General features: G+C 35.6%; 50 protein-coding genes, 1 rRNA gene and 1 riboswitch (1 of these 52 running past the window's edge). Of the genes, 14 read left to right on the forward strand and 37 right to left on the reverse strand.

Features of this window, described 5'->3' with window-relative positions; all coding sequences use genetic code 11:
- The 8 genes from BM183_RS06150 to BM183_RS06185 form a co-directional block, all read right to left on the reverse strand.
- Window positions 1–92: ribosomal RNA gene (locus tag BM183_RS06150) — 16S ribosomal RNA — on the reverse strand; the annotation flags it as partial.
- A gap of 651 nt (window positions 93–743) precedes the next feature.
- Window positions 744–1730, reverse strand: coding sequence for a carbohydrate kinase family protein (locus BM183_RS06155; protein ID WP_091685325.1), 987 nt, complete (start codon window positions 1728–1730; stop codon window positions 744–746).
- Window positions 1714–2391 carry a phosphoribosylanthranilate isomerase gene (locus BM183_RS06160; RefSeq protein ID WP_091685327.1) on the reverse strand — a complete coding sequence of 226 codons (678 nt, stop codon included), beginning with the start codon at window positions 2389–2391 and terminating at the stop codon, window positions 1714–1716. Before BM183_RS06160 ends, BM183_RS06155 begins: the two co-directional genes overlap by 17 nt.
- A gap of 466 nt (window positions 2392–2857) precedes the next feature.
- Window positions 2858–3883 carry a sugar kinase gene (locus tag BM183_RS06165; RefSeq protein ID WP_091685329.1) on the reverse strand — a complete coding sequence of 342 codons (1026 nt, stop codon included), beginning with the start codon at window positions 3881–3883 and terminating at the stop codon, window positions 2858–2860.
- A gap of 39 nt (window positions 3884–3922) precedes the next feature.
- Window positions 3923–4888 carry a bifunctional 4-hydroxy-2-oxoglutarate aldolase/2-dehydro-3-deoxy-phosphogluconate aldolase gene (locus BM183_RS06170; RefSeq protein ID WP_091685330.1) on the reverse strand — a complete coding sequence of 322 codons (966 nt, stop codon included), beginning with the start codon at window positions 4886–4888 and terminating at the stop codon, window positions 3923–3925.
- A 341-nt stretch (window positions 4889–5229) separates the two neighbouring features.
- A complete protein-coding gene (locus BM183_RS06175; protein WP_091685332.1) occupies window positions 5230–5925 on the reverse strand; it encodes a CvpA family protein in 696 nt (231 codons plus the stop codon).
- 103 nt (window positions 5926–6028) lie between these two features.
- Window positions 6029–7207: a DUF5711 family protein gene (locus BM183_RS06180; protein ID WP_091685334.1), complete on the reverse strand. Its 1179-nt coding sequence runs from the start codon at window positions 7205–7207 to the stop codon at window positions 6029–6031.
- A gap of 388 nt (window positions 7208–7595) precedes the next feature.
- The gene (locus BM183_RS06185) at window positions 7596–9035 is read right to left on the reverse strand and encodes a LysM peptidoglycan-binding domain-containing protein (RefSeq protein ID WP_091685336.1); all 1440 of its coding nucleotides are present in this window, start codon (window positions 9033–9035) and stop codon (window positions 7596–7598) included.
- 366 nt (window positions 9036–9401) lie between these two features.
- Between BM183_RS06185 and yyaC the strand changes: the two genes are divergently transcribed.
- On the forward strand, window positions 9402–9974 hold the full coding sequence (gene yyaC, locus BM183_RS06190; RefSeq protein WP_091685338.1) for a spore protease YyaC: 573 nt from the start codon (window positions 9402–9404) through the stop codon (window positions 9972–9974).
- Between the two features lie 115 nt (window positions 9975–10089).
- Here the strand turns inward: yyaC and BM183_RS06195 are convergent, their stop codons facing one another.
- The 17 genes from BM183_RS06195 to BM183_RS06275 all read right to left on the reverse strand — a co-directional run bounded on the left by BM183_RS06195 (window position 10090) and on the right by BM183_RS06275 (window position 27310).
- On the reverse strand, window positions 10090–11184 hold the full coding sequence (locus tag BM183_RS06195; RefSeq protein ID WP_091685340.1) for a hypothetical protein: 1095 nt from the start codon (window positions 11182–11184) through the stop codon (window positions 10090–10092).
- Window positions 11185–11357: 173 nt separating this feature from the next.
- Entirely contained in the window at window positions 11358–12323 is a 966-nt protein-coding gene (locus tag BM183_RS06200; RefSeq protein WP_242960882.1) for a sugar ABC transporter substrate-binding protein, read from the reverse strand.
- A 26-nt stretch (window positions 12324–12349) separates the two neighbouring features.
- Window positions 12350–13309 carry an ABC transporter permease gene (locus tag BM183_RS06205; protein ID WP_242960884.1) on the reverse strand — a complete coding sequence of 320 codons (960 nt, stop codon included), beginning with the start codon at window positions 13307–13309 and terminating at the stop codon, window positions 12350–12352.
- 12 nt (window positions 13310–13321) lie between these two features.
- Window positions 13322–14815 (reverse strand): sugar ABC transporter ATP-binding protein, encoded by a 1494-nt coding sequence (locus BM183_RS06210; protein ID WP_091685342.1) that lies wholly within the window; start codon window positions 14813–14815, stop codon window positions 13322–13324.
- 4 nt (window positions 14816–14819) lie between these two features.
- Window positions 14820–16007 carry a hypothetical protein gene (locus BM183_RS06215; protein ID WP_091685344.1) on the reverse strand — a complete coding sequence of 396 codons (1188 nt, stop codon included), beginning with the start codon at window positions 16005–16007 and terminating at the stop codon, window positions 14820–14822.
- Window positions 15997–16941: an N-acetylglucosamine kinase gene (locus BM183_RS06220; RefSeq protein ID WP_091685346.1), complete on the reverse strand. Its 945-nt coding sequence runs from the start codon at window positions 16939–16941 to the stop codon at window positions 15997–15999. Before BM183_RS06220 ends, BM183_RS06215 begins: the two co-directional genes overlap by 11 nt.
- 5 nt (window positions 16942–16946) lie before the next feature.
- On the reverse strand, window positions 16947–18062 hold the full coding sequence (locus tag BM183_RS06225) for an ROK family protein (RefSeq protein ID WP_091685348.1): 1116 nt from the start codon (window positions 18060–18062) through the stop codon (window positions 16947–16949).
- 285 nt (window positions 18063–18347) lie between these two features.
- Window positions 18348–19382 (reverse strand): XdhC/CoxI family protein, encoded by a 1035-nt coding sequence (locus tag BM183_RS06230; protein ID WP_091685350.1) that lies wholly within the window; start codon window positions 19380–19382, stop codon window positions 18348–18350.
- Window positions 19383–19408: 26 nt separating this feature from the next.
- On the reverse strand, window positions 19409–20554 hold the full coding sequence (locus BM183_RS06235; protein ID WP_091685351.1) for a sulfate/molybdate ABC transporter ATP-binding protein: 1146 nt from the start codon (window positions 20552–20554) through the stop codon (window positions 19409–19411).
- A gap of 9 nt (window positions 20555–20563) precedes the next feature.
- Window positions 20564–21223 carry a molybdate ABC transporter permease subunit gene (modB, locus tag BM183_RS06240; protein ID WP_091685353.1) on the reverse strand — a complete coding sequence of 220 codons (660 nt, stop codon included), beginning with the start codon at window positions 21221–21223 and terminating at the stop codon, window positions 20564–20566.
- A 136-nt stretch (window positions 21224–21359) separates the two neighbouring features.
- On the reverse strand, window positions 21360–22253 hold the full coding sequence (gene modA, locus BM183_RS06245) for a molybdate ABC transporter substrate-binding protein (RefSeq protein ID WP_091685355.1): 894 nt from the start codon (window positions 22251–22253) through the stop codon (window positions 21360–21362).
- 197 nt (window positions 22254–22450) lie between these two features.
- Window positions 22451–23383 carry an NTP transferase domain-containing protein gene (locus BM183_RS06250; protein ID WP_091685357.1) on the reverse strand — a complete coding sequence of 311 codons (933 nt, stop codon included), beginning with the start codon at window positions 23381–23383 and terminating at the stop codon, window positions 22451–22453.
- Window positions 23384–23387: 4 nt separating this feature from the next.
- On the reverse strand, window positions 23388–23957 hold the full coding sequence (locus BM183_RS06255; protein ID WP_170847906.1) for a nucleotidyltransferase family protein: 570 nt from the start codon (window positions 23955–23957) through the stop codon (window positions 23388–23390).
- A gap of 100 nt (window positions 23958–24057) precedes the next feature.
- Entirely contained in the window at window positions 24058–24660 is a 603-nt protein-coding gene (gene yedF, locus BM183_RS06260; RefSeq protein WP_091685360.1) for a sulfurtransferase-like selenium metabolism protein YedF, read from the reverse strand.
- A gap of 54 nt (window positions 24661–24714) precedes the next feature.
- Window positions 24715–25506, reverse strand: coding sequence for a selenium-dependent molybdenum cofactor biosynthesis protein YqeB (gene yqeB, locus BM183_RS06265; protein ID WP_091685362.1), 792 nt, complete (start codon window positions 25504–25506; stop codon window positions 24715–24717).
- A 99-nt stretch (window positions 25507–25605) separates the two neighbouring features.
- A complete protein-coding gene (gene yqeC / locus BM183_RS06270; protein ID WP_170847907.1) occupies window positions 25606–26364 on the reverse strand; it encodes a selenium cofactor biosynthesis protein YqeC in 759 nt (252 codons plus the stop codon).
- A 37-nt stretch (window positions 26365–26401) separates the two neighbouring features.
- Window positions 26402–27310 (reverse strand): selenium metabolism-associated LysR family transcriptional regulator, encoded by a 909-nt coding sequence (locus BM183_RS06275; protein ID WP_091685365.1) that lies wholly within the window; start codon window positions 27308–27310, stop codon window positions 26402–26404.
- Window positions 27311–27621: 311 nt separating this feature from the next.
- On the opposite strand from BM183_RS06275, the gene selD reads away from it, so the two are divergent.
- Both selD and BM183_RS06285 read left to right on the forward strand, forming a co-directional pair.
- The gene (selD, locus tag BM183_RS06280) at window positions 27622–28662 is read left to right on the forward strand and encodes a selenide, water dikinase SelD (RefSeq protein WP_091685366.1); all 1041 of its coding nucleotides are present in this window, start codon (window positions 27622–27624) and stop codon (window positions 28660–28662) included.
- 58 nt (window positions 28663–28720) lie between these two features.
- The gene (locus tag BM183_RS06285) at window positions 28721–28969 is read left to right on the forward strand and encodes a putative Se/S carrier protein (protein WP_091685368.1); all 249 of its coding nucleotides are present in this window, start codon (window positions 28721–28723) and stop codon (window positions 28967–28969) included.
- A 69-nt stretch (window positions 28970–29038) separates the two neighbouring features.
- Here BM183_RS06285 and BM183_RS06290 read toward each other — a convergent pair whose 3' ends face one another.
- Both BM183_RS06290 and BM183_RS06295 read right to left on the reverse strand, forming a co-directional pair.
- Entirely contained in the window at window positions 29039–29986 is a 948-nt protein-coding gene (locus BM183_RS06290) for a TDT family transporter (RefSeq protein ID WP_091685370.1), read from the reverse strand.
- 19 nt (window positions 29987–30005) lie between these two features.
- A complete protein-coding gene (locus tag BM183_RS06295) occupies window positions 30006–30482 on the reverse strand; it encodes a C-GCAxxG-C-C family protein (protein WP_091685372.1) in 477 nt (158 codons plus the stop codon).
- 405 nt (window positions 30483–30887) lie between these two features.
- On the opposite strand from BM183_RS06295, the gene BM183_RS06300 reads away from it, so the two are divergent.
- The gene (locus tag BM183_RS06300; protein WP_091685374.1) at window positions 30888–32063 is read left to right on the forward strand and encodes an aminotransferase class V-fold PLP-dependent enzyme; all 1176 of its coding nucleotides are present in this window, start codon (window positions 30888–30890) and stop codon (window positions 32061–32063) included.
- 299 nt (window positions 32064–32362) lie between these two features.
- Here BM183_RS06300 and BM183_RS06305 read toward each other — a convergent pair whose 3' ends face one another.
- Window positions 32363–33601, reverse strand: coding sequence for an agmatine deiminase family protein (locus BM183_RS06305; protein ID WP_091685375.1), 1239 nt, complete (start codon window positions 33599–33601; stop codon window positions 32363–32365).
- 148 nt (window positions 33602–33749) lie between these two features.
- Between BM183_RS06305 and BM183_RS06310 the strand changes: the two genes are divergently transcribed.
- The gene (locus BM183_RS06310) at window positions 33750–34565 is read left to right on the forward strand and encodes a MerR family transcriptional regulator (RefSeq protein ID WP_242960886.1); all 816 of its coding nucleotides are present in this window, start codon (window positions 33750–33752) and stop codon (window positions 34563–34565) included.
- Window positions 34566–34821: 256 nt separating this feature from the next.
- On the opposite strand, the gene BM183_RS06315 is transcribed toward BM183_RS06310, so the two are convergent.
- The 5 genes from BM183_RS06315 to ssnA form a co-directional block, all read right to left on the reverse strand.
- Window positions 34822–35205 carry a RidA family protein gene (locus BM183_RS06315; RefSeq protein WP_091685379.1) on the reverse strand — a complete coding sequence of 128 codons (384 nt, stop codon included), beginning with the start codon at window positions 35203–35205 and terminating at the stop codon, window positions 34822–34824.
- On the reverse strand, window positions 35205–36572 hold the full coding sequence (gene hydA, locus BM183_RS06320) for a dihydropyrimidinase (RefSeq protein WP_091685381.1): 1368 nt from the start codon (window positions 36570–36572) through the stop codon (window positions 35205–35207). Before hydA ends, BM183_RS06315 begins: the two co-directional genes overlap by 1 nt.
- Window positions 36573–36639: 67 nt before the next feature.
- Window positions 36640–36855: a hypothetical protein gene (locus BM183_RS06325; RefSeq protein WP_091685382.1), complete on the reverse strand. Its 216-nt coding sequence runs from the start codon at window positions 36853–36855 to the stop codon at window positions 36640–36642.
- Window positions 36856–37159: 304 nt separating this feature from the next.
- Entirely contained in the window at window positions 37160–40147 is a 2988-nt protein-coding gene (gene ygfK, locus BM183_RS06330; RefSeq protein ID WP_091685384.1) for a putative selenate reductase subunit YgfK, read from the reverse strand.
- Between the two features lie 129 nt (window positions 40148–40276).
- A complete protein-coding gene (gene ssnA / locus BM183_RS06335) occupies window positions 40277–41608 on the reverse strand; it encodes a putative aminohydrolase SsnA (RefSeq protein ID WP_091685386.1) in 1332 nt (443 codons plus the stop codon).
- 322 nt (window positions 41609–41930) lie between these two features.
- Here ssnA and BM183_RS06340 point away from each other — a divergent pair, with 322 nt between their 5' ends.
- The 5 genes from BM183_RS06340 (at window position 41931) to arcC (ending at window position 47444) form a co-directional block, all read left to right on the forward strand.
- A complete protein-coding gene (locus tag BM183_RS06340; protein WP_091685387.1) occupies window positions 41931–42569 on the forward strand; it encodes a helix-turn-helix transcriptional regulator in 639 nt (212 codons plus the stop codon).
- 14 nt (window positions 42570–42583) lie between these two features.
- Window positions 42584–43789, forward strand: a complete 1206-nt coding sequence (gene dpaL, locus BM183_RS06345) for a diaminopropionate ammonia-lyase (protein ID WP_091685389.1) — start codon at window positions 42584–42586, stop codon at window positions 43787–43789.
- Window positions 43790–43801: 12 nt separating this feature from the next.
- Entirely contained in the window at window positions 43802–45106 is a 1305-nt protein-coding gene (locus BM183_RS06350) for a YgeY family selenium metabolism-linked hydrolase (protein WP_091685390.1), read from the forward strand.
- A 39-nt stretch (window positions 45107–45145) separates the two neighbouring features.
- Window positions 45146–46339 carry a knotted carbamoyltransferase YgeW gene (gene ygeW / locus BM183_RS06355; RefSeq protein ID WP_091685392.1) on the forward strand — a complete coding sequence of 398 codons (1194 nt, stop codon included), beginning with the start codon at window positions 45146–45148 and terminating at the stop codon, window positions 46337–46339.
- A gap of 163 nt (window positions 46340–46502) precedes the next feature.
- Window positions 46503–47444 (forward strand): carbamate kinase, encoded by a 942-nt coding sequence (gene arcC / locus BM183_RS06360; protein WP_091685393.1) that lies wholly within the window; start codon window positions 46503–46505, stop codon window positions 47442–47444.
- Between the two features lie 190 nt (window positions 47445–47634).
- Here the strand turns inward: arcC and BM183_RS06365 are convergent, their stop codons facing one another.
- The 3 genes from BM183_RS06365 to BM183_RS06375 all read right to left on the reverse strand — a co-directional run bounded on the left by BM183_RS06365 (window position 47635) and on the right by BM183_RS06375 (window position 50699).
- A complete protein-coding gene (locus tag BM183_RS06365) occupies window positions 47635–48585 on the reverse strand; it encodes an RsiV family protein (protein ID WP_091685395.1) in 951 nt (316 codons plus the stop codon).
- The gene (locus BM183_RS06370; protein ID WP_091685396.1) at window positions 48582–49082 is read right to left on the reverse strand and encodes a sigma-70 family RNA polymerase sigma factor; all 501 of its coding nucleotides are present in this window, start codon (window positions 49080–49082) and stop codon (window positions 48582–48584) included. Before BM183_RS06370 ends, BM183_RS06365 begins: the two co-directional genes overlap by 4 nt.
- Before the next feature lie 318 nt (window positions 49083–49400).
- Window positions 49401–50699 carry a uracil-xanthine permease family protein gene (locus BM183_RS06375; RefSeq protein ID WP_242960894.1) on the reverse strand — a complete coding sequence of 433 codons (1299 nt, stop codon included), beginning with the start codon at window positions 50697–50699 and terminating at the stop codon, window positions 49401–49403.
- A 746-nt stretch (window positions 50700–51445) separates the two neighbouring features.
- Between BM183_RS06375 and BM183_RS06380 the strand changes: the two genes are divergently transcribed.
- A complete protein-coding gene (locus tag BM183_RS06380) occupies window positions 51446–52162 on the forward strand; it encodes a DsbA family oxidoreductase (RefSeq protein WP_091685397.1) in 717 nt (238 codons plus the stop codon).
- A gap of 207 nt (window positions 52163–52369) precedes the next feature.
- On the opposite strand, the gene BM183_RS21635 is transcribed toward BM183_RS06380, so the two are convergent.
- Window positions 52370–52642, reverse strand: a complete 273-nt coding sequence (locus tag BM183_RS21635) for a YcxB family protein (protein WP_091685533.1) — start codon at window positions 52640–52642, stop codon at window positions 52370–52372.
- 17 nt (window positions 52643–52659) lie between these two features.
- A riboswitch (cyclic di-GMP riboswitch) is annotated at window positions 52660–52743 on the forward strand.
- Window positions 52744–52877: 134 nt separating this feature from the next.
- Here BM183_RS21635 and BM183_RS06390 point away from each other — a divergent pair.
- From BM183_RS06390 to BM183_RS06400, 3 genes are all read left to right on the forward strand, one after another.
- A complete protein-coding gene (locus BM183_RS06390; protein WP_091685398.1) occupies window positions 52878–54890 on the forward strand; it encodes a methyl-accepting chemotaxis protein in 2013 nt (670 codons plus the stop codon).
- Window positions 54891–55107: 217 nt separating this feature from the next.
- On the forward strand, window positions 55108–56037 hold the full coding sequence (locus BM183_RS06395; protein ID WP_091685400.1) for an NTP transferase domain-containing protein: 930 nt from the start codon (window positions 55108–55110) through the stop codon (window positions 56035–56037).
- A gap of 256 nt (window positions 56038–56293) precedes the next feature.
- On the forward strand, window positions 56294–57671 hold the 5' portion of the coding sequence (locus tag BM183_RS06400) for a xanthine dehydrogenase family protein molybdopterin-binding subunit (protein WP_091685403.1). The gene runs 737 nt beyond the window's last position; only the first 1378 of its 2115 coding nucleotides appear in the window; it begins with the start codon at window positions 56294–56296; its stop codon lies beyond the right edge, outside the window.

A 57671-nucleotide genomic window follows, 5' to 3' on the forward strand; every position in this document is an offset into this window, starting at 1 on the left:
CCGAAGACTTCCACTTATTAACTCCGTTCGACTTGCATGTGTTAAGCACGCCGCCAGCGTTCATCCTGAGCCAGGATCAAACTCTCAAATTAAAATGTTTTTCTTTAATTTATTAAAGTTTAATCGTTCAGAATTAACATTGGCTTGTTTTAAGAATTAAAACAAACGTTAAATCCAATGAATTATTAATTCATTACTGTTTTTAAGGTTGTACCTATAATAAATAGATACGGTTCGTTATAAATCAGTCATTGAATCAAATTCAATGCTTTTCTATAATATGAAAATTTTATTAGAATTTTCAGGGTTGTTTCACTGTTCAGTTATCAATGTTCATTCCTTTTTGCTTACCGCCGTTACCGCGTCAGCAAAGAGAATTATATCATCATCCAAACATTATGTCAACACTTTTTTTAATCTTTTTTTCAAGCCATATTTATCCACTTTACATATCGTAATATCCTTATCATTTGCTTCCTATTATTCCACATAAAAACACCCTGCCACAACAAATAAAAGACAGTGTACAGGGTGTATTCCTGCCTGCTATGATTGAACGCCGTATTTGCAGCCAAATTGTTTTGTATTATAGCTAGTTACTTTTATAATAATTATGGACATAAATCATATTAATTGATATTCCAGGCTACAGGTTCGCCCACATAACTCTTTATTATTCTTTTCACATTATAAAAACATCCATTGGCACTCTATACAGAATTTCAAGTAACCTTGCAAATCCTTTACTCTGTTGGTACCATATCATGAATATTATCAGGTATAGCCAAATGTTCTTCTCTACTAATCATATATCCGGCAATCCTATTAGCAAATGCCACGCAATCCCTTATATTATGTCCTTCACGCAATGCCATTAAAAATGCCGCGTCAAAGGTATCTCCGGCGCCGACTGTATTAACCGGAGTAACAGGTTCTGTTTCCACGGTAGTCTGCGTATATCCCTCTTGTACTAATACAGGATTTCCACCATCCCGTGCTATGATACAGCGGTCCTTGCCTGCCATTGACTCCACTGCCTCTTTCATATTGATTTTTCCGGTTATCTGTCCGAATTCTTCAATGCCAGAACCTAATATGATATCCGTATATTCCAGAACCTGTTCAAATAATTGACGGCGTCCAGTCTGATATCCATAGGATTCCGCCCTTATATTAAGATCAAACACCAAAATTGATTGATTCTCTTTCATCCCTTTAAAAAAATCCAATAACGCATTTCCGCTTTCTATATTATTAGTTAATGACATGCCACTTGAAAAGACAATAGCAGGCTTTTTATAAAGTTCTTTCGGAAAGCTGTCAGAGGTATAATGATCTAATGCTGACCAAGGCGGTATCCATGTAAACATTGTCCTATCACCACTGTGATCCAGTACTGCTATACAAACAATAGAGCCACTGTCTGTAGTTATTGAAAAATGCATGTTTACATTATTATTTTCCATTTCTTGTTTTAGGAACTGCCCCACCCGGTCATTACCTACATTAGTAATAAAAATAGGATTCTGTTTTAGCTTGCCAAGAACTTTGGCGGTGTTTCCCACACTGCCTCCGCTGCGAAAAGAAACCTTTTGCTCATTAATGTTTGTGGGATCATGCTTTATATTGTCTATTGCACTTTTCGCCTGGCCATATGGAATAATTAAGTCAGCACATAAATCACCAACACAAATAATATCATACTCTTTACTATTAATTTTGGGCCACATGTTTTGCCCTCTCACAAAATTGACGTACCAGTTCAATATCTTTATGTAATAACTTTCCGTTTTCTTTCACACTGGTCTTAGTCAGAGAATCAACACCAAATGGGTTTACGGCACGAATTGCTTCTTCTACATTGTCTGGTCCAAGTCCTCCTGCCAAAATAACCGGTATCGGAACACGGTTAACAATTTCCCGGTCTATGCTCCAATCATGGGTCACTCCAGCAGCACCAACCCCCGGCACTGTAGTAGACACACTGTCAAGAATCAGCAGATCCGCATATTCCGATTTTTTTATTGCATCATTAATAGATTCTTCACCGGTAACACCAACTGCTTCCATTAACTTAACTTGGGGCAAACATTCATATAATCTTTTGCGAAACTCCGGATTACCTTCAAAGTTTGCACACAAATGCAATACATCCGGTTGCAGCTTCTTAGTCTGGGCTATAATGTCTTCTTCATTATCCTGAACTGAAATTAATACTTTTACTGCTTTATCTCCTATTGCGTAGAAAATTTCCAAAGCTGTTTCTTCACTGATTGCACATGGAAAAGGTCCGTCCTTTGGTCCTACAAGGAGTCCGATTCTGTCAGCTCCTGCATGAATACAGTCAATTGCTTCTTTTGCGGTTTGAATTGAATAAATTTGTGTAATCATAATTATCTTTTACCTTTCATTAAAATAAACTAGATTATTATGGAAACTTGTCTTTATTTATATTATACATAAACCACATATTTTTCACAATACATATTATTTTTTTATATACTTTAAACAAAAGGGTGTTTTCATAATAACTTTATAAAATAATAAGGCATGTTAAATATAATAATCCGTTAATTTTTAAATACATAATAATCTATACTTTTTAATTTTTATGTACAAGGTGAATACTCTTACAGATTATTTAGCTTGTGGTAATTCTTTGCAAAAGCATAAAAACAAGGAACGCTACAAAATATTATCCTGTCCGATTTTGTAACGTTCCTTGCTTTTGGTGTATTACACCCAATGTGAGTTTTTTATTGTATGAAATATGATTATGTTTTTTATTTAATTAACATAATTTTACTACAAATATAAATTATATTAATAATTTTAAATTCTGATTCTTATGAATAATCTAGCGATTCATCTCGCTTTGAATTCCTTTACTATGGTGTGCTTCGATGATACGGTCAATTTCCTTCTTATCTGAGGAAGGAAGATCACCTAATATAGTATTCTTAACAGAACTGCAGGCATTACCATATTCTAATGCTTTTTGACAATCGTTATATGCCAATAATCCATAAAGAACACCGGATACATAAGCATCACCACTTCCTATCCGATCTACTACTTCAATATTCTCATATGGTTCTTCTTTATATATTTTGTCTTCTTCTGCATTGTATATAGTGGAACCAAAGGTGTGTTTTTTAGGGCTTATGATTTTACGTTCTGTGGAAGCTAAAATCTTTATGTCATACTCCTTTGCAAATTCTTTAAGAATATCCGTTAATTCCCCTGTCTTACCAAAGGTACGGCGGGATGTTTCTTCTGATACAAATAAAATATCAACATAAGGAAGAATATTTTCGATATACATTTTAGCTTCTGCTTCTGTCCAAAGATTTGCTCTAAAATTTACGTCAAAGGATATAGTAGCTCCTGCCGCCTTAAACTTTTTAATCATTTCTGTTGCTGTTGTACGGGTTTTCTCAGATAACGCCAAAGATATTCCGCTTGTATGAAATAATCTGGTGGTATGATAAATTTCTTCCGGTATGTCGTCCGGATTAATCGTATTTATAGATGCATTCTTTCTATCATATACAACTGTGGGTTTTCTGGGATATACTCCATGCTCATAAAAATAAATACCTAATCTGGCCTCCGGGCTTTCATCGTATAGCAGCCAATCGTCGCTTACTCCACAGAAGCGAATATTATTTTTCACATAAGTACCTAATTCATTTTTAGGCAGCTTGGAAATAATTCCTGTACGTAATCCTAGTAATGATATACCAGATACTACATTTAGTTCTGCCCCTCCTGCTCTTTTTTCAAAGACATTGCCGGAAAATATACGGTCATTGACAGGAGCAGATAATCTTAATAATATTTCCCCGAAAGCAAGGGCATCAAATTCTTTGTTTTCATTCATATTTTCTCATATCCTCCTATAAGGAATTGGGATGGATGATTATTTTTTCTGAAGTAAATGAACAGCAAAACCACCAATTTCCTCTTTTAGATAAATGGCTATTAGATTTCCCTTGTTATCATATTTTTTAGAATCCATGTTGAACTCATATCCTTGCAGTTCAAGATGGTACATTGCTCTTTCAATGTAGTTTGTTTGTACTGCAATGTGTCCGTTTTTTCCTAAGAAAGGAGTCTTCATAACCTCAATTCCGGTTCCGGCAAAAATAGAACTGCTTCCAACATTCTTTGTGAATCCAAATAATTTCTCAAAGGAATTTGCTACCGTATCCGCTTCATTTTCATCAGCTGCATTAATTCCAACATGGCGAAGTTCAAATCCTAACATATTATTAACAGCTTCTCTTGTTAAATCTCTGATTTTATCAAATTCACCGGCTTTGATTAAATCATCTTTTACCATCCAGCTGCCGCCGCAAGCTATAATCTTATTAAAATCTAAATATGTTGTAAGATTCTTTGCATTAATTCCGCCAGTAGGCATAAATTGCATATTAACAAATGGGCCTGCCATGGATTTAATCATATCCAAACCGCCTGCTGCTTCAGCAGGGAAAAACTTAACAACATCAAGTCCCAGTTCAATTGCTGTTTCCACATCACTTGGATTTGCTGTACCAGGAGTAACTGGAATACCTTTTTCCTGGCAGTACTTTACTGTTTTAGGATTTAATCCCGGGCTTACGATAAATTTTGCACCGGCATTGATTGCTCTGTCTACTTGCTCTGTATTTAATACAGTACCAGCTCCAACTAACATGTTAGGGAACTTGGTTGTCATAATACGGATTGCTTCTTCAGCTGCATCTGTTCTAAATGTAACTTCTGCACATGGCAGTCCTCCATCACATAATGCTTGTGCTAATGGTGCTGCATCTTCAGCCCTGTCCAATTTTACAACTGGTACAATACCAATTTTTTTAATTTGTTGTAATACTTCATTCATTTTTACTTCTCCTTTTCTTTTATATTTAAGTAAAGATTAATAATAGCGCTATGTCTATATTTTTCTGATACTTATAAATCACTGGTTTAGTTCATATCATATACTAGTATACTATTATCTTTTTTAAATTTCAACAAAAGTATTATTTTTTCATATTACTATAAAATTAACCTGTTCTTCAGGGTACATCCCTATATGGTTTTTTTAATTTTTCCTTATATATTGGTAGTTTTATCATAATAATAATCATATTATATACAATATTCAGGATATCAACCCATAGAATTCAAAAGGAAGTTCCAAAACTGAACCTTTCATTCCTTCTGGAACTTCCTTAAACCTTAGAATAGTATTTTCCCTATATCTGTAATATATCTTAATAGTAAATTGTTGTCGTAGAGCAGAGTTAAAAACTTGCTTTCATTGATTAGCAAGAACATGGTTTTACCTATGTTCGTACTGCTAAACATTGTAAGTATGATAAACCCAATCCAGGCTATTACGATACCATGTAACAATCCTGCTAATAAGCCAGCCGTTTTATTTAATCCATTGATAATGGGTAATTTGCTTATTATATCCAAGGTTTTGCTTATAATTCCCAAAATTATCATAACAAGCAGCATAACTATAATAAATACAGCTGCATTTATTATTATCCTTGAAATGGTCCCAGTTATATATTCTTCAAAACTATTTACTGCCATAGCCGCATAAACATCACCTGTATTGTTTTCTTTCAATGCATTTTTTATAGGACCCGGCAGAAAAAGTTTGTCAATAAAGTTCATTTGTTCTGAAGTCTTATCATTTGATTTTCCAAAATCAACAACTTTCTCCACTTTATTGTTTACAAAGCCCATAATTTTTTCATTCTTCTGAACTTCTTTATTTACCATGGGACTAATCCACATGGTTAAAAGCAACGCTATAATTGTAGAAAATAGTGTGAATACAGTCTTAATAAATCCACGTCTTCTTCCATTAAGAGTATAACCAGCTATGATTACTATCACTAAAATTTCCAGCCAATTCATGATTTGCCCTCCTGATACTGTTTGATTCCTTATCTTTTGTGATTAAAAGGCTTGTCCCCGTAGCATGACGGGAACTCCCCTTTATATGGCTATTAGGTTTATATTACTCTTCCGCCAGTTGCACTTCTTCCATATTCTCATCATTAATAATTATGAATTTATGCTCACCGGTACCCGGCAATATATAATTTACATTCTTATCAAAGGTATATCTTAATACCTCGTTTCCATTGGTTTCCCATATAATCCATTCCAGATTGGTATACATAATAATCTGATTACCGGATAGATAAATGTTTTCATAATTATAATTCATATCTTTATCTAAAACTTTAGTTCCTTTAAAATCATAAAGCACTACTTTATATTTTTGTTCACCCTCCGGATTCTTAAGTACAAAGCCCATGTATTGGCTACTATAAAGTATGCTCTTTATTTCTGAGGATACTGATTCTTCATGAACTAATTTAGGTATTTCTTTCATAGAATATATGCTGAACTTATCATCTCCAAATGCACATATGGTATCGTTATCCACAAACTCTATATTCGCTATAATTGTTTTTCCATAGTCAAAGGCCCCTGTCATTTTATCCACATAGCTTTCGCCAACTTTACCGAAGTTATAAAAAGTTAATTTACACTGGACTTCTCCGCTATTGATAGCCACATAACTGGTTACCAGCTTTCTTCCATCTTCCGACAAAGCTATATCAATTGGGAAACCATTGGTTGAAGCCACCGTTCTTTTATCTGCCAGCACATTACCTTCTTTATCATAAAGATATATGTAATTGGTTTCTTTCCCCTCCATTAATACTGCTATTACTCCCTGATTTGCAATCCTCACATCTATAATCGGATTTAGTACTTTAACGGTGTTTACGCCGCCTTCCCCATCAAAAATTTCAACGGTTCTATACCCCCTATCTGCAATAGCTACGAATTTTCTGGAAATATCTACAATGGGATTCTTCATTTGATAAGTTCCATTCCAAAGCATATTGCCTGCAGCATCCATTGCCATTGCTCCATCTCTGCTGTATCTTAATACTCCCCCCTGGTAACTTATGTACTTAGCTGAAGTGCTGTCTTCTCTCTTCATCGTATTAATTACCTGGTAGCCGGAGTAATTCTTTTGTAAAATGAATTTTAGTGCAAATACAGCTACAATGCTGACTATCAATATTATAAAAATCACTACAAAGACTTTTATCTTCTTTTTCTTTTTCTCTTTTATTTCATAGCTTCTTAACCGCCTTTTATCTAACTCAATTGCCATGACTTCTACCTCTTACCCTTATATTTCAGGCTTTATCACCTAAACCTATTCACTTTATGTTAACTGGTAAATATGGTTATATCTCTGTTCCTTGTCTAATTATAACTGATTTTGATAATGATAGCACTAACTTTTTTCCAATTCCCAATAGTACTTATTTTCTAGGCAGAAAAAACACAGGTATGATATTTTAAATTATGCAAAAACGTGAAGCAGTGGCAGAATGACAATGCCACAGTTATTCCCGTCCTGACACAAATTATTTCAAATATCATACCTGCTTTTATTAAAGAGAATAAGGGTGAAAGAAAAAAACAGCCAGTAAGGTTTGCCCGGGTCCATGCATGAACTTTAATGGCAATTTGTGCAGTAAAGTGCATGGACATAATTATGGTACAATTAATTTTTGTCCTGCATATATTTTATTCTCATCTTCTATTCCGTTTAATTCTTTTATCTTAGACATATAATTGGCTGAATTATAAAGTTTATAACAGATACCTGCCAAAGACTCTCCTGATTGTACCACATAATACCTAACTTCCTTAGCTGTTTCTTTGCTTTCCTCAGGTTTTTCTTTTTCCGCTTCCTTGGTAGGTTTTGGAGTTGGTTCTTTAGTTGGTTCTTCAGTAGGCTTTGGAGTTGGCTCTTTCTTACTTTGTTCTTTATTTTCTTTTTCGGAATTTGGAGTTTCTAAATCCTTTCCTTTTGACTCTTCTTCCATATTATTTTCTTGTTTCTGTTCCTCCTCACCTGTAACATCTCCGGGTATTGTCTCAACTTCTACCGTATCAGACTGAGAGTTGGTGCCTTGTGTATTGGCAGTTTCCTTCTCTGTACTGCCTTTTGTTGTTTCCCCCATGTTTGAGGTATCATCCTCATTCCCTTTTTTCTCTTCTTCTTTTTCTTTGGAACCAAAATTGGATACTTCCTTTATTTCATCCAAATCTGTACCCTTTACATTTTCTTTATTATTTCCGCTCTTATTTTGATTCAGATTCTCAGATATAGCATAAAGAGCTTCTTCCATATCTCTCATCTTTTTGTAATTATTTAGCATGGTTCCTGCTATGACCAAAACAATAACTGCAAGAAGAGTGCTGGCAGAATATAATAGCCGGATAACACTTTTATCATCTACCTTTAATTGTTTTTGCTCATTTTTTTCTTGTATTACATTTCTGATTCTTTGAGTAGTATGATCCTCATAATTACTTTCTTCACTTACTACATTCTTTGCATCTATCATGTAGTTTTGCATTTCTTCATTTTTTTCATAATATATGTAATAACCAGATTGCTTTACTAATTGATTATTCTCCAACAGGTAAAAAACTTCTTCTCTTTCTAAAGTATCTATTTTTAATAACGTTTTATCAGGTCCATTAAAGTTCTCCATATGTACCTTACGTAGCATTTCTTCGCTATCCAAGTAGAAACCGGAACCAGTAAGTGCCCAGCCGACTATTTCAACATCCATAAAATATTTTTTTATATCCTCATAAATACTTGTCCAGCATTCATCTGTAAAAGTGATTCCGTTGTAAAAATCGTTCTGTTTCATTTCTACAGCACCTTTTATAAATATATGCTTTCTTTCTTCCGTTCGTACAAAATATCCAAGTAAAACTGCTATACTACAATTAGCCGGTTCCTTTTGGCTAATTTGTTTCATAAAGGTCATAACATAGTCTTCTACATAAATAATTTTATTATGAATTGGAATATTTCCAATCTGTCTTATGTTTTTAGGTAATTTATAGATTCCGCTGTACATAGTATCATCCGGTTTTTTTCCATTATGTGTATTAATATGTCCATTGTCCATTCACTATTTCCCTCCTAATCCTTTATGACCTAAAATTCTTTTGACTAAAAGTTTGTCTATGTACCGATTAGACAAAGCTTTCATATTTTATCTGTAATCGTAACATAGACTTAGAAATAATTATGTCAAAACAGTATACATGTTTTCCAGATATTTTAATTTTTATATTTGCTAATTCGTCCCGGTTCTATGGATTCTGCCATTTTTCCTTTCTTTCTCAGTAAATATAAACAGAATCTTTTCTTTTTTTGATGAATTTTGGCTTGAACTTTCTAATCATAAATCAGACTATTTTGCATATTAGAGGTAATACTTTGAATATTACAGAATATGGATGTATCAGTACAAGTTTTATTGGAGGGCTTAATGAACAAAGAGTTAGAGATTGATAAGAAGTTATATTATTTTAATACAAAAGATCGTTATTCTGTGTATGACTTTAGTAATGTGCTGCATGATTTAATACAGAAAAATATAAATAGAAAAAGACAGATTGTATTCTTATGTATCGGTTCGGACCGGGCAACCGGTGATTGTCTGGGTCCTATAGTGGGATATAAATTGGAAAAGCTTCAGCAGCATAATATTATCTTATACGGAACTTTAGAAAAACCTGTTCATGCAAAAAATCTGCACGATACCATTGACTATATTAATCAATATCACCATAATGCTCTAGTGATCGCTGTTGATGCCTCCTTAGGAAAGTCTGCACACATCGGCTATATAACTGTGGGAGAAGGTCCGCTGCTGCCCGGTGCCGGAGTTGATAAGAATTTACCGCCGGTTGGTGATATCTTTATTACCGGTATCGTTAATTTCTCAGGAATGTTAGATCATATGCTGCTACAGACAACACGTCTTAATGTTGTTATGATTCTGGCGGATTATATATGTAAAGGTATCAACTATTGTTTTTATAAACTGAATCGAAGGTAATGACAATAAAAAACATTCCCATTGATAATATTAAAAAGTAAGCCGAGGTTAGTTCCCAAACCTCGGCTGATTTTTATTATTTAATTAATGATCAAGGCTTTTTGACACCCTTATTCTATCGTTCTTGAGAATAAAGGGTTATGGCTTCTGATATGGTAGTAAGATTATTGGCTGACATTAATTCAGCAAGTTTGTCCAACCTTTCCACAGACATAAATTCTTTTCCCAAATAAACCTCGTAATTACTGGACAACTCCATCGTTAAATTCTTAATATTTTCTTCCAACGTTCTGATTTCGTTATAGGTATTATCGTATTCTTGTTTCAATGTCTTGATTTCTTCCTGGTATCTTAACTTAATCTCTTCACCGATAACAAAACGTGTTGTATTTTCGAATAAAGTCAAAGCCTCCTGCTTTTTCTCTGCAATGGAACTGATTTCCTTTTCTGATTCCTGCAGTTCATTATTAAATTTATCCAGTCCATACTGACTTTCATCCTGATCTTTCAGAATTTTTTTCTTTATTTTATTCTGCTTCTTTTTATTAGCTAATATATCACTACGGATTAATCTTACTTTTCGTATGGTCTCTATATGTTTGTCTTTAATATTATTTTCAATCAACATGTAAGGCACACCAAAAAGAATCACCGTAAGAACATATATAATAAGCAGATACATCAATTTTTCTTCCGGTAATATTACAAAATAAATCAAGCTTGGTATTCCTAACAAAATGATTAAAAGAGTCAGGCATATAATAAAGAAATCACCTATTCCTTTTGGCATATATAATGCATAAAATAATCTGGAATTACAAAAAAACGGTATTCTATCTTGACTAAATATACTTTTGCTTTCCTTTACCATCTGCTTTTGCTCTTGGCGTAAGTCAGCAGTTTCCAATACAATACGTTCCTTTACTTTTGCGCTTTTTGATTTCTCTTTTTTACCCCGAATTTTTTTCATCCTGGAACGTACATTATCTATCTGTGAGTTAAAGGCAGATTCGATCTCTTCTTTTCGTTTTTTTGTGGTGGCAACAATTTCATCTGCTAAGGCTTTTTCCTTACTTTGAATTGCTTTTTCCAGCTTTGCTTCTGCCACAAGGAGGTTTTCTCGCTTTTCTCTATTATTATTTAATTCTATAACTTTTTCTTTTATAGAATGTAAAACTTCAATTCCACCGGATAATATATTCCCATCCACTAATCTTTGCCTCCTTGGAATTATTTGTGAAAACATAAAATTTTATCCTATTAACTCGATTTTACTCGTTTTTAAGGAAAAGGTCAAGAATAAAACCATGCATACAGGAAAGTTATTCTTGTATGCATGGTTTCTGTTTCAATAAATATTATGCCGTAAATTAAAGTTATCTATTACCATTCGCCTTTAAATTCACTTGCATTGTCCTTATTCACTTCAACTTGTTTGATTTCTGTTACCGGCTCTACTTTTTCACCTTTTAAATATTTAACAGCAGTTTCAATAGCAACTTTTCCTTCTTCTACTGCTGACATATAAGTAGTTCCATCAATTACTCCGTCACTAATTGCTTTCAGACCATCTTTACTGCCCCCAAGACCAACTACTTTTACCTTATCTTTCAGGCCTGCCTCAATTAAAGCTTGTCCGGCACCGGTAGCAGAGTTATCATCCTGGCAGATTACAATGTTAAATTCCATATTTTTTTGTATTAAATCTTCTACAATCTTTAACGCTTGTTCTTTTTCCCAGTTTGAAGTCTGATTGTAAATAATTTCGATATTGCTTCCTTCTAACGCTTTTTCTAAGCCTTTTTTTCTGTTAATCTGAGGGGTGGTTCCTGGTACGCCCTCAATTAATACGGCTTTGCCTCCTGCTTCTCCTAATAAGGCTTTTGCAACTTCACCAGTAACGGAACCGGTATTTACCTCATTTTGTCCGACATAAGATACTAGTCCTTCATATTCACCAGTTTCATTTGTACCAATTGCATTTGTAAACGCCAGAACCGGAATATTAGCCTTATTTGCTGATTTTACTATTTTTTCACCGGCACCGGAATCTACTGAACATAATGCAATAAGATCTACACCTTTTACAATAAAATCTTCCGCTTGTGCCAATTGCTTACTTGAATCCCATTGAGCATCTGCATATTCTATTTTAACATTATTATCCTTAGCAGCATTGTCAATTCCTTCTTTCGTTGCTACGAAATATCCTGTAGGTCCAGGCAGCAAAACTCCTATTTTGTAATTATCTGTTCCACTTTTATTATCTTTCTTTCCACATCCAGCGAAACTGAATGCTACGACCAATACCATAAGTAATGCTGTCACTTTTTTAGACATCTTTAACATAATATCTCTCCTTTTTCTTTTAAAATTTATCTTGAAGCAAGCTTTTTCTTGCTATAAGAGTCAATACCAACTGCAACTAATATAATCAGCCCTTTAAATATATATTGAAAATACATGTCTACGCCAAGAAGATTGAAACTATTATTAATAACGCTCATCATCAATACACCAATTACTGTTTTTAGAACAGAACCGGATCCTCCTGCAACTGAAGTTCCGCCTATTACTACAGAGGCAATGGCATCCATATCATATCCATCACCAGCCACAGGACTGGCGGTACCCATTCTTCCGATTAAAACAATTCCCGCTACACCAGCTAAAACTGCATTTATAATAAATACTTTTATTATATAGGAATCAACATGTATTCCGTTTAACTTACTTGCCTCCCGATTACCTCCTACAGAATATACATATCTTCCAAATCGGGTTTTGGTTAGAACAATATAAGCGATGATTACCATTACTGCGAATAAAATAACCGGGAAGGGTATACCTAGAATATAACCATTTCCAATGTAATCTAACAACTTAATGTTCTCGGTAATGGGATATCCTCCGGTAAGCATTAACATGGAGCCTTTTACAATGCTTACCATGGCCATTGTGGTTATCAAAGAAGGTATATTGATCTTTGCTACAATAAAGCCATTGGCAAAGCCAACTACTGCACATACCAGCAAAGCAATCACCATGGAAATAATAATATTTACGCCGGATGTGGCAAATTTCATAGTAATGGCTCCCGATAAAGCTGCTACTACACCAACAGAAATATCAAAGTTTCCAGATATGATTACAAAGGTCATACCTGCAGAAATAATTCCTATAATAGAAGACTGTCTTAATAAATTTAGAATATTTTTATAACTGGCAAAATTAGGTGTAGCAATGGTTATAACCAGGCACAATATAATAAATCCAATTACTACCCCATATTCTCTAAAATTGATTTGTTGCAATTTTTTCATACTATTTTTCATTTTTTCACCCCTTTAAACATCAAAGATTTTATTCATTATATCTTGTACAGAAATGCCTTTATTGTCCATTTCACAAACAACAGAACCATCCCGAATTACAATTATTTTATCAGAAACCCTTAGCACTTCATCTAAATCAGAAGATATAAAAATAACTCCAATTCCCTGTTTTGAAAATTCTTCTACAGTGTGAAAAATATCTTCTTTGGCTGCAATATCAATCCCTTTCGTAGGTTCATCATATATGATTAAATCCATGTCTTGTCCAAGCCATTTTGAAACAACCACTTTTTGCTGATTTCCCCCACTTAATTCTTTCATTTTTTGAGCAGCATTATTTATTTTAATTCCTAACTTCTTTACTCCGTAGCCAGTAAATTCCTTTTCCTTCTTTGGATCAAGAAAGCCACGGGTCTTAAATTTATCAATTTGAATTGCTGTAGCATTTTTGTAGATTTCCCAGTCCAATATTAATCCCAGATTCTTACGGTCTTCAGGAATATATCCTATTTTATTGGCAATAGCTTCTGTTGGAGATTTGATATTTACTTCCTTTCCATTCATTAAAATTGTTCCGCCGGTTCGCTTATCAACACCATATATCAGATTAGCAATCTCGGTTCGCTTTGAACCTACCAACCCTGCCAGCCCAACTACTTCACCTTTATGCACTTTAAAGCTTACATTTTTTACTACATTGTTCCGTGATATATTCTGCAATTCCAATACAGGTTCACTCTTATAATCTGCAAAGGTCTGATCCTTCTTTTCTTTTATCCCACTGTTTGTATTACCTGTCATTAGCTCTGTAATCTTCCCTTTTGTCAAATCTTTTACATCATAATTTCCAACCAGCTTACCGTTTCTCATAATGCTGGCACTGTCACAATTCAGAAATATTTCATCTAAAATATGAGAAATATAGATTACACTCTTACCTGATTTTTTTAGCCTTTTGATTATTTTAAATAACCCTTCTTTTTCATTATTCGTTAAGGAAGTAGTGGGTTCATCCATAATTATAATATCTGCGTTCCAGGATACCGCTTTCATTATTTCAACCATCTGCTGATTGGCTATACTTAATCTGGATGTGATTACATCCGGATTGATATTAAAATCAAAGTCTTTACAAATCTGCTCATACTCTTTTCTCATATCCTCTTTCTTTAAAAAGGCACCCCGAACGCTTTCTCTTCCTAAAAATATATTCTCAATAACTGTTAATGTTGGAATAAGGCTTAATTCCTGGTAAATGATGCTGATGCCTTTCATCTTCGAATCATATTCATCTTTAAAATTTACCTTTTCACCTTTAAGAAAAACCTCACCACTTGTTTGAGAATGGACACCACCTACAATTTTAATCAAAGTAGATTTTCCTGCACCATTCGCCCCCAGCAAAGCTCTTACTTCTCCTTTTTTCAGAGAAAAATCAATTCCTTCAAGTACATGAACAGGACCAAAACTCTTAAAGATGTTTTTCATTTCCAGTACGTAATCCATACCATCACCGCCTTCTTTCTATGCAGTCAAGCACCATATTGATATTTTCCTGTGGTGCCGATAACAGATTCCACGATAATACAAAACCCTCTATCTTAGAATTTTCCAGTTCCATTAAATTTTCTTTCACATATTCAGGATCCACAGGGGCAATGTTATCAATTCTATTAATCTCAATTCCGCAGTAGGTCTTAACCCCTAACTCTGCCATATAATCAAGTTCTCTCTTAACAAACTCAATATCAAAAGAACCATTTCTATTCTCTTTGCACCCTAATATTTCATACAGTCTTTTTCTGGCCTCTAAATCATTTCCTGTACAAGTTTCAGCTATTATTTTGTCGGTTTCAAATGGTAATCCGGCAGGAGCATTGGTAATCCGATACATCATGGGCTTTATAAAATCTGCCAGCCTATTTAACTTTTCTAAATCCTGTCCGGCAAAATAGGCTATAAAAGGTGCAAATGTATCCATTCCAACCTTCATGTTCTTATTATGAAAGAATTCACAGATGGGATATAATGCCTCGTATATCATCTGATTTTTAAATTCAAAGAAATCCTCCCATACAGAATTTTCAAAAGTATATTTTCCATTGCTATAGGAATTTATTTTCAGAGGATTGATATTATATCCCTCACTTCCTTCTGAGACTTTCTTCATTTCTGCAAGCAAAACTTCCATATCAATTCCATTTTGTTTATATTTTTTTTCACATTCCGAACAAAAGCAGCTAAATACTCCGGACAATCCATTCGAAAAAGATCCGTACCGTATTTTATCTAGAAATACACCATCGAAATCCACCATGGAAAAGTGTTCCTCGTATAGCTCTATAAAACTTCTTTGATTCTCTTTTCTATTTGGGCAATAGAATTCAAATTTTTCACTGGACTTTAGATTATAATTTTTTACTTCTCTTTTATCAAAGTCTAATAAGCGATTGACAGGTTTCAATTCCCCGGTTTCTGAGAACACCGGAATCCAAAGATAATATTCCACAGAATATTTGTGGAGCAATTCTCCTAACTTTTTATATAATTCTTGCTGGAGAGCCCATCCGATAATTACTTTTTTTACAGGAATCTTTTCCAGCAGCGGCACCAGTTTCTGTTCAATTTCTTCATAAGTGGCTTCCGCCATAGAATAACCCCCTGTAAAAATCTGAAGAATTATTTCTTTAGGTTTCATTGTTATCACCTCTATCCAATATTCTTTGAGCTAATTTTATTCCACCATAAGCAGGTGGGTTTTCCTGTGTAGAGAATTTAACATTAATTAACGGTAACTTTTTGTCCAGCTCTTCTTTTAAAATAGCTTCGTAAACCGGATTCTTTAAAACTCCACCAGAGAAAACAAAATTAAGCTTCATACTGCTATTAAACTCCAATTTGTCATACATTTCTTTTGTCATTCTGGCTAAGATATGAGCCCCATTTTTCAGTATCTCTTTTGCAGTTCCCTCTTTTTCTTTACTAAGTTCCACAACCAAGGATGCAACCTTAGCAACTTGATAATAGTCCACTACCTCGGTAATTATATAGGGAAGTTCTTCGAAGTCTTTCCCATTAAAATATTCTCTTACTTTGTCATATAGCGGTGAATATTCACAACAGCCATCACAATATAAAAGTGTCTGTTTTAAAGCTTCATTACCAATCCAATATCCGGAACCGATATCACTGATATTATATCCCCATCCACCGCATCGGCGCACATTTCCGTTTTTATCAACACCGATTATAATAGAACCCGTTCCTGAAATAATCACAATTCCCGGCTCATATGCCTGAGCATAAAATGCAAGAACACCATCATTGCACAGGTACATCTGCTGTCTTTGAAACCCTAATTTTACTATCTGCTCTTCTATAATGTCATAATCATTTTTTGAATCGCACCCTGATATTCCCCATACACTGTATGCAATATCTTCAATGCCGACAGAAAATGCTTTCTTAATCTTTTCCAATCCCTGATTAAAATGCTTATAAACCTTATCTGCACCCACTGATTTATAATTACTGGATCCTACAAAAAATGATTTTAACATCTTCCCTTGCATATCACTGATGCAAAATTCTGTTTTGGTTCCTCCTCCATCTACGGAAAGTAAATATTTCAATTTTCTCAACCTCGTTTTCTATTTGTCAATTGATATATGGGCATTGTCTCTCTGATGCACATATTCATAACGCCATGTATGCTGTATTTTCGTAAATCATTCAGTTTTATGATTTTTGGTATGTTGTCAGTATGAATCAGCGCTTCTATTAATTCTTTAATTTTCTTAATACCTTCATCCGTTAACTTCTCAAGCTTTAAGGCAATAATATCTGGATTGATCACACATATAATACTCATCAGACCATCAGCTATCGTCTTTAAAAGCATTTCATTCATCTCATCTTTTTTATCTTCTGTACAGGTTTCTAAATATTCATTAATTAAAGCAATCTTATTCTCAAAATTACCTTTATACTTTGTTTTCTTTCCATCAATCATAATCTGATTGCCCACAGGTATATAACTAAGCTCACCTGCAAAGTTGGTAGAACCTTTAAACAATTCACGATTCAGAATTAATCCGGAACCGATTCCCTGTTCTAAATAAATAAGAGCCAGATTATCCACTTCATCCTTATAATCATTATAGTAGAGGCCAATTGTTGCAAGATTAATATCGTTTTCCAATAATACCGTTATCTGATATTTTTCTTCAATAATCTTTTCAATATTGATGTTCTCCCAGCTTGGTATATTAGGTATATTAGTAACGATTCCTTCATTTATAACTCCCGGCACTCCGATACCGATTGCCGAAATAACGTGTTCATTGCATTTCTCTATTAATGTATCTATTGCAAAATAAGTATCTTCCATTACTTCATCATAAGTATCTACCCTTACCGGAAACTCTTGCTTGTAAATAATATCACCGATTGAATTCGCAATAGCACCTAAATAAACATCCTTATGATAGCAAAGCCCTACTATGTAATTTAATTCTTCGTTAATTTCGAAAAATTGGGCTCTTCTTCCCCCTGTTGATTGATTCACTCCACTTACTTTCACTTTGTTCTCTTGTAGTAAAGTTTCTACTGTCTTATTCACTGTTACCAAGCTTAGATTGGTAATTTTAGCAATCTCAGGCTTTGTAATGGGTCCATTTACTTTAATAATATCTTGTATAATATCTTTGTTTAAGAGCTTAATTGCTCTTGGTGTTCCTACTATTCCTGACATCTTATCCACCCCTTACTTAATTAACTTTATTAATAAAGTTATTATACATTTTAACTGCTTTTTTGTCAATATCATTCTTAATATTACAACATTTTTACAAATTGTATTTTCATTATTCAAAAATGTCTTGTACATATTTGATATCATACGTGCTTTTACACTCATTTTGTTTTCTGATAAATAAAAAACACTATTAATGCTATTTTTCTTGCATCAATAGTGTAAGTGAAACAAATAAGACTTTTTAATCCGGTAACTGGTTTAAATGTCTTTTATATTTAAATATTAGAATCCTTTATAATCCTCAACCAGCACAGTCATGATCCCGCCGCATACCATGCCTTCTTCCTCTGCTGCATCTCCTGTTAAATCAATATCCAGTATTTTATAGGTTCCTGTTCCAATCATACGTCTGGCATCTCCGATAACTGCAGCTTCACTGCAGCCTCCTCCCACGCTTCCTACAATTCTTCCGTCGGGATAGACGATCATTTTAGCACCGGCACCTCTTGGCACGGAGCCTTTAGCACTGATTACGGTTATTAGTGCTTTTGGAACATTCTCTTCCTCTGATAGTAACTTTAATACATCATAATCAAAATCAGAACGGTTCAGTTGCTTTTTGTCACCGAGCCCCAAACGTTTTTCATTGATTAATTCCGCTACAATGGAGATTGAAATTTCCTCTGGTGTAATTCCACCAATATTTAATCCAATTGGGGTGTGTACCCGGTCTAATCTTTCCCTGCTGCAACCTTCTGCCTCCAAATTATCTTTTACAATAGCGGTACGTCTTTTGGAGCCAATCATACCTACATATTTAGGTTCCGGTCCCTTGCATATAGCTTTTAAACAATCACTGTCATAGCGGTGCCCTCTGGTGATAATAATAACATAGTCAGACTCTTTCAATTGCAAGGATTCAATAGCATGTCCAAATCCATCACAAATTACCTGCTTCGCTAAAGGAAATCTTTCCCGATTTGCAAAGCTAAGCCTGTCATCAATCAGAGTAATGGAGAAACCTATTTTAGCAGCAAATTCTACTAAAGGCTTTGCTATATGACCTCCCCCTAATATTATCAGTCTCTCCTCAGGATAAAAAGGTTCTATTAATGTTCTATTTTCATTATCTTCAATATAAGAAGGAATGCCTACCTCCAGAGTGTTTTTAACCTGTAAATCCCCATCCCGGCTATCTACAACTTTTTTACTTAAATCGGTGATAGCTCCTTCTTTTTTTGTCCATGAGGATACAATACAAGCCTTCTCACCATTATTAACTTTTCCCAATACTTCATCGTAAATATTCTTAAACATACTTTACCATCCCATTCTCTCTATATTTAGTCTATCAGTAACAATATATCTTCCGGAGCAACGGTAATAAACTCAGGCATTCCATTACTCAACTGGCTGTTCAGTTGGTTCTTGCCTATTTTCCACCAAATAACAGAATCGTGGTGATTTATATCCTCATGGGAATTTATATCCCTACTTTGGCTATTTATATCCGAGTATTGGCTGCTTCCCTTTGTATCAACTAATACCACCCATTCAAAAGGAGATTCCGTTATTTTTTTAACTCTGCAAGGTATTTTATTAAAGGATTCTTCTTCTCCTAATACCCAGTTTACTGAGTTACCTTTTATATAAGGTTTAAAATCATGTGCCCGTATTCCTATTCCAGATAGGTTATCCGGAATGGGTGCTTTTACAGTAAGCACTATTCCCCAATCAAGGGCTTCTACTTGATTATCTGCTATTTTTTTAGCTTTTGATAGATTTTTACAACCAGTTAGCTTTGCAGCTTGCATCTTTACCGGTTCTAAAAAGATATTTTTTGTATCACCGGACATTAGAATTTTGCCATGTTCCAAAACCATTAAATCTTTGGTCAATTCATATACTTCATTACGGCTATGGGTAACTAACAGGGATTCTCCTTCATAAGAACTTAATAAATCATGTAATTGTATTTGTAACTCCTCTTTTAAATATGCATCCAGTGCAGAAAAAGGTTCATCCAACAATAATGCATCCGGTTCATAGGCCAATATTCTTGCCAGGGCAACCCTTTGCTGCTGCCCGCCCGATAACTGGCTGGGATATCGTTTTTCTAAGCCCTGTAGGTGAAAGTTATGTAACATCTTAGTTACCACTTCTGTCTTCTCACTTTTTGAGCCTCGGATTCCTACAGCAATATTTTGTGCAACAGTCATATTAGGAAATAAGGCATAATTCTGAAATAAATACCCTACTTTTCTATCCTGAGGTTTTAGGTTTATTTTATTCTTTGAATCAAATAAAACTTTGCCCCTCAATTCAATATACCCTTCATCCGGTGTCATAATGCCTGCAATGCATTTTAATGTCATACTTTTACCGCAACCGGAAGCACCCAGGATTCCCATAGGCTTCCCATTTGTTTCAAAATCTACTTTAAGTTCGAAACCTTTTAATTTACTGTGTATATGAACTTTTAAACTCATTGTATTTTCCTACCTTTTTCTTAAGGCTGTTACATTCATCGATACTACTACTGCAAATGAAATGACTACTAAAATAAGTACATAATTATACGCGGTGTCCATATCGCCTGCTGCAACTGCCGAATAAACTGCCAAGGGAAGTGTTCTTGTTTTACCGGCGATATTTCCGGCTATCATAGCGGTAGCACCAAATTCACCTAACCCCCTTGCAAATGACAATATGGCACCGGAAAGTATTCCAGGCATGGCGTTAGGCATTAATACTTTTCGGAATATTGTTCCTTCTGACATGCCTAAAGTTCTTGCGGCATAGATTATATTCATATCCACCTGTTCAAAAGCTCCTCTTGCAGAACGGTACATAAGCGGAAAGGCTATGGTTACAGCTGCTAGCACCGTTGCCCACCAGGAGAAGGCTATTTTTACGCCAAAAAAGTTTATTAAAAACTCTCCTATTGGTCTTTTAACGCCAAATACGTATAAAAGAAAGAATCCGGCAACAGTTGGTGGTAAAACCATAGGAAGGGTCAATATCCCATCTAAAACTATTTTAACTTTTCTACTTCTTATACCATGTACCACTTTGGCCGCTATGACTCCCAGAAAAAAAGTAATTATTATACTTATGGAAGCCGTTTTCATGGATATTAGAATAGGTGAATAATCCATCGTAATTTTCCCTTTCTCAAACATTTATAATACTAATCTTCGATACAAAGTTAAAAAATATGTATGTAAAGCTTTACTTAATGGCCTTCTATGCAGATTTTTTATCAGAAGGAAATTCATATAAATATCATATCATCTATTGAACAGAAAAACCATAACTTACAAATAAATTGGTGGCTTCTTCGCTTTGCAGATATTCTACCAATAAAGCTGCTGCTTCTTTCTTTTGTGATGCTGTTACAATACCGATAGGATAAATAACTTTTTCATCTAAGCTTCCTTCCGGTGCTTCCGATATAACAGTCACCTTATCTGAAGTTGCAGCATCTGTAGCATAAACCACGCCTGCATCTGCGCTGCCTTCAGCAACCCAGTTTAATACTTCTGTTACGTTAGTACCTAAACTTGCCTTCTCTGCAACTTTATCATAGATACCTAAGGAATCAAATACTTTTTTCGCATATTGTCCTGCAGGCACACTCTCAGGATCTCCAATAGCAATGGTTCCTGCACCAAGAATATCTTCAAAACTTGTAACTTTAGACTCTGAGCCAGCCGGTACAATTAACACAACTTTGTTTTCCAATAATTCTTTGATAGAATCAGCATCTATCATGTTCTCATCTTTAAGTGCGTTCATTTGCTTCATAGCTGCTGATAAAAATATATCTGCCTCTAAGCCTTCTTCAATCTGTGTCTGTAATTTTCCTGAACTATCATAAGTACCTTCTACTGTAATCCATGGATATTTTGTTTGAAACTGTGGAATTAATTCTTCCAGAGACTTTTCCATACTTGCAGCTGCGGCAATTAATATAGTTACATCTTCCTTATCTGTGTTACTTTCTGCTTCCGGTGTAGTTTTTTCAGATTCACCATCTGTTTTTCCTTCCTCTGTGCCCTTGTTTTCCTGTTCTGTGGAATTTTCATTTGTTCCTTTGTTTTCCTTTGACGGTTGTTTAGAACATCCCGGGATCATGGTTAATACCATAACCATAATCATTGATAGTACTGCTAGTTTTCTTTTCATTTTTAATTCCCTGCTCCTTTCAAATTCTGGATATCTTGCATTCCACGCAAATCTCCATCTGAAAGTATTCCTTTCAACTTTCTTTTTATTTTTTATATGAAGAGTGTAAACTACTCTTAATATCGAATGATTTTTAAAAACAACTCGGGTGTAAAATAGAAAGTCAGCTGTTTTATGTTACCTTGTAACAGCGACTTCTATTTAAAAAAGTTTTCTTCAAATATTTTTTGTACTGCTAATTTAGCTTCTTTTTCAAACTTGGCATACTTATCCAATAACCGGCTGCCTTCTTCTGTTAAGGTTGTATATCCTCCATTTATTCCTCCCGGCTGTCTCTCTACCACAGAAAACCCAACCTGTTCCTCCATAAGATTTATCATGGTCCAACCTTTGCTGTAAGATATATTCAACTGCTGGCAGGCATATTTTACTGAATTGGTATAATGAATCAACTTTAGCAGCAAAGCTTCTCTCTCTCCAAAAAAATCTTTTTCTTTCACCAGCTTTACTTGTATCTGAGGATGAAGAATCTGCTTATTATGATATTCTAATAATTCTTTATAATCCTCTTCTTTATCTGCATCAAATAAAATTCCTCTATCCTCTACTTCAACCAATTCTCTTTCATAACCGGTTTCATATATTGCACCTTTAAGCCCATGATTACCACTATATTCAAGTATATCAGAAAGTAAGGAAGTATGAATTAACAGTGGATGTCCCTTTCTTCCCCGAAAAACCGGAGACGCAAGTTTTGCTTTTGTATTCATAAGCCTTACAACAGTATCTTTTGTAAATAAAGGAATATCCGTAGGTGTAAATAAAATCCGGTCACATTTATCAGCAAGATAGCTTAATCCAATTTTAGCAGAATCAAACATTTCGGTGTGCTGATAATTATCATTTCTTAAACATATTACATTCTTTTTAGCAACATGTTTCTCTAATATATCCGCATTGTTCCCTGTAATCAGAACAATGGGGCTTACTCCTGCCTGTTCAAAGGTCTGAATAATCCGCTGAATCATTGTAATTGAACCAATTTTTAACATAGGTTTAAAGGAATGAATGCGGGAACTCATTCCGGCTGCTACAATTACTGCACCAGTTTGCATTTCTTTACCTCTCATTCTATTACCTCTGCTTTATATCTATATCAATTAACTCTTTCTCATCCCCTGCTATAATCAATTCCACATCATCCAGATGCTTTTTTATCACTTTTTTCCCCCCAATGTCTCCATCCAAGGCAAATAAATCTAAAAAATATTTTTTGCCTATAATACAGGGGTTGCCCAATGTGTTTTCATGAACCACACTTGCCAGTTCTTTCTCAGAAATTATGTAATTATTAATTAAGCATTCTAACGTACTTCTTTTAAGATAGGGTTGATCACAAACACTAAATAATACGCCATCTACATCAGGTTCTATTTCTAATATCTTATGAAGCCCCAAATGAATGGAATGTGATATTCCAATATCCGGTTCCGGATTCTTAACCGGATAATATCCATACTCCAAGGCTTTTTCATATATTTCTTCATACTGCGTCACTACTACCTTGGTAAAACCGGAGATTTCACGAATGTGATCAAATATATGAAGATACATTTTTTTACCGTCCATTGTATCTAATAGCTTAATCCCACCATATCTTTTGCTGTTTCCCGCAGCTAAAAGAACAATTCCTATTTTCTTCATACTAGCTCCCATTGCATGCCGCATCTGCTTGCAGATGCGGTACTGCTACAAATCAAGTTCTTATCCCCGCTTACAGAAGCAGAGGGCTTACCTGATCAGGTTAAAAAGAAATTACTTTACCTGCTTTTTGCATCTTATCCAGGATTTCATACATATTGCTTACCTGTCCTACTTTCAATTCTTCTGTAATTTTATAAAAATTCAAGCAAGCTCCACATACCAATACTTCTACACCTTTTTCTTTTAACTTAATAATATGATCCACTGCCTGTTCATCTAAAGTCGGGAGTTTTACTCCCCCATTCATAAATAAGATATAAGATGGCAAATCAGCAGACTCTGTGAGTGTATATAAAAACATTCTCATTAAGTTCTTACCAAGTTCCGGATCTCCCTCTCCAATGTAGTCTTTTCCTATAAATACAGCGTAGTCTGCTTTAGGAACCGGTTTTTGCTGCTCTAACTCTTCCAGCATAGCATTGCATTCCTTGCATTCTTTTGAAAGTGCAACAGTATATAAGCCGCCCTCTTCCTTTACTTCTACTTCAAAACCTGTAGTAGCTGCAAGCTTCTTTAGATTTTCTACTGCAATTTTATTATCTACCTTTGTTATAATTCCCTCTTCTCCATTGTCGATTTCTTTCTTTGTCATGATTACAGGTATGGGACAAGCTTGTCCAATGGCATCTACTAATTTACTCATATTCTTTCTCCATTCCAAACATTCTTAGTTTTAATTCTCATATAGCATTCTCTATCAGAACTTACCATGCTCATAGCCTACAACTGCTTCCAATACACCGCCCCCTATGGATCTTGCCTTATCTGATATGGTAAAACAGTGGTTTCTTTCACAACGTGCATCGATATCACCACATTTCATTCCCTTTTTTACCTTCACACCAGCTTGCAGCATTCCTCTTACAATACCGGGCATAAGAGCATATATTGGCTGACCGCCGGACATAGCAACAACCTGATCTTTTTCCACCAAATCACCTATGTCAGCAACAGGCAGAAACTCTCCATCTGCTGATGCCCGTATAATTCTTTCAATGGTATATCCACCAATATTACCGGGTACTCCTGTATTGGGAATAGCACTTCCCTCTCGAATCACCTTTCCCAGATAATGCCCCCGCATCGTCTCGATTACTCCATGACAGTCCTTACCTGCTGTAAAACCAGGCCCTACACCGATTACCAAAGGAGCTTCTTCTATGGTAGTTCCAAGATTCTCTTTTGCAATAATAGCATCGATTACCACTTCCGGTGCGTATATATCCCCAATGTCTGCTTTTTCATCTACTATGACAGGAACAGCTCCTTCTCTATGAGCTTTTTTAACTTCCTCCATTGTATGGACCAATACACCTCTTACACCTTCAATTACGGCTTCTTTTTCGTATACCACTCTGGAAAAAGCTACAATTCTTCTAACCGTAGTTGGGATAGGTATCTCTGTCATAAGTATGTCATATCCAGCCTGATATAACCTGTATGCTATACCGGTAGCCAGATCTCCTGCACCTTTAATTAATACTTTCATATCTTCTCCAATCTATCATTACACTAGCGTATATTCAAATATCAGCATGTCTTACCCATTGTTCTGTTTTTAATTGTTCATTTTATCTTAATTGCTGACTTATTTATTAATATAAGTGTTATACGAAGATAAGTATACTCTGCCAATGCCAAGTTTACTTACCATATCACGAATACTCAAAGCGTCTTTCAGCCTTTGGTCATTATCTACTTTGTTCAAAATAACCGCATAATCCATGTTTTTATGTAATCCTTTTTTTAATCCCCAGTTATTACTGATTACTTTTGTATAATCTTCTTTGGTAATTCTACTGTCTTCCGGTTTCTCAAGTAATTTGGAAGCCAGTTCATAACGAAAGCACTTCTCCTTTAAAGGTTTTCCTAATGCATCCATACCTAAGACACCAATTATCATTGTACTTTCTTCCAGTATTACCGGTTCCCACTCACCGGGCACTTTAAAGGGAAGCCGCTTAGCCCCATCGGCTTCTATAATCATGGGAAGCTTTTTAGATGCCAATTTTTTTAAGAATTCCAAATCCGGTGACTTCATCTTGCCAGTTTCACTTTGCAAACCAATCCACACAACTGCCTCTTCTTCCAGATATCTATCCACAACTTCCACCGATTCAATCTTGCACCAGGGCCAATGCTTCGGAGGCATCATGTGAGTGGTTGTTGTTACAATAACCGGTTTCCCTTTTCGGTCATATTCTCTTGTCAATTGCTCCAAGGTAGAGGTTTTTCCGCCACCGCCTACAATAGATACAATGGGAGAAGACACCTTATCCAAGCCCAATGCATCTAATAACACAGGATTTGTTTCCCATTCTGTTTTATTTGGCATCATTAATTTCATAGGTATCCATGTTCCCTTCTGCATGATAAAGTATTTATCATTTTTCTATATTGTTATAAAAACTGCTGCAAAATTCAATAAAGGATTTTTCTAAACGGCTAAATCTCTTCCGTTTTTCGAATACAATATAAAGTCTTCTGTAAATAGCTTCACCTATAGGTTCATACATTAAAATTTTGCCTTCTTCCGCAAAATCCTGAGCAGATTTTTTGGACATAATTGATATTCCCATACCTTTACTGACTGACCTTTTAATAATTTCCTGATCGTTAATACGGGCAACAACATTTAATTTGGAACCCTCTATTTTTTTGGATTCCAGAAACCTCTCGGCGGATTTTAAAGTTCCGGAACCATTTTCCCTTAGTATAATAGGTTCTTTCAATAGATTCTCCAAAGTATTGGCCTTCTCCAATAAAACCTTGTAGTGATTTTCATTTGGAGTAATTATAACAAGTTTGTCCTCATAAAATGGTATGAAATTCAGCTTACTGTTTTCATCCTTAACACCAACAAAACCAATATCCACTTTATGCTTTAATATCTCATCAATCACATACTGGCTGTCACCATGATTGATAGAAAAATATATCTTTTTATTCTGCTTTTTAAAGGCAGAAATCAATTCAGGTAATATATATTGAGAAGGAATGGTGGAACCTGCAATCACGATTGCTTCATCGGCCTGAGACTTTGCACCAAATTCCTGATATAAATCTTCTTTTATTTCTAAGATTTCTTTTGCATATTCATATAATTTCTCACCGGCACTTGTGGTTTTTACCGTTTTTGTAGTGCGTTCCACCAGCCTCACATTAAGCTCTTTTTCTAAAGAAACTATATGTGAACTTATAGTCGGCTGGGTGAGAAATAAGCTTTTTGCTGCTTTTGAAAAGCTTTGTAACTCAACAACCTTTACAAATGCTTCTAGTTGCCTCAATTCCATATTATACACCTACTCTTCTCTATTATATATCAAAAATTATACCATGATTTATTGATTATTTCTATAAATACTTTTCTTTATTAGATATTATCTATAATTGTATTCTAGCCTTTCAGAATTACTTGTAGTAAAATATAATAGCACCATACAATATTATGAACCTGCTTTATGTTCATTTTTTACACTCCATTCAGAATTTGCAAGAAAACTTACAAAGAATGTTATTTTTCCAGTTTCTTCATCCCGCTGTGGTTAATTAATCCGATTACAATAGATATTATAGATAATCATTTAAGGAGGATATATCCGTTATGGCAAAAAAGAATGTTCCACTTACCCAGTTAGTTAAAACTTCAGGTTGTGCAGCAAAATTAGGTCCTAGTGTACTTCACAGTGTATTACAGCAGCTGCCCAAGTTCGAAGATCCTAATTTAGTGGTTGGCTTTGACACAAGCGATGATGCTTGTGTTTACAAAATAAATGATTCCCTTGTAACAATCCAAACTGTAGACTTCTTTCCCCCAATGGTAGATGACCCTTATTACTTCGGACAGATTGCTGCTGCCAATGCATTAAGTGATGTATATGCCATGGGCGGTAACCCCTCTCTTGCCATGAATTTAATGTGCTTCCCATCCTGTTTGGATATAAAGGTTATGGAAAGTATATTGGAAGGCGGGTATTCTAAGGTAAAGGAAGCAGGTGCCATTGTTGCAGGAGGACATACCATTACCGACCCTACACCAAAGTATGGTTTATGTGTAACCGGTTTTGCACATCCTTCTGAAATCTTAACCAACAGTTCCGCACATACCGGTGATGTTTTAGTTCTTACCAAACCCATTGGCTTGGGGGTTATGAATACTGCCGCAAAAGTAGACATGTTGAATGATGGTCAGTTAAAAAATATTATAGATATTATGGCAACTTTAAATAAATATGCCAAAGAAGCCATGGCAGGCTTAAAGGTCCACTCTTGTACAGATGTTACCGGATTTAGCTTAACGGGACACAGTTATGAAATGGCCTCCGGAAGTGGAAAAACCATAGAACTATTTACCGATCAGATTCCAGTTATTGACGGTGCTTTAGATTTGGCTGCAATGGGAATTATACCGGAGGGTATGTACAATAATCTGGATTACCTTGCTGATAAGTTTATTTATAAAAATACCCTGCCTCAGAATCTAAAAGACTTACTGTTAGATCCCCAAACTTCCGGCGGTTTACTTATCTCCTTACCGGAAAAAGACGCAAAAGAATTCTTAAAACGTATGGAAGAGTATACCCCATATGCCGGAATAATTGGACAAGTAACGGAGAAGAAAGAAAAGCCATTGCTTATTTATTAAAAAGTTAACAAAATTACCGCAGTTTCTATCTGGCTGTGGGAAAGGAATATACGTTATTATGGATTACTATTTAATTACATTTTCCAGTACCCATGCAGCAATGGCTGCCCAAAAGTTTTTAAAAGATAAAATACATTTTTATGTGATGCCAACATTAAGGGAGATATCCAACAGTTGTGGTATCTCCCTTAAGATAAATGATTCTGCTTATGAGGAAATTATGGAAGCTATAAAGGATTTCCCCATAAACCATGGTATGTATAAAATTTATTTGATTACCCCCAGTGAGATTAAGGTAATGAATTAGAGTAATCAAAAGGTGAAAACACTTGTTTAAAAACAAAATTAGAATGAGTTTAAAGTTTTGCTATATAAATTAGTTAGCTTGTTTTATAACATCTAAGCCATTCACTTTAACTGTAGATATATGAACTATATATCTGATCAGCACATAAAATACAAGTACAACTGCAATAGCTTCTTCAATTTTTACAATTACAGGCAGTATACCTGTGTTAAAACCTTGCTTTATCAGAAATCCATTGCTTAATTTTAATGCCAAAGCGGAGATTACCATTGGGAATGTGAATGCACTATAACTTGGATAAAACTTCAACTTCAATAACCCCGCCAATCGACTGATTGCAAATAGATAAAATCCCTGTGACAATATTAATAGCAGCCAGAAAATAATCATATTCTTTGTATCAAAGCTATTTAAATATCCGGCTAAACATAAGGAGCCCGGCGCTGCGAATATCACTAAGGTAGGCAACGCAGGTTCCGGTATTTCTTTTACGATAAACACACGTTTTCCTACAACAAATATTAAAATAATATAGCATATAAAAGAAAACCAGAATGCGATTTGTCCTATAGCCGGTTGGAAAGCCTTTCCTGTTACTGCCGCTGCGGCAATACCTACGTATACAATAAACCAGCTTGGAAACACCTGTTTAATTTTAAACTGCCCTATAAACTTAAAGGTGAAACGAAGCAGAAATACCAGATGGAGAATTACTCCGGCAATCCATACCCCAAATGCCGCATTATTGTTATATGGTTTTATGTAAGTAGCTAAAATCATAATTCCCATGGTGTAGGTAAGAAAAACAGAACCTCCGATAGGAGTGTCCAAATCATTTTTAAGTCCTTTCAGGTCACTTAAGAACTTAATTGTTGTAATAATAAATATAATTGCAGAAATAATTCCAAGTATATTTCTATAAACTTCCCCATAAGACTGAACTAAATTACCTAAAACAGCAAATGAAAGCATCACGCCTACTATAGGCATAGGTACCTTTTTCAAAAAAGTATTCACCGTATCTCTCCTATTCTTTTTACTTTTCCTCTATTTTAATAACACCGTCTTCTATTAATTCTCTGGCTACCCATTCAGCTACTCTTCCGGTTATGTTAATGCAGTGATTTTTTCTTTCTGGAGATTGAAAATTATCTCCTGCCCATTCCTTTGTAATAACCCGGCAACAAGTAGATTTATATTGATCTTTTATAAAATCATGAAGACCCTTTGCCTTCTCAAACATCTTTGGATTCATAGTTTCTCCATGAACTCTGCCATACACCATTCCTAAAGCCATCTCCCCACCGGAAACAGCGCCACACAGACATTGTGCTTTACCAAGACCAATCGGAAATCCGGATGCTAATTTAACTACATCGTCAGAATATGGTTTTCCTAAAGCATCATTGATAGTCTGCACCACTGCTTCTGAACAGAAAAACTCGCCTTTTCTAAAATAGGTTTCTGCAGTTTCCCGAATACTTTCCAGATACTTTTCTTTTAAATCATTCATATCTTTTCCTCACATTCTTTTCATATTGGTATATTTCAATTAAATCCCCCAACCCACTTGAAATACAAGTCAAATGAATTAGAATAAGTATAAATATATTCTGTCTATAATTATACTTACAGAATGGTGAGAGGTAAAATCAATAATCTATATGGATGGAGGCCATTTATAGATTATATCTATAAATGACTGCATTACAGAAGGGTAATATTATGATATAATATAAACGGAATGAGGAAAATGCAAGCTTGCTTGAATTTTCCCAGTTTAGTGCCACGACTATGAACATGCTTTATGTTCATGATATAATAAAAACAGAGAAAAAGATTGCAAGTTTGCCTGCAAATAACTCTGCTAAACAGAAAAAGTTAAATCCCGATATTTGAGATTAGATTGGAGATTATAATGAAAAAAATATATATGGACCAGGCTGCTACTTCCTTTCCAAAAGCCCCTGGTGTAATAGAAGCTATGGTAGAATTTATGACTCAGGTAGGTACCAATATAAATCGGGGAAGTTATGAAAATGCTTATGAAACTGCAGGAGTTGTTTACGAAACAAGAGAACAATTATGTAAACTTTTTGATTTCGGCCCCATCGAAGACAAAGCAAAGAATGTTATATTTACCCCCAACATAACTTATGCACTTAATTTTATAATAAAGGGATACTTAAAATCCGGTGATCATGTCTTAGTAAGCTCCATGGAACACAATGCCCTCATGCGCCCCCTTGTACAATTGCAAAAGGACAGGGGAATAACCTTTGACCGAATTCCCTGTACCAAAGAAGGTGAATTACAGGTAGAAGTTATAGAAGCATTGATACAAAAAAATACAAAGGCTATTATTATGACCCACGGTTCAAACCTATGCGGCACCTTGATGCCAATTAAGGAGGTGGGAGCAATTGCACATAACCATGGTATAAAGTTCATAGTAGACTCAGCACAGACAGCCGGAACATTTCCGATATCCATGAAAGACATGCATATAGATGCTCTTGCATTTACAGGTCATAAAGGTCTGTTAGGCCCTCAAGGAATAGGAGGCTTTCTTATAACCGATGAAATGGCAGATGAAATGACACCTCTTATAACGGGAGGAACCGGCAGCATATCTGATACGGAAGAAACCCCAACCTTTCTGCCGGACAAATTTGAAGCAGGCACATTAAATCTGCCGGGAATCATAGGACTTCATAGGAGTCTAAAATATTTAGAAGAAGTGGGTATAGACAAAATCCGTGAAAAGGAATTAAAATTAACGCAACAATTTATAGATGGCGTGTCTAACATAGAAGGAATCCGTATTATCGGAAAAACAACCTGCAAGGACAGAAGTTCCGTAGTAAGCCTTCAAACAACTAATCTGGATGAAGCAATCCTAGCCTTCCGTTTAGACCAAGAATACCAGATCATGACCCGTGTAGGAATGCACTGTGCCCCAAACGCCCATAAAACCTTAGGCACCTTCCCGGAAGGAACTATCCGGTTTTCTTTTGGATACAGCAATACAGAGGAAGAAGTAGAATATGCAATTAAGGCAATAGAAGGGATTTGTATACAAAATCAAAATTAAAGAAGCTGAAGAGAATACTATTGCTATGTCAATGTGTTTCGTAAAATAAGTTCCAAAAATATCAGATACGCTAGCGGCAATTACCGCCAGCGTAAAAGCCAGTTCTTGAAATCGGTTCGCTTTTGTATCGGCCTATATTGACAACCATTTTGATAAAGACTTCTTGTGTTAAGTCCTGGGGGCTATGACAGTTCAATGTTTTTAAAATTATGTTCTTAGCGATTTTTTCTGTTTCAAATGGGTACATTCTTAACCCAACTCACCAATATTCTGCACATATCTTTGAAGTGCCTGAAAAATCACACCTGTTGTGCAAATGGAATATTGCGCGTATGACAATGGATTCCACCCCCATACAAGTTCAGTGCCAACGGGTTAATCTGTATAATACGACGGTTAGGAAATGCGATTTGTAAAACCTGTAGTGCCTGTTCGTCTTTTTCCCTGATTCGCTCTGACATTCCTTCCTTGTAATATTTCTGAGCAACTACTACATTATTAGCAATCAGAAAATTGCAATAGCTGAGTGCCGGCAAAACGTTAATTGGACCGTCAGGAAATGGAGTTACATCTGACAGCACCCCATCCATATCTTCATTATGCTCCCTCCAAAGGTTATATGCGTCATCTTCTGGATAGAGGTCCATATAGATTGGCTCAGGAACAGGCATATTCAGAATACGGAAAGGCTGCCCGTCCTGATTACGAGCGGTCTTTACCGCCTCATATGCTCGGTCCAGCCGTTCTTTGTTAAAAGCATGTAACTTACTTTCACGGGCTTCTTCCTCGGAAATGTGTGCAATTAAAATAGTATCGGTATTGGCAAAACGACAGATCTCATCAATGTGTCCATTGGCACTAGCAGAACGGAAGGAGCAGAATGTACCGTCGGCAGAAGGGATTGGTCCGGAATAAGCATATTCATCGTCATAGGAACATTGCGGAAGCCAGATAATCTGCTCCAGATTAAATACCCGCTTCAGCTCCTGCTCTACCTCTGTTACGTTCTTGCCAGGATTACGTTTATCCACCTCTGTTTCTTTTATTGCCATCATTATACCGCCTCCGTTGAATTCCCGATCGCCACCTTCGCTGATCAGTTCAGAGTGCCGTGTATTTTCAATTCCGATTAATTTGGCATGATATTCACTGAATCCCCGTAATAGGCGGGAAAGCTCATCATCCTCCGGATAGTATCCATACATGTCAAAACGGAAATCAACCCTTGCACGGCTTCCAAGATCACCTATCATAACTTCAGCTCCAAAATCACGGGGATAGACGATAGGTGAGGGGAATATTACAAAGCGGATTAATGCAATATCAACCCCTTGCCTAGCTAATTCCTGTTTTGCACGTTTTTGCACTTCCTCATCATAGCAACATACGATGATTTCTACTTCTCCCATCAGGGCCAATACCACTTGAACGCTGACTATATCCGTATTTAACTTTCTGGTTGCATTGGCGTATGGTGGCCAGATAATTAGCACCGATTCTTGTTTTTCAAATTCTCCTACAGTTCTAAAACTTTCCATATATACATCTCCTTTTTATTATTTTTTACAATATGAAAGACTGTAATTTCTGTAGAAACCCCTATTGGAAAATGAAAGGTATTGCAATTTTTAAAACAATATGTATTATATAGTATGGAGTAACTCCATAGTCAAGGAGGAAAACGAAATGCATAAAAATAAATTAAAGACCTTTACAACTGGAGAATTTGCGCAAAGATTTGGAATTAAAAAGGATACCTTATTCTATTATGACCGTATCGGTTTATTTCATCCGGCAGGAGTGAATGACAATGGATATCGGTATTATACGGTTCCGCAGCTTGATGTTTTCTGGATGCTTCAATCTTTAAGAGAGCTTAACTTTCCTTTGAAAACATTGGGATACTACCTCAATGCGCCATCACCGGAAGGGTTAATTGCACTTTCCAAGGAACAACTCAGCCGAGTGAAGCAGGAAATCAGAAAGCTGGAACAAATTCACTGGTTATTAAACAGTATCGTCACCTATTCGGAGGAAGCCCTTAGCGCTCCCTTGGATGAAATCTCTCTCGTGGAACTTCCAGATGAGCCTGTTTTATATAGCGATCCCATACCGCAGGAGAATAATGTCGTCAGTGGCGAGGAGTGGTTTAGCTATTATGATCGCTTTTTGAAAGATACAGACCTGAAAGGTCCCGCTTATGTCGGATCTATTGTAAGCCAGGAGGATCTTCTGGCGGGAAGATTTGAGAGGGTTGATCGGCTGTTTGTACGTATGGACGGTATAAATGCCAAGTTAAAGCCGGCAGGACTTTATGCAGTCACTTATCACAAAGGTCCATTTGAATCAGTATTGGAGGTCTATGAACCATTTCTTCGTCAGCTTAAAGCACGGGGACTGACTGTATGTGGCGATTCTTATGAGGAATATCTATTGGGTAGGTTATCCGTTCAAGACCAGACTGAGTTTATTTTTAAAATTAGCCTGGCGGTGTATAAATGATGACGGTACCTGCCCTACCGTTACCTTCCAGTTTTGGTAAGCTTTGGATAACGGTGACAATGCGAAGAAAGAAGTGGGATATACAATTAAAGCAAGAGTGTTGCCAAAATTGATGCAAATAAACTTTGAAACAAGGCAGTGGTAAAATCCTCATCAAAATAAATAGGTATAAAAGTGGCTGTCCCTCTAGCGGTTTAAACCGCTAGAGGGACAGCCACTTCTCAATAAATATGAATCAAAGCATCTTTAAGCTAAATTATTCAGCCTTTACCGCAACAGCCTCAATTTCAAATAACCCGCCCATTGGAAGTGCAGCTACTTGCACACAGGAACGAGCAGGAGTTTCACCAGTAAAATATTCTCCATAGATTTTATTGATTTTAGCAAAATCCGCAATATCATTTAAGAATACGGTAGTCTTTACAACATTAGCTAATGTTAAACCTGCTTCTTCTAAAATAGCCTTTAAGTTATTTAAAGCCTGTGTTGCTTGTGCTTCAACGCCTTCTGCCATTTTACCGGTAGCAGGGTCTAATCCTAATTGACCGGAAGTATATAGGGTATCTCCTACCTGAACTGCATGAGAGTATGGTCCTACTGCTGCTGGTGCATTCTTTGCTGCTATAGTTGTTCTTTTCATTATAATGATCCTCTCTTTCTGGAAATGTATTTTCCTTGGTTTTCTTTTAATAATTTTCCGCCTTCAACAAGAAGCTGACCTCTTAAGAATACTTTCTCAGGTCTTCCTTTTATATTATACCCTTCGAAAGGTGCATAATCAACATTTTGCATTTGATTTGCTGCTGTTATTTTCCCTTGATATTCCGGATCCCATACTACAATATCAGCATCACTTCCGGCTTGTATGGTACCTTTTTTGGGATAAAGTCCATAAAGTTTAGCAGGATTTTCTGCCATTAACCTGCACATCTGATTTAAAGATATTTTATCCTCTAACACTCCATAGGTATACACAACCGCTGCCCTGGTTTCAACACCTGGCATGCCGTTTGGAATCTTAGTATAATCATCTTTACCCATTTCTTTTTGTTTCAGGGTAAAACTGCAATGATCTGTTGCAAGGGTATGGATTTTATCTTCTTTAAGGCCTTTCCATAAGCATTGACTATCTTCCTTGGTACGAAGGGGAGGAGAAATTACATACTTTGCACTTTCAAAGCCCGGCAGATAATATTTGCTTTCATCTAATAACAGATATTGAGGGCAGGTTTCAATATAAACTTTCTGTCCCTGTTCTGCTGCTCTTTGAATAACTTCAAAACCTTCCTTAGTACTTAGATGTACTACTATAACAGGTACATCTACTAATTTTGCTATAGTTAAAAAACGATTTATAGCTTCTGCTTCAATACAAGAAGGTCTTGATACCGGATGGGCACTTGGTGAAAAATTACCTTCTTTTTTCTGTTCTGCAATCAACTGGTCGATTAGTTCACCGTTTTCACAGTGTACACCCACAATACCGCCATATTCTTTGATTCTTTTTAATACTTCATATATTTCCCCATCTCTTACTCTTGAAGAATAGGTCATATACAATTTAAAGGAAGTAATTCCTTCCTGGAACATATGAGGAACCTCTTCGCTGGTGTGTGGATTCCATTCAGATATTGCCATATGAAATCCATAATCACAGGAGGAACGATTGTCAGCTTTTTTATGCCAGTTATCCAGTCCTTCTTGTAACGTTTCTCCTTTATTCTGGGTAGCAAAGTCAATCACACAGGTGGTACCGCCTACTATTGCTGCCTTTGTACCTGTGTTAAAGTTATCTGCAGTTACGGTGCCGGACACCTCTAAATCAAAATGGGTATGGGCATCAATAAAGCCTGGGAATACATACTTACCTGTTACGTCTATAACAGTAGCATCCTCTTCGGGAATCTTTTTTCCAACTTCTTTGATTATTTCATCTTCAATCAGCACATCTGCCTTCAAAGTATCTAATCCGGAGATTACCGTGCCGCCTTTTAATAAATACTTCATCTTTATAACCAGCTCCTTTCAGAGTCTGGAGACTTTGTGCGTAGCACAAATCTCTGTTGAAAGATTTCTACTTTGAAAGAATTTCAACTTTTGAAAAAATTTCAACCTTGAAAGAATAAAAGTCTTTCAACCTTCCAGACATAATGCCGCTTGCGGCATCTCGAAAAATAGACGAAGAAGTTCGAAATGAGAATTCCAATGGATTCTCATTTTGGAGTTCTTCCAAGTGTGAAGAAGCTCTTCCTTCACACTTCTCTCCTTCCTGCACCTGTTTCTTGCGCATATTAAGTTTATACCAAGTATACCCCGGTATAAACTTTGTATGTGAAGATATTTTTTCTTCACATTTCCTGTGAAATGAATTAAGACTTACAAGAAATTCATTCTTTAGATGCCTTTGAGTCGGAGTAAAGGCTCCGACTCAATGAGGCAAGTTACTTAACCCATATTAAGTATAACTTGTAAATTTTAATTTGTTAATATGCAATCACAATTAAATTGCATACCTTTTTCATACACCGTTGAAAGGTTAACCTTTATTCCATCTTCCTTTACAACTAACAACTTCCTTATAATAATCACCAATCTTAGAACAGATAGCTGTAATCATTGTAAACAGCGGCGATGAATTGTTCAATTCCGTCATATAGGCCGGTGTCCTTTAAGCCTTTTACAGTTGTTACTTTTCCGCCCAATCTAACTTGGAAAGTCAGACTGTCCTTATCTACTAATACAAAACCTTCATTGGTGCTGTCCTCAAAATCAGCAGTATTATTAAATAAAGTAAATTTCTCTTTGTAAGGTGCACTATCATATGGACAGAAAGTTTCACAGTTGCCACATTCGTTACACATCTTATCAACATGAAGAATTTGCGCCAGTGCCATTCCAGGAACACGTATTGAGATATTGGCTCTGTTAGGACAGACTTCCACGCAGTTTTCACATACGGAAGAACATCCTAAACAACGTCCTGAATCTTTGCCCTCTTCATCTGCTTTCTTAATAATACCTCTCTTAGCATATAAAGCTTCTATATCTAAGTCTGCTTCTATATCTTTTGCAACTTCTTTGCCAAGAATTCCTTCTGCTGCTTTTCTTGCATCACGAATTGCTTCTACTACTGTTGCCGGTCCATATAAGCCATCGCCTGCCACAAATACACCTTTTACATTAGTTTCAGCGGTTACAGGATCAACTACAGGATAACCTTTTTCATTTATAGTAATATTGTTCTGTTTGTAGAAGTTAATATCTGCTTTCTCACCAACAGCTGCAATTACAGTATCAGCAGGAACTTTAACAATTTCATCTGTTTCTACCGGTTTACGTCTGCCGGAAGCATCCGGATCACCAAGTATCATCTTGTGGCAAAGAAGCATTCCGTCTTCATGACGATATGGAGCAAGTAATTCTCTAAATTCAACTCCATCTTCTAAAGTAAGAATTAATTCTTCTTCGTCTGCCGGCATATAGCGTTTTGTTCTTCTATATACTAAAGATACTTTTTCAACACCCTCTGTTCTCTTAGCTGCTCTTGCAGTATCCATAGCCGTATTACCGCCACCGATAACAACTACATTTTTACCAAGATCTACATTGCCATCGGATTTCTTAAAGTCTTCTAAGAAAGCTAAAGCATTCATTGCTTCTCCTTCTTCCAACTTAAGCACTCCTGGCTTAGATGCACCAATTGCTAACACAATATTATCATATCCCATGTTCTTAATTTCATCGATGGAAGTCACTTCAGAATTCACCTTAATTTCAACACCCATGATCTTTGCTAATTCAATATCATTTTGGATGGCTTCATCCGGAATTCTAAAGCCTGGGATAATGTGTCTGATGACACCGCCAAGTGTTTCTCTTTTCTCAAAGATAGTTACTTTCATACCGCTTCTTGCTAAGAAGAATGCAGTTGCTAAACCAGCAGGTCCGCCACCGATAACAGCTGTCTTTCCTTCATAAGTTACAGCAGGTGCTTTTAATTCTTTCATAAGATCTTCAAAACCACCCTGTGCAGCTTCTAACTTCACGGAACGAATCTGAACGGATTCTTCATAGAAGTTACGAGTACACTTACTCATACAGTTATGAGCACAAATAGTACCTGTGATAAAAGGAAGTGGGTTCTTTTCTACAATAACCTTTAAAGCTTCCAGATATTTTCCTTCTCCGGCAAGTTTTAAATAGGAAGTAATGTCCTGATGTATTGGACATCCCTGCTTACAAGGAGCTTCAAAACAATCTAATAATGGAACTTGTCTTTCCATCTTACGGGATGGTAATGGTTTAATAGCTTTTGTATGGTTGGGATCTGTAATAGAATCCTTTTGTAATTTTTCAACTGCTTCGGGATTGATTCCGCTAAATGGCTTGTATTCTTCCTTGTCAAATATCTTAGCAATTTGAACCATTCTTTCGTATCCGCCTGGTTTTAACACGGTAGTTGCTATAGTAATAGGCCAGATTCCTGACTCATAAATCTTATCGATATTGTGTACGTCTGCACCGCCGGAATAAGATATTCTAAGCTTTCCGTCAAATTCTTTGGAAAGTTTTGCAGCCAGCGCAATGGATAAAGGATATAGAGAACGTCCTGACATGTACATTTCTTCACTTGGAAGTTCTCCTGCCTTAACATCTACAGGGAAAGTATTTGTAATTTTAACACCAAAGCTTAGTCCCTTTTCATCCGCTAAAGCCATTAATCTCTTTAACATAGGAATTGCATCTTCATATTGTAAATCATCTTTAAAGTGGAAATCACCAAATGCGATATAGTCATATCCCATATCATCCAGTGTTTTTCTTGCAAATTCATAACCTAATAGGGTTGGATTACATTTAATAAAGGTATTTACATGTTTTTCGTTTATTAGATAGGAAGCAATCCGTTCAATCTCTTGTGGAGGACATCCATGAAGGGTTGATAAAGTAATGGAAGTACAGATGTTAGAAGTAATGGCATTCACATCTTCTTCCGTTATATTTTTAAATAAGTTAATATTATTTAATAAATATTCTTTGCATTCTTTAAAAATAGAAGTATCTTTTGCTTCTTTTAAACCTTCAATAAAGTCATCAATCTTCTTTGTTTTAATGCCTTCCAAATCATATCCTACACTCATGTTGAACATGAAGCCATCTGGAGAACCAAGTTTAAATTCTTTTGCAATTACTTTAATTGCAAACCATGCTTTTACATATTCGTCAAAAGCTTCCGGAACTCTAAGCTCTGTAGACCATTCACAGTTATAACACTCATCTTCTGCAGTAATACATGGTTTAGCAACAGGAAGATCTTCTCCGTCTAATACTTGTACCGTTTTTAGTTCAAAGAAACGGCTTCCTGCGTAATAAGAAGCAACCAGGTTCTGTGCTAATTGTGTATGTGGTCCTGCTGCAGGGCCAAATGGAGTTTCTAATTTTTCATCAAATAAATCAAGATTACGTCCTTCTTTTGCAACATACGCTTTACGTACGCCAAAAACAGTATTTCTGTTTTTCTTTTCTTCTAAAATCCAATTCATTAATCTGTCAAATGGAATCGGTGTCATTCTATCGCTCATAATAACCTCTATTCCGGTGCTTTAGCACCATTTTAATAATGAAGCAATTTATGCTCCGCACAAATTGCCGGTTGAAAAAGCTTGCTTTTTTCAACCTACCCTCGCTTCTAGCGTTTTAGCGCCATTTTATTAAGCATTTATGCTATTCCAAAGCTTTTCTGCCTCTGCTCTTACATTATTAATTGCCTTTTCTTCATCAATAACAGTTAATATTCTGTCTTTCATAACTACTTTACCGTTGATCACTGTTGTAGTTACATGGTTACCGTTCATTCCAAATAGAATATGGCTGTTGCAGTTTGCTGCTGACATTGGTGTTACTGGATTATAGTCAGCAATAATTACGTCTGCTGCCGCTCCTTCTTTTAAGATACCAAGCGGTTTCTTAAAGTAACGGTTTGCAATGATTGCATTGTTCTTAAATAACATGGTAGGAACTTCTCCCCATGCTGCGTTTGCATCACATAAATGATGTTTGTGAAGTATATTGGCTACTTTATAGGATTCAATCATGTCATGGGTATAACCGTCTGTACCAAGTCCTGTTAATACACCGTGTTTCATAATCTCCATAGTAGGAGGGCATCCACATGCATTTCCCATATTGGACTCTGGGTTATGAACTACCATAGTATCGGTTTCTTTTAATACATCCATTTCATGCTGATTTACATAGATACAATGTGCTGCTAATGTTTTAGGCCCTAGTACATTCAGGTCCATTAAACGATCAATTACCCTCTTGCCATATTTCTTAAGAGAATCATATAAATCTTCAATACCTTCTGCTACGTGTATATGATATCCTACTTCCGCAGGTTTGTTTGCTGCGCAAAGTTCAAGAGTTTCGTCTGATAAAGTAAAGGATGCATGAAGTCCCATCATACCTGCTATCATATCAGAATCATCTGCCAAAGCATGTTTGATAAATGCAGCATTCTCTGCTACTGCCTCTTTCATCTTATCTTTTCCATCACGGTCGGATACTTCATAACATAAGCAAGTTCTGACACCAAGTTCTTTTGCTGCGTCTTCAATTGCAAATAAACTGTCTTTAATGTTGCCAAAGCTGGCATGATGGTCAAATACAGTAGTAACACCACTCTTGATACAATCAATATAAGTTGCCATAGCACTTTGTTTTGTCTGTTCCAGTGTCAGGTGACGGTCAATGGTCCACCACATACCATCTAAGATATCTAAAAATCCATTGGGATTATATCCTTTAATGGAAAGTCCTCTAGCCATAGCGCTGTAAATATGCTCATGGATATTGATAAAACCAGGCATGATTACACCGCCTTTAGCGTCGATATACTCTGCATCAGGATATTCTTTTCTTAAATCTTCTGTCTTGCCTACTTTTTTAATTAATTCTTTCTCAATAAGTACCGCTCCATTTTCTAAAAATGGATTTGCATCATCTCTTGTGATGACCCTACCGTTTCCAATAATAAGCATGACTAATCCTCCTTTTTTTATATGATTTACATTAAACCCCAATTTTCATGCTTGTAACAAGTCTACAAGATGGTTAAGGTAGCAATTATGAACATATGCATAATTTAAATAGTTTTACGTAAAATAATTTTGGTCTATTATGCAATATGTATATAGTTTTTTCTATAGGTATAGTTTATCATCTCTATTTATGAATTGCAATAGAAAAATACAAATTTTTTTAGTTTACCTAAATTTTTTTGTAAAAAACTATTGAAATATATTTTTTTTGTGATATTATGAAATTAAGAACACCACCTATCGCGAAAGGAAAATCTTAATTATGAACTATACACTGGACTATTTAACACAAATAGCACATGGCATCGCACAACAATTTGGCCAAAATTGTGAAGTTGTCATACATGATTTAGCTTCTATAGATTTGGAGAATACTGTAGTTTATATTGAGAACGGTCATGTTACAAAACGTAATATCGGTGATGGACCATCTCACGTGGTTTTAGAAGCATCACGTAAAGACACATCCCATTTAAAAGACCGTTATGGTTATTTGACACGTACCCAGGATGGTAGAATTTTAAAGTCATCAACTATGTATATTCGTGGAGACGATAATAAAATCAGATACATATTCTCCATTAACTTTGACATAACCGCATTTTCAACTATTGATGGGGTTGTGAAATCATTGATTTCCACAGAACCTGAAACTAAGGCTCCAGAGAGAATTACACAGAATGTAAATGACCTATTGGATGATCTAATAGAAGAATCTGTTGCTCTCATTGGAAAACCGGTTGCTCTTATGACAAAAGAGGAAAAAGTAACCGCCATTCAGTTTTTAAATGATGCAGGTGCTTTTCTGGTAACAAGATCTGGTGACAAAGTCTCCAAATACTTTGGAATCTCAAAGTACACACTATATAGTTATATAGATGTCAACAAAACAACAAAATAAGGAGGTCTTTTTCCATGAAACCAATACAATGGGCAATTAACGAAATGCCTAAAACAGAAGATAGCCAGTTAAAAGTTATGGCTCTTGATGAAATTAAAAAAGCCAGAATTTTTCACGAAAGCTTTCCTCAATACTCAACAACTCCATTAGCAAAGTTAGATAATATGGCTTCTTATTTAGGAGTAAAAGAACTTTTTGTAAAAGATGAATCTTATAGATTCGGTTTAAATGCATTTAAAGTTCTTGGCGGATCCTTTGCAATGGCTAAATACATTGCACAGCAGACAAATAAGGATGTATCAGAACTTCCTTATAATGTATTAACTTCTGATAAGCTAAGAGAAGAATTTGGTCAGGCAACTTTCTTTACAGCTACAGATGGTAACCACGGCAGAGGTGTTGCATGGGCTGCAAACAAATTAAAACAAAAAGCAGTTGTTTATATGCCAAAGGGTTCCACTAAAACCAGATTTGACAATATTGCTAAAGAAAATGCAACTGTTACCATTGAAGAAGTTAATTATGACGAATGTGTTCGTATGGCTGCTGCAGCTGCTGCAGAAACTCCACACGGCGTTGTGGTTCAAGATACCGCTTGGGATGGTTATGAAGAAATTCCTGCTTGGATTATGCAAGGATATGGAACTATGGCTATGGAAGCAACAGAGCAGTTAAACGAAAACGGATGCGACAGACCGACTCACGTATTCGTTCAGGCTGGTGTAGGTTCTTTAGCAGGCGCTGTTACAGGTTATTTTGTAAACCGTTACCCTGAAAACCCTCCGAAAATTGTTGTTGCTGAAGCAGAAGCTGCTGCTTGTCTTTACAAAGGTGCTGCTGCAAAAGATGGTAAAATACGTATAGTTGAAGGGGATCTGGAAACAATTCAGGCCGGTTTAGCTTGTGGTGAACCAAATACTATTTCATGGGATATACTTAAAAATCATGTTACAGCTTTCGTATCTTGCCCGGACTGGGTAGCAACAAAAGGTATGCGTTTGTTAGCTGCTCCATTTAAAGGAGACCCTCAGGTTATCTCCGGAGAATCCGGTGCTGTTCCAACTGGATTATTAGCTGCCATCATGCAGATGGATGAATATAAAGATTTAAGAGATTATTTACAATTAGACGAAAACTCAAAAGTTTTAGCCTTCTCAACTGAAGGAGATACTGATCCTGATAGATTCAAAGAAATCGTTTGGGATGGAAAAGAATATTAAGGAGGAAGAAAAATGAATTTTGATCAAATTAAAAGCGCTGCACAAGGCTACGAAAAGGCTATGACTAAGTTCTTAAGAGACTTAGTAAGAATTCCAGGCGAAAGCTGTGGAGAAAAAGGTCACATTGACCGTATAGCTGAAGAAATGAGAGCTGTTGGATTCGATAAGGTAGAAATCGATCCAATGGGAAATGTATTGGGTTACATGGGAACCGGTGAAAAATTAATCGGTTATGATGCTCACATTGATACCGTAGGTATCGGTAACAGAGCTAACTGGAAGTTCGATCCTTATGAAGGATATGAAACTGACACAGAAATCGGCGGACGTGGTACTTCAGATCAATTAGGTGGTATTGTATCTGCAGTTTATGGCGCAAAAATCATGAAAGATTTAGGATTATTAAATGACAAATACTCTGTGTTAGTTACAGGTACTGTTCAGGAAGAAGACTGTGACGGCCTTTGCTGGCAATACATCATCAACGAAGGTAAAGTTAGACCTGAATTCGTAGTTTCTACTGAACCTACTGATGGTGGTATCTATCGTGGACAACGTGGACGTATGGAAATCCGTGTTGACGTTCAAGGTGTTTCCTGCCATGGTTCTGCTCCAGAACGTGGTGACAATGCTATTTACAAAATGGCTGAAATTCTTACAAATATCCGTGATTTAAATGAAAACGACGCAGCTGATGATAAAGAAATCAAAGGCTTAGTAAAAATGTTAGATGAAAAATACAACCCTGAATGGAAAGAAGCTAATTTCTTAGGTCGTGGTACTGTAACTACTTCCGAAATCTTCTTTACTTCTCCAAGCCGTTGTGCAGTAGCTGACTCCTGCTCTATCTCCTTAGACCGTCGTATGACAGCAGGCGAGACTTGGGAAAGCTGCTTAGATGAAATTCGTGCTCTTCCTGCTGTAAAGAAATACAATGCTACAGTTAGCATGTACGAATATGACAGACCAAGCTACACAGGACTTGTATATCCTATCGAATGTTACTTCCCAACTTGGGTAATTCCAGAAGATCACGCTGTAACAAAAGCTATGGAAGAAGCATACAAGGGTCTTTACGGAACTACACGCAGTGGTGCTGCTGATGCTGATGAAATGAGAAAAGCTCGTCCTCTTACTGATAAATGGACATTCTCTACAAACGGTGTATCTATAATGGGACGTAACGGTATTCCTTGTATCGGATTCGGACCTGGCGCTGAAGCACAGGCTCACGCTCCAAACGAAAAAACCTATAAAGAAGATTTAGTAAAATGCGCTGCTGTTTATGCTGCATTACCAACTGCTTACTGCAAATAATAAACTTAAACAATAATTATATTAAAGGAGAATGAACCTATGAAAACACTTCAAACTTACATTGATAAGTTAAACAAATTGAATTTTAAAGAAATGTACAACAATGATTTCTTATTAACTTGGGAAAAATCAGATGACGAACTTGAAGCAGTTTGGACAATTGCTGAAGCTCTTCGTTATATGAGAGAAAATAACATCTCCACTAAAGTATTTGAAAGCGGTTTAGGTATTTCTTTATTCAGAGATAACTCTACTCGTACACGTTTCTCCTTCGCATCTGCTTGTAACTTATTAGGTTTAGAAGTTCAGGATTTAGATGAAGGAAAATCTCAGGTAGCTCACGGTGAAACAGTTCGTGAGACAGCTAACATGGTTTCTTTCATGGCTGATATTATCGGTATCCGTGATGATATGTACATCGGAAAAGGTAATGCATATATGCGTGAAGTATCCGAAGCGGTTAAACAAGGTCATGAAGATGGTATTTTAGAGCAAAGACCTACTATCGTAAACCTTCAATGTGATATCGACCATCCTACACAATGTATGTCCGATATGTTACACATAATCAACGAATTCGGCGGAATTGAAAACTTAAAAGGCAAAAAACTTGCTATGACTTGGGCTTATTCTCCTTCTTACGGAAAACCATTATCCGTTCCTCAGGGTGTTATCGGTCTTATGACTCGTATGGGCATGGAAGTTGTTCTTGCTCATCCAGAAGGATACGAAGTAATGCCAGAAGTAGAAGAAGTAGCTAAGAAAAATGCTGCTGCTTCCGGCGGATCTTTCAAGAAAACAAACAGCATGGCTGAAGCTTTCAAAGATGCTGATATCGTATATCCAAAGAGCTGGGCTCCATTTGCAGCTATGGAAAAACGTACTAACCTATATGGTGAAGGTGACCATGATGGAATCAAAGCATTAGAAAAAGAATTATTAGCACAAAATGCACAACATAAAGATTGGGCTTGTACAGAAGAATTAATGAAAACTACAAAAGATGGAAAAGCTCTTTACTTACACTGCTTACCAGCAGACATCACTGGTGTAAGCTGCGACGAAGGTGAAGTAGATGCTACTGTATTCGATCGTTACAGAACTCCACTTTACAAAGAAGCAAGCTACAAACCATATGTAATTGCAGCTATGATGTTATTAAGCAAATTTGAAGATCCAGCTGCTATCTTAAAGAAACTAGAAGAAAAAGGAACTCCTAGAATCTTAAAATAAAACATTAATATCAAAAATAATATATCAATATAATATTATATATCATTCTGAGGTCCCTGATTCTAGAATCCCATAACCGGATCTTAAGTGCAAATCCAGCTTGTTGGATTTGCACTCAGAATGATAATAGAACATAAAAGTCCTATGCAGAAATGAGGTATATATAATGAGCAAGAAAAAGATTGTTATTGCCTTAGGAGGAAACGCTCTTGGAAATACCCTTGCAGAACAAATGGAGGCAGTTAAAATAACTGCAAAATCCATTGTTGATTTAATCGAAGAAGGACACCAGGTAGTTATTTCCCACGGAAATGGCCCACAGGTAGGAATGATTAACAATGCATTTACAGAATTCAGCAAAATCGAGAAAGATCAACCTATCGTTCCTCTTTCCGTTTGTGTTGCCATGAGTCAGGCATATATCGGATATGATTTGCAAAATGCCATTCGTGAAGAATTAAAGAATCGTGGAAAAAATACACCTGTTGCAACTATGATTACACAGGTTCGTGTAAATGGTGATGATCCTGCATTCCAGAATCCAACTAAACCTATTGGTAAATTTATGAGCAAAGAACAGGCTGATGAATTTTCACAAAAATATGGCTATCCAATGAAAGAAGATGCAGGCAGAGGTTACAGACGTGTTGTTGCTTCTCCAAAGCCTGTAGAAATTGTTGAAATAGATGCAATTCGTGCATTAGTGGACGCCGGCCAGGTAGTAATCGCTGGTGGCGGCGGTGGTATCCCTGTTGTATTAAACGGAAACCAATTAAAAGGCGCAAGTGCTGTTATTGATAAAGACTTTGCAAGCTGTGTATTAGCAAAGGAATTGGATGCAGATTATTTGATCATTCTGACTGCAGTTGAAAAAGTAGCTATTAACTTCGGTAAACCGGATGTGAAATGGTTATCCAATATAACTGTTGAGGAAGCCGAGAAGTATATGGAAGAAGGACATTTTGCTCCTGGATCCATGCTTCCTAAAGTACAGGCAGCCGTTGATTTTGCTGCTTCTAAAGAAGGACGCAGCGCTCTAATTACTCTATTAGAGAAAGCAAAAGACGGCATTGCCGGCGAAACAGGTACCGTTATTAGTAAATAACCCCTGTTATGAATAGGTTAATTCCTATACTTACTACAATAATTACTGTGAAAATTTATTTCCCAAGATAATTTTTTGCATAATTATAAACCCCTAAATAATATCTTTATTTATTTCTATTTAATCCTTTTCTATGTTAAAGACCCTATAGGTTCCCAATCCTATAGGGTCTTATAACATGATAGCTATTTTATTTTATAATTTCAAATTCCTGCACTCCCATAAAGCCAGGGGCAATTTCGTATTTGTCAAAACAAATAACCGGATTTCCTTTTTCATTAATATAAAAGTTGGTATTCTCATCTACGGAAGTAAATCCTTCTATATCTGAGGAACCATTACCGGCAATGCTCCAATAAATATAGTCTGTATTTTCCTGTACTCGTTTCTTCATTTGACTTAAAATGCTTTCATTAGAAACAAGGATGTAATCTTCACCTAATATGTCTTTTAAACTAACTTGAGTATTTTCTTTTAGATTCAGATTATAAAAATACTTTTTACCATAGGCAGAACACCAGCTCTCATCTGCAGTAAGTACAAGAGACAGGTAATCATCTGCCTGATATTTAACATCATAATCAACTTTAATGCTGATATCTTTTTGTTTCCACTCCTCTTCAGTACCTCCGGTCTGTATAAATGCCTGCTTATATTCCTCTATACTTTTCTCTGCACCGGCTACATACTCATTAACTATTTGTTCAATTTCTTTATTAATATCTGTTACGAATTGTTCCGTTTTTTCCTGCTTTTCCTTATCCTGCCCTACTAAGCCGCTTTTATCTCCTTGATTTAACTCCACACCAGGTACTTTCACCGAAATACTTTGATTATCATTTACATTTTTAAAAGAACGGATAGTAAGGACTTTAGCCAGACTATTAATAACCGGAATATTATCTAATCCCTTTGCAAATACTTCATTGGTATTTAATGCTACAGTAAAACAGATAATAAGTACAGCTGCCGCTGTTATTGTGTACTTAAATATATGAACTACTAAATTATCTTTAAACTTATTTATCCCGGAATTTACCTTGCCAACTTGTTCATTTAGTGTAGTATCAACTATTTGTCTCAATTCACCGGGGATTTTAATATGGTCATATATTTCCTTTGACTCTCTGATCTTTTTCATACTCCTACCTCCAATTCATTCTCCAATACAGTTCTTAATCGTTTTAATGCAGCATATAGCCGCGTCTTTACTGTATTTATATTAACCTCTAAGGTTTCTGAAATTTCCTTTAAGGTCATCTGTTCATAAAAATGCAGTATGACAATTGTCTTCATATGTTCCGGCAATTCACAAACCTTCTGATACACTTCCAATTTAGGCTCAAAAGCTTCTTCATAGTAGACTTCCTCTTTCATATCTGCCGGATCACATATAATCTCTTTCTTACCCTTTCTAATATATAGAAGGCATTCATTAATTAATATCCTGTAGAACCATGTCTTTATTGCTTTTTTATTCCTTAAATTATTATAATTTTCTAAGCTTTTGCATATTGCATTTTGTATAGTATCTAAAGCACTATCTTTATCATAGACATAACAATATGCAATGCGGTAAAAGCTATTTTGATTGGTTATAATATGTTCCACTAGGTTGTCATAGGTAGTATCTTTCACATTTCTCCACTTTCCTCTCTCTCTTGTTATTTCAGAAGATTAATTTATAATAAACAAGTTTTTCAACCAGCAATCTGTTCCGGAGCACAAATTACTACAGCTTTTTAAATGGGGCTAAAGCACCGAACTAAATTTGAAAAGTTTATTTACATCTTCTATTGTCCCCTAAAATTAAACATAACATTATCTTTTAAAGGCTCTTATATTGTTTAGATACATCTCCCATTAAAAAAGTTTTACTTAATAGAAAAAACCTGTAAGATTATACAGTAATTTCTGTTTCTCTTACAGGTTTTCTTTTGATAAATATATTAACTATTAATTATGTGCTGTTGATGTCTGCTCTGCTTCTTCCTTGTCCTTTGGAAGTATTACATTCAGAAGAATTGCCACTAATGATGCCAATACTACCGGAGACTTTCCAAAGATGGCTATTATAGAAGGCGGGAATAGTGCCAGGGCTTCCGGAACAGATGTAATACCCATTCCTAATGCAACTGCAAGTCCAACTATGAAATTGTTTCTATAAGACATCTTTTGTTTTGTTATTAACTTAATTCCTGTCATAGTAATGGATGCAAATACGGAAGCTGTAGCTCCCCCTAATACGCATAAAGGAATCGTTGTTAAAAGGGATGAAAACTTAGGTAAAAAACCTGCAACCAGTAAAATTCCTCCTGCCAATCCTAATACACAGCGGTTTACTACTTTTGTTGTTGCTACAATACCTGCATTTTGCCCGAATGTGGAGATTGGTAATCCCCCAATAATGGACCCGATCATATTGGCTACTCCGGTACCAATAATACCGGAGGATAACTCTTTATCAGAAGGATCGCGATCCAAACCGCCAACGGTGGCGGCTGACATATCACCAATTACCTGAATGGAGTTGATGATAAACAACAACGCCATGGATATAATCGCAGATGCTTCAAATTTGATTCCAAAATAAAAAGGTCTCGGCATCTGTACCCAGGCAGCTGCTCCTACTTCGCTAAAATTAACCATTCCCATAAAGAACGCAACAACATATCCAACGATCATACCAAATAATATAGAGGCTAATTTTAAAGTTCCTTTACAAAAATGACTGAAATATGTTACTGCAATTAATGTTATAACCGCTACCGCCCAGTTCTTCATACTGCCATAATCAGCAGATCCTGCACCACCGGCCATATAGTTAGCTGCCGTAGGATATAAAGACAATCCAATAGTCAGTATAACAGTTCCTGTTACCAAAGGTGGAAATAAAGGTTTTAACCTTTTAACAAATAAACCAACAACAATAGAAATAACTCCACCTACTAACTGTGCTCCAAATACAGTAGCAATATTAAATTGCGAAACGATAGATTGTAAAGTAGCCAAATAGGCAAAACTAACACCCATAATGGCAGGAAGACCGGATCCTATAACCTTGCCTATTGGAAAGAGTTGAATGATAGTTGCAAGTCCGGCACTTAATAAAGCAGCCTGAATTAAAATTACCGTATCGGAAGGTTTTATAGTACCTTGGCTTACTGCTATTGCAGCAACTACAATTGCCGGTGTAATACATCCTACTATCATGGCAACTACATGCTGCATAGCTAGTGGAAATGCCTGCTTCATATCAGGTACTCCATATAAATCAAACACCGATGCTTTACTTTTATTATTATTTGATTTACTCAAATCCGTATCCTCCTGTTTTCTTATTACTTCTAACAAAGGAAAAACCATTTCCTTTATTAAATGTTCTCTCAATCAGCCTTTCATTTACTACATATAAACAGAATTATAATAAAAATGGTGTATTAACCATATACTCCTATTGCAATATTAACGTCCCTCAAAATCTAACAAAAATGCAAGTATTAAGGCAAAAAATTAGTTTGTATTTTTAAAATTCAGTGCTTGTTTTAATTAAATACAAAAACTTTTTGTGTCATACAAAATTTTTGTATATACATATATTATCACGCATTAATTTATTCTACAATAGTCATTGTTAAATAAAATACAATTTTTTATTGGTCAATTTGTACAAATTTATTCCTATATTATTGGAGGGTAAATAAGGGTAATTCACAATTTTATATTAGAATGAGCTAAATAACCAGTATCAAAGGAAACTCTCATAAAGTACGGAGCTTCTTTTTTTGATTAGATTTAAAATTAATAAATGTTGGAGTCTTGCATCAATTATAAATTTGCTTAATTTTAATAAAGCACTTTTTATTAAATACTAATTGATAATAAATATCAATTAGTATCTCTCTATTGAAAATTCATACACTTATGGTAGTATAAAAATTAAATAGAAAAATCTATGGAGAATATATTAGATCGTTTTCCTAGTAGGAATGAGGTATTTTATGAAAATAGAAGTATGGTCTGATTTTGTATGTCCCTTTTGTTATATTGGTAAGAGACTGTTGGAACAAGCACTAAATAAATTTTCTCATAATGATCAGGTGGAAGTTTTATTTAAAAGCTATGAACTGGATCCAAATGGGGAAAGTGATACAAGTTTATCCGTAGACGAAGTTTTAGCTGAAAAATATAATATGACTATAGAACAGGTAAAGACCATGAATGAACAGGTTATCCAAAAGGCTGCTACGGTAGGATTAAATTATAATTTCGATACTATGGTACAAACAAATACTTTGGATGCACATAGACTTGCGAAGTACGCAACGGAAGCCGGAAAAGGTGCTGAATTAGCCGAGAGAATTCTAAAAGCTCATTTTACAGAATCGAAATTTATCGGAGATAAAGATATATTAACAAAATTGGCCGTAGAAGTTGGTTTAGATCAGGAAAAGGTGAAAAGGGTTTTATCCGGCAATGATTATGCTGATGCTGTACGTGCTGATGAAAAGGAAGCAAAACAATTAGGAGTGCAAGGAGTGCCTTTCTTCGTATTTAATAGAAAATATGCCATATCCGGAGCACAACCTTTGGATTTATTTATGGATACCTTGGAAAAAGTATGGAGTGAGGAAAATCAAACTTCATCTTTTGAACAAATTAATGGTGGAGAAGGCGCTGTATGTACAGATGAAGGCTGCCAATTACCTGAAAGATAACCTTTTTTAAAAGAAAAGTTAAAAGATACTAAGCTGTCATTCTATGTATAAATTCAAATGCAGAATCAGAAGCAGAAGAATGGCAGCTTATAATATTGTCCTTATTTCTCATCTTATTTCTTCCCCATAATAATTTTACTTATTATAAATTAACACAGTTAGGAAATTACATAAAATTGGAGTAAAGGAATGGGACATTTCTACACTTTATTTATTTTTTAGCATTTTATATTTACCTGCATCCATTTTTTCTTTAATTAATTCTTTTACCTTTGCCAACTCTTTATCACTGTAAAAAAAGCGCTCTAGTAAAATTAATACGCTATTACTTGATTCGTATATAATAAACATCTTTTCTTTTTCTATAATTTTATAAATATCATCCCATTTATGAATAGAATCAAAAGATTCCGACTTTCGGTGTGTCGAATAAAAGAAGTTATTATCGAAAAAGAGTTGATTTTCCTTAGCAAAAGGTATATTATACCAATAGAAACTATATAAAGGGGCAAACTTATCGAAAGATAGGGACGCAAAGCCAAGGGTCTTCGTTTTTACAAACATGACAGCCGGTTGCATCAGTAGTATATTGACTATGCCTTTTATTTTATAATAAAAGGCTTTCTTAATTTATTCACCTTTCTTTTCATGTAAGCAACAATCCCACTTTATATAAAAAACAGAAAAATCATTTTATACTAAAAGGGAGAGCAAGATGAAAAAAATAAAATTAGGATTCAAAAAAAGCATTAAAACAAGGCTTATTTTATCTTTTTCCGCTTTAGTTTTATTATCCTCTATTATTTTGAGCATAATATCATTTCAAGTAGCAAACTATATTATCACACAGGAGGCAAAGCAATCACTTACAACCATGTCTTATGATGCTGCCAGGTTAGAAGAAAGCCGACTGGAAACTCAAAGACGTTCTTTAAAAACCATAGCAGAATTACAGGATATCAGAAGTATGGACTGGGAAAATCAACAACCTGTTCTGCGAAGTATGTTAGCCAATACGGATTTTATAGAAATGGGTGTTATCCAGCTAAATGGAACAGTCAATTATTCTAAAGGAAATTCTACACAGTTGGAAAAGTCCGATCCAACCTTGAAAGCAATTGAAGGGGAAGAAGAAGTAATTCTCTTTCGTGCCGATCCGGGAACTGGTGAGTTGTCTCTCCTACAAGTAATACCTATTAAAAATGGCGGTAAAGTAGTAGGTGCATTATTAGGCCGCAGAGACGGAAAAGCTTTAACTAATATGGTAAATGACACCGGCTATGGGGAAGAGGGATATGGATTTGTTATAGACAGTAATGGAACTGTTATCGGTCATCCTGATGAAAATAAAGTATTCTCTCAATTTAATCCCATTGAAGAAGTGAAGAATAATAAGAATTTAACCTCTTTATCCCGATTGTTTGAAGAAATGATCAGTAAGAGAAATGGATTTTATGATTATACTTTTGAAGGTAAAAATCTATATGCAGGCTATTCTCCCATTGAAGGTACCGATTGGATTATTGCTATAACAGCTACTGAAAACGAATTGTTTTCTGCATTGCCTATGCTGGAGAGGATTATTATAATTGTACTTGCAGTTATCTTACTGATAAGCATCCTTGTTACTTATCTATTAGGCAATTCAATTACAAAGCCAATTATAAAAGGCGTTGAGTATTCTAAAAGAATTGCAAACTTAGATTTATCAGAAGATGTAGATAAAAAGGATTTAAAGAAAAAGGATGAAATAGGTGAACTTGCAAATGCACTGCAAAGTATCCTTCTTGAACTGCGTAAGATTATCAGGGAAATCAATGATTCCTCCAAACAGTTAGCCGCTTCTTCCCAGGAACTTACCGCTACTTCTGAGCAAACGGCAAATGCCGCAGAAGAAGTAGCAAAAACAGTAGAAGAAATCGCTAACGAAGCTTCCCAACAAGCACGTTCTACTGAATTAGGCACTACCAAGGCAATTGAATTAGGTGAAACCATTAAAAAGGTTTACGGATATATAAATGAGGTAAATCAATCCAAAGACAAGGTTAACGATGTAGTCAGTAACGGAATTAATGAAATTGATTCATTAAGCAAAATAACCACCGAAAGTACCGGAGCTGTTAATGAAATCTATCAGGTAATTATAAAAACCAACGATAGTTCCAACCAAATTGGTGAAGCCAGTAAAGTAATTGAATCCATCGCCTCACAAACAAATCTCTTATCTTTAAATGCAGCTATAGAGGCAGCAAGAGCTGGTGAAGCAGGAAGAGGATTTGCGGTTGTTGCGGAAGAAATCAGAAAACTTGCTGAACAATCAGAAGCTTCTACTAAAATTATAAATACTATAGTGGCTGAATTACAGCAAAATACTAACGATGCTGTAAAAACCATGGAAAGGGTATCCAATATATCTGAGGAGCAGGCCAGAAGCGTAAATAACAGTAAAGATAAATACCAACAAATTGCAGAAGCTATGGAAATCACCAATGCATCACTTTCTCAATTAAACCTTTCCGGAGATGAAATGGATAAGATGCGAATGAGTATTCTGGATGTATTACAAAATCTTTCTGCCATCGCTGAAGAAAATGCCGCCGCCACTGAACAAGCATCTGCAACTACTGAAGAGCAAACCGCTTCTGTAGAAGAAATTGCAAACTCCAGCAACAAATTGTCTGAATTAGCTATAAGATTACAAGGGGCAGTTGCTCAATTTAAAGTGTAACTTTTGGGTTAAGCTAAGCAATATGACCAAAACTGTTCAAATCTATAAAGATATAATAACATTCAATTTCACATAGACCAATGTTATCCAATGCTAAAATATATACATATATGCCAAATAACCTTGAAAACTTAAGGTTTTCCGTGTAGAATAGTATTATGTTACCCTTTCGTATATGAAAGCTTTTAGAAAAAGTATAGTAAAGAGGTATGGGTATATGAATTATAAAAAGCTAAAAGAAACAGGCGGGATTATTGTTGCCGCAGGTAAAACATCAAAGAAAAGTAAATCCGATCCACTTCTTAAAATAGGATCTATAACGGTAATAAAAAGAATTGTATTGACTTTTCAAAGAGCCGGAATCTCCCCTATTGTTGTGGTTACAGGATGTGCCGCAGAAGATATTGAATACGATTTATCCGACTATGGAGTTATATTCCTTCGAAATGAAGAATATGAACACTCTCAGATGTTTGATTCTGCAAAAATCGGATTTGAGTATTTAAAAGAAAAATGCGACCAGATTGTATTTACACCGGTCAATATTCCTATGTTTACACCAGATACTATTGTTAAAATGATTACTTCCGGTGAACCCCTTATTGCGCCTTCTTATCAGGGAAGAGCCGGGCACCCCCTCTTAATAGATAATAAATTACTACCCTCCATTCTATCCTATAATGGGCCCCAGGGACTACGGGGAGCCGTTCAAAGCCTGGAAGTAAAACGAAAGCTTATGGAAGTAGAGGATGAAGGTATTATTCATGACACTGATGACATGGATCGGCTGGATGCATTACTTAAAGAACATAATGAGCACATTTACCATCCTTTCCTAAGGATCAGCATTGAAAAAGAATCCATGTTCTTTAACTCCAGAACAAAATTGCTATTGATGCTGATTAAAGAAACCCATTCTGTACGAAATGCTTGTAAGCACATTGCTCTCTCATATAGCAAAGCCTGGTCCATGCTAAATAAATTAGAAGAAGAGCTTGGATATGCCGTTGTTGAAAGAATACACGGAGGAAGTAACGGTGGAAATACCTATTTAACAAAAGAAGGTCTGGAGTTTCTGGAAAAGTATCTGGAATTTGAACATAATGTACGAAAGTTTGCAGAAGCGGAGTTTAAAAGGTTGTTCTAAGTATATAAAGAATTTCTAATTCGAGTTCTTTTGTAAAAGAATTTGACGAAAAATCGCCCATAACCTATAATATTCTTAGTGAGATTGTTATAGGTTATGGGTTATTTATTTTGTGTAAAGCATTTTTATTTGTGCTTTATCATACTTAAGAACAGATTAATTCAAATCTGATATTTACAGTTAAATATACCTTTATTAGCCAAACTTTTAACAAATTTTTAAGGTAACCTTTTAAACTAAGTTGTAGGAGGTAAATATGGAAGCTATAAGTAAGTCTGTAAAAAAAAGGGATCACGACGCCAAAATTAGCGGTCAAGCACTATATGTGGATGATATAGTGATGGAAGACATGCTTTATGGCAAAATGTTGCGTTCCACCAAAGCAAAAGCAAGAATCAAAAACATTATTCTTCCTGAAATTCCTGCCGGATATTGTATTGTTGATAAGAATGATGTTCCGGGAGAGAACAAGATACATGTTGTTGAGGAAGATATGCCTGTATTTCCCGAAGATACCGTAGAATATGTAGGAGATCCTATTCTTATGGTAGTGGGACCGGATAAAAAAGGAATTGAAAGAATTCTGTCTGAAATCGTTGTAGATTACGAAGAATTAGAACCTGTATTAGATGTTCGTAAGTCAGATGTTGCTTTCTTTCATTTCAATTATGCCAAAGGTGATGTGGACAAAGCCTTTGAAGAAGCAGATCGTGTTATAACTGAAACCATTGAAACTGGTCATCAAGAGCAAGCATATCTGGAAACTAATGGTTTAATTGCTTATCCAGAGGAAGGACGTATGACTGTTCGCGGTTCCATGCAATGTCCATACTATGTATTTGGTGCAGTAGCAAAAGCATTAGGCTACGATAGAAAGGATATACGTATTGTTCAAGATGTAACTGGTGGCGGTTTTGGTGGTAAAGAAGATTTTCCGTCCATACTTGCCTGTCAGCTTGCTGTAGCTGCAAAAAAAGCAAACAAACCTGTTAAATATGTATTTGACAGAAGAGAAGACATGGAATTTACTTCAAAACGTCATCCTTCTATTTGTACCTATAAAGTAGCTGTGAAGGACGGTAAAGTTACCGGTATGGATATTGATGTAATCTATGATAGTGGTGCCTATACAACCCTATCCAGCGTAGTTTTACAACGTGGTATCATTGGAGCAAGTGGTGTCTATAATATTGAGAATTTACGAGTAACTGGTGATGCTAAGAAAACCAACACCCTTCCTAATGGAGCAATGCGTGGTTTTGGCGCTCCTCAAACCTTCTTTGCTGTAGAAATGATAATGATTCATATTGCAAAGCAGTTAGGCGTTGATTCCCTTAAATTCAAGGAACAGCACATGGTAAAGCAAGGGGATGCTACCTCTACAAGTGGTAAATTCCATTTCCATGTTCCACTTCCAGAAATGATTGAGAGAGCTGATCAATTATCTGATTTTAGAAAGAAACGTGAACTTTATAAAAATCAAACTGGAAGATATCGTAAAGGAATTGGTATATCTCTGGTTTATCACGGATGTGGTTTTACCGGCAGCGGTGAAAGAGACTACATCAAAGCTATTGCAAAGCTAAAGAAAAATGCAGATGATACTGTTGAGATTCTTATCAGTATTACAGATA

This window comes from Anaerocolumna aminovalerica, from assembly GCF_900115365.1.
Classification (GTDB): domain Bacteria; phylum Bacillota; class Clostridia; order Lachnospirales; family Lachnospiraceae; genus Anaerocolumna; species Anaerocolumna aminovalerica.

What these genes read in the sequence shown, in the direction of transcription:
- BM183_RS06255 (WP_170847906.1), bottom strand. Translation starts at nt 23,957, where the DNA reads ATGAAGAAAATAGGAATTGTTCTTTTAGCTGCGGGAAACAGCAAAAGA.
- BM183_RS06200 (WP_242960882.1), bottom strand. Translation starts at nt 12,323, where the DNA reads ATGTTAAAGATGTCTAAAAAAGTGACAGCATTACTTATGGTATTGGTC.
- BM183_RS06380 (WP_091685397.1), top strand. Translation starts at nt 51,446, where the DNA reads ATGAAAATAGAAGTATGGTCTGATTTTGTATGTCCCTTTTGTTATATT.
- BM183_RS06395 (WP_091685400.1), top strand. Translation starts at nt 55,108, where the DNA reads ATGAATTATAAAAAGCTAAAAGAAACAGGCGGGATTATTGTTGCCGCA.
- BM183_RS06165 (WP_091685329.1), bottom strand. Translation starts at nt 3,883, where the DNA reads ATGAATGAAAACAAAGAATTTGATGCCCTTGCTTTCGGGGAAATATTA.
- BM183_RS06235 (WP_091685351.1), bottom strand. Translation starts at nt 20,554, where the DNA reads ATGAGTTTAAAAGTTCATATACACAGTAAATTAAAAGGTTTCGAACTT.
- BM183_RS06160 (WP_091685327.1), bottom strand. Translation starts at nt 2,391, where the DNA reads ATGATTACACAAATTTATTCAATTCAAACCGCAAAAGAAGCAATTGAC.
- BM183_RS06295 (WP_091685372.1), bottom strand. Translation starts at nt 30,482, where the DNA reads ATGAATGATTTAAAAGAAAAGTATCTGGAAAGTATTCGGGAAACTGCA.
- BM183_RS06300 (WP_091685374.1), top strand. Translation starts at nt 30,888, where the DNA reads ATGAAAAAAATATATATGGACCAGGCTGCTACTTCCTTTCCAAAAGCC.
- yedF (WP_091685360.1), bottom strand. Translation starts at nt 24,660, where the DNA reads ATGAGTAAATTAGTAGATGCCATTGGACAAGCTTGTCCCATACCTGTA.
- hydA (WP_091685381.1), bottom strand. Translation starts at nt 36,572, where the DNA reads ATGAAGTATTTATTAAAAGGCGGCACGGTAATCTCCGGATTAGATACT.
- modA (WP_091685355.1), bottom strand. Translation starts at nt 22,253, where the DNA reads ATGAAAAGAAAACTAGCAGTACTATCAATGATTATGGTTATGGTATTA.
- BM183_RS06275 (WP_091685365.1), bottom strand. Translation starts at nt 27,310, where the DNA reads ATGGAATTGAGGCAACTAGAAGCATTTGTAAAGGTTGTTGAGTTACAA.
- BM183_RS06325 (WP_091685382.1), bottom strand. Translation starts at nt 36,855, where the DNA reads ATGCGCAAGAAACAGGTGCAGGAAGGAGAGAAGTGTGAAGGAAGAGCT.
- BM183_RS06350 (WP_091685390.1), top strand. Translation starts at nt 43,802, where the DNA reads ATGAATTTTGATCAAATTAAAAGCGCTGCACAAGGCTACGAAAAGGCT.
- BM183_RS06225 (WP_091685348.1), bottom strand. Translation starts at nt 18,062, where the DNA reads ATGTCAGGAATAGTAGGAACACCAAGAGCAATTAAGCTCTTAAACAAA.
- BM183_RS06305 (WP_091685375.1), bottom strand. Translation starts at nt 33,601, where the DNA reads ATGGAAAGTTTTAGAACTGTAGGAGAATTTGAAAAACAAGAATCGGTG.
- BM183_RS06365 (WP_091685395.1), bottom strand. Translation starts at nt 48,585, where the DNA reads ATGAAAAAGATCAGAGAGTCAAAGGAAATATATGACCATATTAAAATC.
- BM183_RS06185 (WP_091685336.1), bottom strand. Translation starts at nt 9,035, where the DNA reads ATGGACAATGGACATATTAATACACATAATGGAAAAAAACCGGATGAT.
- BM183_RS06180 (WP_091685334.1), bottom strand. Translation starts at nt 7,207, where the DNA reads ATGGCAATTGAGTTAGATAAAAGGCGGTTAAGAAGCTATGAAATAAAA.
- yqeC (WP_170847907.1), bottom strand. Translation starts at nt 26,364, where the DNA reads ATGAAATTAATGATGCCAAATAAAACAGAATGGGAAACAAATCCTGTG.
- BM183_RS06170 (WP_091685330.1), bottom strand. Translation starts at nt 4,888, where the DNA reads ATGAATGAAGTATTACAACAAATTAAAAAAATTGGTATTGTACCAGTT.
- ygeW (WP_091685392.1), top strand. Translation starts at nt 45,146, where the DNA reads ATGAAAACACTTCAAACTTACATTGATAAGTTAAACAAATTGAATTTT.
- yqeB (WP_091685362.1), bottom strand. Translation starts at nt 25,506, where the DNA reads ATGAAAGTATTAATTAAAGGTGCAGGAGATCTGGCTACCGGTATAGCA.
- BM183_RS06340 (WP_091685387.1), top strand. Translation starts at nt 41,931, where the DNA reads ATGAACTATACACTGGACTATTTAACACAAATAGCACATGGCATCGCA.
- BM183_RS06205 (WP_242960884.1), bottom strand. Translation starts at nt 13,309, where the DNA reads ATGAAAAATAGTATGAAAAAATTGCAACAAATCAATTTTAGAGAATAT.
- BM183_RS06390 (WP_091685398.1), top strand. Translation starts at nt 52,878, where the DNA reads ATGAAAAAAATAAAATTAGGATTCAAAAAAAGCATTAAAACAAGGCTT.
- ygfK (WP_091685384.1), bottom strand. Translation starts at nt 40,147, where the DNA reads ATGAGCGATAGAATGACACCGATTCCATTTGACAGATTAATGAATTGG.
- BM183_RS06375 (WP_242960894.1), bottom strand. Translation starts at nt 50,699, where the DNA reads ATGAAGCAGGCATTTCCACTAGCTATGCAGCATGTAGTTGCCATGATA.
- yyaC (WP_091685338.1), top strand. Translation starts at nt 9,402, where the DNA reads ATGAACAAAGAGTTAGAGATTGATAAGAAGTTATATTATTTTAATACA.
- BM183_RS06215 (WP_091685344.1), bottom strand. Translation starts at nt 16,007, where the DNA reads ATGAAACCTAAAGAAATAATTCTTCAGATTTTTACAGGGGGTTATTCT.
- BM183_RS06315 (WP_091685379.1), bottom strand. Translation starts at nt 35,205, where the DNA reads ATGAAAAGAACAACTATAGCAGCAAAGAATGCACCAGCAGCAGTAGGA.
- BM183_RS06310 (WP_242960886.1), top strand. Translation starts at nt 33,750, where the DNA reads ATGCATAAAAATAAATTAAAGACCTTTACAACTGGAGAATTTGCGCAA.
- dpaL (WP_091685389.1), top strand. Translation starts at nt 42,584, where the DNA reads ATGAAACCAATACAATGGGCAATTAACGAAATGCCTAAAACAGAAGAT.
- BM183_RS06250 (WP_091685357.1), bottom strand. Translation starts at nt 23,383, where the DNA reads ATGAGAGGTAAAGAAATGCAAACTGGTGCAGTAATTGTAGCAGCCGGA.
- BM183_RS06155 (WP_091685325.1), bottom strand. Translation starts at nt 1,730, where the DNA reads ATGTGGCCCAAAATTAATAGTAAAGAGTATGATATTATTTGTGTTGGT.
- BM183_RS06175 (WP_091685332.1), bottom strand. Translation starts at nt 5,925, where the DNA reads ATGAATTGGCTGGAAATTTTAGTGATAGTAATCATAGCTGGTTATACT.
- selD (WP_091685366.1), top strand. Translation starts at nt 27,622, where the DNA reads ATGGCAAAAAAGAATGTTCCACTTACCCAGTTAGTTAAAACTTCAGGT.
- modB (WP_091685353.1), bottom strand. Translation starts at nt 21,223, where the DNA reads ATGGATTATTCACCTATTCTAATATCCATGAAAACGGCTTCCATAAGT.
- BM183_RS06210 (WP_091685342.1), bottom strand. Translation starts at nt 14,815, where the DNA reads ATGGATTACGTACTGGAAATGAAAAACATCTTTAAGAGTTTTGGTCCT.
- BM183_RS06285 (WP_091685368.1), top strand. Translation starts at nt 28,721, where the DNA reads ATGGATTACTATTTAATTACATTTTCCAGTACCCATGCAGCAATGGCT.
- ssnA (WP_091685386.1), bottom strand. Translation starts at nt 41,608, where the DNA reads ATGCTTATTATTGGAAACGGTAGGGTCATCACAAGAGATGATGCAAAT.
- BM183_RS06230 (WP_091685350.1), bottom strand. Translation starts at nt 19,382, where the DNA reads ATGTTTAAGAATATTTACGATGAAGTATTGGGAAAAGTTAATAATGGT.